The sequence below is a fragment of the Ochrobactrum sp. WV_118_8 genome, assembly GCF_039631535.1.
Lineage (GTDB): Bacteria > Pseudomonadota > Alphaproteobacteria > Rhizobiales > Rhizobiaceae > Brucella > Brucella anthropi.
In genome coordinates, this window is sequence record NZ_JBDIUZ010000001.1 from 2,846,630 (window position 1) to 2,904,300 (window position 57,671).

Genomic DNA, 57,671 nt, shown 5'->3' on the forward strand with positions numbered 1-57,671 from the left:
GACAGACCGACGTTAACAGCCGGACGGATACCCTGATAGAACAGGTTGGTTTCGAGGAAGATCTGGCCATCGGTGATCGAGATCACGTTGGTCGGAATAAAGGCCGAAACGTCGTTGCCCTGCGTTTCGATGACCGGCAGAGCCGTCAGCGAGCCAGCACCGTTTTCGTCGTTGAGCTTTGCAGCGCGTTCGAGAAGACGGGAGTGCAGGTAGAAAACGTCGCCCGGATAAGCTTCGCGGCCCGGAGGACGACGGAGCAGAAGCGACATCTGACGGTAAGCAACAGCCTGCTTGGACAGATCGTCATAGCCGATCAGCGCATGCATCGAGTTGTCGCGGAAATATTCGCCCATGGCGCAGCCCGCAAACGGTGCGAGATACTGCATCGGAGCCGGATCGGAAGCGGTAGCCGCGACAACGATCGAGTATTCCAGAGCGCCGCGTTCTTCGAGAACCTTGACGAACTGGGCGACGGTCGAACGCTTCTGGCCGACGGCGACGTAGACGCAGTACAGCTTGTCCTTGTCCGGGCCGTTGTCGTGGATCGGCTTCTGGTTCAGGATCGTATCGAGAATGATGGCGGTCTTGCCGGTCTGACGGTCGCCGATGACCAGCTCGCGCTGGCCGCGGCCAACCGGGATCAGGGCGTCGATGGCCTTGAGACCCGTCGACATTGGCTCGTGAACCGACTTGCGCGGGATGATGCCTGGCGCTTTGACGTCGACGCGGCGACGTTCCTTGGCCTTGATCGGGCCCTTGCCGTCGATCGGATTGCCGAGAGCGTCGACAACGCGGCCGAGCAGTTCCGGACCAACCGGAACGTCAACGATTGCGCCGGTACGCTTGACGATGTCGCCTTCCTTGATGTCGCGGTCGGCACCGAAGATAACGACGCCGACATTGTCGCTTTCAAGGTTCAGCGCCATGCCGCGAATGCCACCAGGGAATTCGACCATTTCACCGGCCTGAACATTGTCCAGACCATAGACGCGGGCGATACCGTCGCCAACGGAAAGAACCTGACCGACTTCGGAGACCTCAGCCTCCTTGCCGAAGTTCTTGATTTGCTCTTTCAGGATAGCGGAAATTTCCGCGGCGCGGATGTCCATCAGCCGACCTCTTTCAGTGCAAGCTTGAGAGAAGAAAGTTTAGTGCGAAGGGACGTGTCGATCTGACGCGAACCCATCTTGACGATAAGACCGCCGAGGATCGACGGATCGACGGTGACATTGATCGTCACGTCCTTGCCGGCCACGCCCTTCAGCGTTGCCTTCAATTCGTTCTGCTGCGCAGCGCTCAGTTCGTGCGCGGAGATGACATCGGCGGAAATTTCACCGCGATGTTCAGCAGCAATAATGCGGAAAGCAGCGATGATGCCCGGCAGAGCGAAGAGACGACGGTTCCGCGCGACAACGCGCAGGAAATTTCCGACCAGACCCTTGATGCCCGCCTTGTCGGCGAGAGCGCCGATGGCGTGAAGCTGATCTTCCGAGGAAAATACCGGACTGGAGATCAGTCGCTTGAGGTCTTCGCTTCCGCTCAGAAGCGCCTCGAAACGGTCAAGATCTTTTTCCACAGCCGCAACGGATTTCGCATCAAGCGCAAGCTCGAAAAGAGATCCGGCGTAACGCTGTGCGACACCTGAAATGAGCGAAGACGTTTCAGCCACGAACAACCTGCTCTCTACGTTGAAACCATCCTTTTGGGGCCCAATCTTGTTCAGGACGCCAAACCGATGATTTTATTGAATGTTTCCGGAAAACCACTGACGCGCGAGCACGTCAACACCGAAATGTGATTGCCGTCTAGCATAGACGAACAGGACTCGCAACACGCGAATCCGGCACTTTTGTGTAAGATTTACCGCCTTTCGCGGTCAAAAAAGTCGCATCCACCGCAGCGACGCTATCTTCCCTTGCGCAGCCTGCACGTCAGAAGTGCAGAACAGAGCTCTTTCCGATCAGGAAATGAAGCCGAAAGCGTAGAGCAGCGGACCTGCTGCAAGCACGAACTCCACCAGCGCTGCGAGACTGCCATAGAAGCGTCCGCCGCTCGGTCCGCCCTTGCGCCCACCCGCATCCGACATCATCGAAATGAAGCGTCCGAACAGTGCAAATCCCCAGACGGAACCCAGCACGACCCAGAGGAATGGCTGCGCGAAAACGAGGCATCCGATCCCCACGCCGAGATAGGGTCCGGCGAGCGTCGCACGGATGGAACCGTAACCTTCGGGACGGCCATTGATCGGCTGGAGCCGCAACAGCTTCATCGTTATGCCGGGCGCAAAAAGCATGACAAGACCAGCAAGTGCCGTCACGGCGGCAGAGCCCCAGGCAAGCCATTCTCCGGTGGTGGTGGGAAGATAGAATTCCATCGCGATCGCCCTCAATCTGAACAGAACACGGCTATAAACCAGTTTTGCGTAAACGAAAACTGATCGCACTATCTGAACGCAACCGGCATTCAGGCATATCCGAGCGATTCCAACAGAATTACCAAGCCATTCAAGGGCATGGAACGTACCATCAGCGCGGCAGAGAACCGCGCATCGCAATGACCCGAGCCAGAACCGACCGGATGAAAAGGATGGCTATCGCACCGATCGCCCAAATGATCCAAAGCGCCGGAACAAGCAAACTATGCAGCAATCCGATCCCGGAACCTGCTACCTGATCCAGCTTGAACACATCCAGCAGCGCAGTCGCTTCTTTGCCGATCAAGCTTTTTCCAGTCTCGGCCAAAGCTGGTCCATTGCCACTGATCCAGACAATCACGGCATCCGAGATGTAGTAGGCAAACCACATCAACAATGTCCAGATTATCAGTCCGACAAGGGCGACCAGCCAGAAACCGGGGCCATTATTCGCTGAAGGTCGCGTTTGATGAGCAGGGGTGTATCTCATTGGTTTCGAGCCTCATAGAACCTTTGAGACCAGTCTGCATCCTCTAGCGACTAGAGAAGCAAGCAGCTTTTTTTAGCCTGCTTCGATAGCAATACGGCCCTACAAGAAGCTTTGCGGATCAATATCCACCTGAACCCTTATCGAGCCTTTTTCCTTCGGCCCGGCGGCGAGCAAGACGCGGATAAATCCTTGAATGTCGGCGCGTTTGGTCCCGTGCACCAGAATGCGGAAACGGTGTCTTCCCCGCACGAGCGCAAGCGGTGCCTCGGCAGGCCCGAGCACGGAAATCTCCGGGGATGAGGGTGCCGCACGGCGAAGCGCACGCGCATGATTTTCGGCTTCGGGCCGGTTGTCCGCGGAGATAATCAACGCGGCGAGCCGCCCGAAAGGCGGCAAAGCACTGCGTTCGCGCTCCTCGATTTCACGGGCGTAGAATGCGTCTGCGTCGCTGCTGACGATTGCCCGCATCACCGGATGATCCGGCTGGTAGGTCTGGATCAGTCCGAGGCTCTTGCGACCGGTTCGACCGGCGCGTCCCGTCACCTGATTGAGAAGCTGGAAGGTGCGCTCAGCCGCGCGGGGATCGCCATTGGCAAGTCCCAGATCGGCATCCACGACACCCACCAATGTCATGTTGGGAAAGTTATGCCCCTTGGCAACAAGCTGCGTGCCGATCACGATATCCGCCTCGCCTTTTGCGATAGCATCGAGTTCCAGCCGCAGCCGCTTCACGCCGCCTGCCATATCAGACGAAAGAACTATGATTCGCGCTTCGCTGAACGTTGCCGCGACTTCTTCCGCGATGCGCTCCACGCCCGGACCGCAGGCGACCAGATGATCCAGGGTGCCGCATTCGGGACAAGCCTCCGGCACCGGCTCATGATAGCCGCACTGATGACACATCAGCTGTCCGCGAAAACGATGTTCCACGAGCCAGCTTGAACATTGCGGACATTGGAAGCGGTGGCCGCAGACCCGGCACAGGGTCAAAGGCGCGTAACCGCGCCGGTTGAGGAACAAAAGCGCCTGCTCTCCGCGTTCCACCGTCCTGCCAACAGCTTCGGTCAGTGCGGGCGACAAAAACCGGCCCGGCGGTGGTGGAGAACGTCGCATGTCGATGGTCTTCAGATCGGGCAGTGCGGCTTCCGCATAGCGACCATAAAGCTTGATTCGCTTGTAGCGCCCCTGCTCCGCATTGACCTGACTCTCGATGGATGGCGTGGCCGATGCCAGCACCACCGGAAAGCCGCTGATATGGCCGCGCACCACCGCCATGTCGCGCGCATTGTAGAAGACCCGGTCTTCCTGTTTGTAAGCCGGATCATGTTCTTCATCGACAACGATCAGCCCCAGTTCCTTGAAGGGCAGAAAGAGCGCCGACCGCGCCCCTGCCACAACCCGCACCGTACCCTCGGCAATCTGCCGCCAGACGCGCTCCCGGGTGCGGGGTGCAAGGTCGGAATGCCATTCGGCAGGCTTTGCCCCAAAACGATCGTGGAACCGGTCGAGAAACTGTTGTGTCAGCGCGATCTCAGGCAAGAGAATCAGCACCTGCTTGCCTTGCTCAATCGCCTTGGCAACGGCTTCGAAATAAACCTCGGTCTTGCCCGATCCGGTCACGCCATCAAGCAGTGAAACCGAAAAACAATCGGCTTCGACGGCTTCCGACAGCATTTCAGCCGCCGCCTGCTGGTCTTCCGAAAGCGTGGCCCGTGCATAGTCGATATCGGGCTTTGCCACCACGGCTGGCGGCGGCAGCATGACTTCTTCGAAAATACCTTGCGTCTTCAACCCGTCCACGACCGTCATGGAGACACCCGCCGCATGGGCAAGGCCGGATCTGGTCCATGCAAGCCCGTCGCGGGCAAGCTCCATTACCCGCGACCTCGCTTCGGTCATACGCTCAGGCTCACCGCCGGAATAACGAAGACCCGGCACCGATGGTTCGGGATCAAATGCAGCTGGCACACGCAGGACCATGCGCGCCACCATGCCTGGCGGCGAAAGCGTGTAGTCAGCTGCCCAGCGCATGAAGCGCAGCATGTCGGCTCCCACCGGCGGGCAGTCGAAAACTTCGGAAATCGCCCGCAGCTTTCTGGCGTCAACAGCGTCGGTTTCCCCCTCACAGACGATCCCCGCCACCTCACGAGGTCCGAGCGGCACGCGCACGATCGATCCGGGCTGGACGTTCATCCCTTCCGGAACCATATATGAATAAGGCCGCTCCGCGGGCATGGGCACGAGCACGGGAACGACCCGTGGTGCGAGCTCCGGAAACAGACTGGAAATATCGTGCGAATCTTTCGACATGATCGCGTGACCTTGGCGCGGCTTTGCGCTAAAGAAAAGCCACCTTCCGGGAATTAAATGGTTTTAAATTCCTCAAATCCACCCGCGCTCATTATGGAGGAACGCTGTTATGAAGTTTTTCGTGGACACTGCGGACGTCAAGGAAATCCGCGAGCTCAACGACCTTGGGCTGGTCGATGGCGTGACCACCAACCCGTCCCTCATCCTGAAGTCGGATCGTGACATTATCGAAGTGACCAAGGAAATCTGCAACATCGTCAAGGGCCCGGTTTCCGCCGAGGTTGCCGCGACAGAATATGAGCAGATGATGAAGGAAGCAGCCGTCATCGCCAAGATCGCTGACAATATCTGCATCAAGCTGCCTGTAACCCTCGACGGATTGAAAGCCTGTAAGGCTCTGTCTTCTGATGGTCACAAGGTCAACATGACGCTCTGCTTCTCGGCCAATCAGGCACTTCTGGCAGCCAAGGCCGGCGCGACCTTCATTTCGCCGTTCATTGGCCGTCTCGACGATACCGGCATCAACGGCATGGAGCTGATTGCCGAAATCCGCACGATTTACGACAATTACGATTACCGCACCGAAATTCTTGCCGCTTCGGTTCGCACCGTCAATCATGTCAAGGAAGCAGCCCTCATCGGCGCCGATGTCGTGACCGCGCCTCCGGCAACGCTCAAGGCACTGGTCAAGCATCCGCTGACCGACAAGGGCCTCGAAACCTTCCTCGCCGATTGGGCGAAAACCGGTCAGACGATCGCCTGATCGACGATTTTCAGAGACAATGAAAAGGCGGGCCATCGGCTCGCCTTTTTTTATTCCAGTACCGTTTCCCCGTCCTGCTTGCTCACCCGGATCGGTCTTGCGCCGCAATGTTCGGCAATCGCGCTGGCGAGGGCGGCTGAATGGGTCACCACCCATATCTGGCTGCGTTCGGATGCCTGCGCGATCATGCGGGCAAGTGACGGGATCATATCGGGATGCAGGCTCGCCTCCGGCTCATTGAGCGCGATCAATGGCGGCAGGCGATAGGAGAGCAGCGCACCCGCCAGAGCCAGCAGGCGAATCTGTCCGTCGGACAGTTCTCCGGGGCGAAATGTTCGCGGCGGGAAAGCCGGGAAATTCAGGCCAAAAGTCGCCGTTTCTTCCGGATAGGGAATGACCAGCTTGGCACCCTCCAGCGCGTCGGCAACCAGACGATCAAGGTCGACCGTATCCTGCCGGATATGGGCAAGCGTGGCAAAGACGGAGGCAAGATTGCCACCGTCCTCGTCCAGCATCGCAGCGGTTGCGGCTATGGACGGCTGACGCACTGGCGCATCACGGTCGCTTCGAAAACCGTGGTAAAAGCGCCAGCCACGTATCTGCGCGGAAAGATCGCCTATCTCCGGATAATGGCCTGACTGTCCGAGCACCGCCAGCCCGCTTTCCGAAGTCAGAAGCCGCGCCGGGTGCTCCATGCGCCGCCCTTCCCCGTCCCGCGCGAAAACCGCAGGTCCGCGCCGATCCATCAGATCCACGGGGCGACGACCGGTATCGAGATTGAGCTGTTCTTCCTTGATCTGCGGCTCGAAGGGAAAGGCACCGGAAACCGGCGGCGGCAGACCTGCCTCGACACGATAGGAAAGACGCGAGGCGAGCCGCTCGTCTTCAAAATCCGCTTCCAGAATGATGCGCGCCGATTCGTGCTTACGGCGATTGCCGCTCCACATGGCCGATTGCATCCCGCCTTCGCGCACCACTTCCGTCGAGAGATTGCCCTCCGCCGCCGCCTTCACCAGTTGCAACGCCCGATAGAGATTGGATTTTCCGGCACCGTTCTCTCCGACGAAAACCGTCACCTGTCCGAGATCGAACCGGACGGAACGTAGCGAACGATAGCCTTTGGCGGAAAACGAAATGAGACGCATGGTTTGATCGGGCCCTGCAAATGAAAAGGCGGTGTGAAACACACACCGCCTTTATAGCCACCTGTCAATTTGAGACTAGAGCATTTCCAGTTTAAATTGAATCGTTGGAAATACTCTATCTTTTTGTTTTTACGCATTATCCTACGCAAAACCGCTTCGGAATTTTGCTGGAAATGCTCCGGCCTATTCCCACTTCATCTCGCCCTTGATGACCTTTGCACCGAGTTCCAGGCTACTTTCACCGCCAAGATCAGGATAACGCTTCTTCATTGCTGCGATCAATTCGCCGCTATCCTTGGCTTTCGCCGCTTCCTCATCGAAGGCCGCGATATAATCGCGGGTGAACTTGATTGCCGAAACATCCGTCGCCGAACCGGGCTTCATATGCGCCGGAACAACCACTTCAGGATTGCGTGCAGCAATCGTATCGAGATTTCTGATCCATGCCTCACGCTGGGAAAGATCGGGCGTATCGGCAAGCCAGACATGCTCGCCTGCCGTTATCAGGACACCGCCGAACACCGCCTTCAGCGAAGGCACCCAGAGATAACGCCTGTTCGTCATGCCTTCGGCGGAAACGATTTCAATCTCATTGCCCTCAAGCTCCAGCGCCTTCACATCGGAAGCTTCGGGAATAACGACATCCGACAGTTTCTGCGGGCCATTGTCCTTGAGTTGCGGACCCCAGACCTTCAATTTCGCCTCGATATTGCCCTTGATCGCATCGACCGTTTCAGGGGCCGCGATGATGCGCGCATCGGGAAAAGCGGCCTTGATCGGGCCAAGGCTGAAATAATAGTCCGGATCGCTCTGGCTCACATAGATCGTGGTCAGCTTCTTACCCGTTTCCTTGATCTTCTCGGCAACCGCCTTGCCGTCCGAAAGCGTGAAGCCGCCATCAAGCAGGATCGCGTCCTTGTCTCCGGTCAGAAGGACAGGCGTACGATTGAAGCCATTCTCATCCGCCTGGAAATATTGCCATTGCAACGGCGACGCCTTTTCCTGTGCCATCGCAGGACCGGCAACTGCCAGCCCCGCCAAAATCGCGAGACTGCCCATCGTCATGGAAAACCGCTTCATCCAACTACTCCTGTAAAAACTGGTTTGAACCAGCGGACGCATCATGCGCTCGCAGAAGCATTCAGGTTGCTAATCACTCCAGGAAAAACAAGAAGACACATGAATGTTGGGTAGGCACAGCAATGTTACCTTCCTGAATTCATTACTAATTATCCAACCTCTAAAACAAAAAAAGCGGCACCTTGCGGCACCGCCTTTCGATGTCAGGTCGAAGCCCGATCAGAGCTTCGACAATTTCTGCGCCAGAGCGAGGAACACCTGTTCGGCAAGTTCTTCGGCAGCGCGCTTGCGCGCATCGCGTTCGGCACGCAGGTTTGCGAACTCCTGACGCGGACGGTCGAAGGAAGCGCCAACCGTGCGGGTGCCAGCGGCAAGCGGCTTGCCGTCCTTGTCACGCAACACGAAGTTCGACGTTGCCTTGACGATACCAGCCGATGGACGACCTGTACGGTCGGTCTGATCGCCAATATCCACACTCACCGCGGAGATCGTATTGCTGCTCAGACCAAGACCAAGCCGATAGGTCGGGTTGGCCGGTTCACCGGCGCCACCGCCAAGCAGGAAGATCAGGCGATTGCGGACCTGCTGCTGAAACACATCGCCAGCCGGATCTATGGCCACCGAAGCAAGCTTGGTGCGCATGTCCGGCGTCACGCTGCCGCCTATGGTTCCACCGGCACCAGCGCCGGAAGAGTAAAGCGGCTGCACGGTGCATCCAGCCATCAGAACCGCGGCCCCGAGTGCGAAAAACGCAACCCGGAAGGCTTTGATTGCGGAGAAAAAGCGGTCAGGCAACGACATTGACGATCCTTTGCGGCACCACGATAACCTTCTTCGGCGAGCTCCCGTTGAGCACAGCCTTGACGAAGTCAAGTTCGAGCACCGCCTGCTGGATGCTAGCTTGATCAGCGTCGCGGGCGATTGTCAAATCCCCACGCTTCTTGCCGTTGATCTGCACCGGCATAACGATCTCGTTTTCCACCACCATGGCTGGATCGAATTCCGGCCAGGCACTGCGGGCAACCAGCGTTTCACGACCGGCAATCTTGCCGCCAAGTACGGCCAGGCACTGTTCAGCCAGATGCGGCATCATCGGCGCCAGCATCAGGATGAGCTTTTCAGTGACGTCACGGACGGCACTCTTCAACTCGTCATCCGCATTGCCCGAAGCCACCTGCTGCAGGGATGCAGCAGCCGTGTTGACCAGCTCATAAAGACGGGCAACGCCACGGTTGAAGGCGAGCTTCTCGATATCGTCACCGACAGCCTTGACCGCCTTGTGCGCAGCCTTGGAAACGACAAGGGCTTCACCCTGCGTCCCGGTCCTGGGCGCAACGTCCTTCAGATGTTCGGCGGCTTCCGCCACCAGACGCCAGACGCGCTGCACAAAACGATGGGCGCCTTCGGCACCGGCTTCCGTCCAGATCACGTCACGCTCGGGTGGCGAATCAGACAGCATGAACCAGCGCGCCGTATCAGCACCGTAGGAAGCGATAATGTCATCCGGATCGACAACATTCTTCTTCGACTTCGACATCTTCTCGATGGAACCGATTTCCACCGGCTCGCCGGACGAGAGCAAGGTCGCACTGCGCTTGCCGTCGGTTTCCTCGATGCGAATGTCGGCAGGTGCCACCCACTGGCCGTTGGCCTTGTAGGTTTCGTGCACCACCATGCCCTGCGTAAACAGGCCCTTGAACGGCTCGTCGATGCCGACGTGACCGGCCACCTTCATCGCGCGGGTGAAGAAACGCGAATAGAGCAGATGCAGGATCGCGTGTTCGATACCGCCGATATACTGATCGACCGGCAGCCAGTGATCGGCGACCTTGCGGTCGGTCGGTTCGTTTTCCCATGGTGCCGTAAAGCGCGCATAGTACCAGGACGAATCGACGAACGTGTCCATCGTATCGGTTTCACGACGCGCATCGGCACCGCATTTCGGACATTTTACATGACGCCATGTTGCATGACGGTCGAGCGGATTGCCCGGACGGTCGAACTCGACATCGTCCGGCAGCTTGACCGGCAGATCGGCGCGCGGCACCGGATTGACGCCACAGCTTTCGCAATGGATCATCGGGATCGGGCAACCCCAATAGCGCTGGCGCGAGATGCCCCAGTCACGCAGACGGAACTGCACCTTGCGGCTTGCCTGCGGGCTGTTGCCGAGACTGGTCTGTTCCAGACGATTCGCCACCTCATTGAAGGCCGCTTCCGGCGTCATGCCGTCGAGGAAGCGTGAGTTGATCATCACGCCATCATCGGTATAGGCCGTTTCGCCGATGCTGAAGCCTGCCGCATCCTCGCCCTTCGGCAGAACGACAGGCGTAACCTTCAATTTGTACTTGTTGGCGAAATCCAGGTCGCGCTGATCATGCGCCGGGCAGCCGAACACCGCGCCCGTGCCATATTCCATCAGGACGAAATTGGCGACATAGACCGGCAGTTCCCAGTTTTCGTCGAACGGGTGCCGGACTTTCACGCCCGTGTCGAAGCCCTTCTTCTCAGCCGTTTCCAGCGCCGCCAGCGACGTGCCGTGCTGATGGCATTCTTCGATGAAGCCGGTAAGCGAAGCATTGTCTTCGGCCAGTTTCTTTGCCAGCGGATGATCTGCGGAGATCGCCACAAAAGCCGCACCGAACAGCGTATCCGGACGGGTCGTATAGACCTCGATTTCCGAGAAACCGGCAGGCGCGGTATTGCCGTCCAGCGCGAAGCGGACCTGCAGGCCTTCCGACTTGCCGATCCAGTTGCGCTGCATCAGGCGAACCTTTTCCGGCCACTGGTCGAGCGTATCGAGACCGGCCAGCAATTCCTCGCTGAAATCCGTGATCTTGAAGAACCACTGCGTCAGCTCGCGCTGTTCGACCAGTGCGCCCGAACGCCAGCCGCGACCATCCACCACCTGCTCGTTGGCAAGCACGGTGTTGTCGACCGGATCCCAGTTGACCTTGGAGGTCTTGCGCGTCACCAGACCCTTTTCAAAAAGGTCGATGAACAGCATCTGCTGGCGATGATAATATTCCACATCGCAGGTCGCGAATTCACGCGCCCAGTCGAGCGAAAGACCCATCGATTTGAGCTGCCTGCGCATCGTGGCGATGTTCTGGTAGGTCCATTCCTTCGGATGAACCTTGTTCTGCATCGCTGCATTTTCCGCAGGCATGCCGAACGCGTCCCATCCCATCGGATGAAGCACGTTGAAACCCTTGGCGCGCTTGTAACGGGCGACAACGTCACCCATCGCATAGTTGCGCACATGCCCCATATGGATGCGCCCCGATGGATAGGGGAACATCTCGAGCACATAATATTTCTCGCGGCTGTCGCTATTGTCGGTTTCGAAGGTCCGGTCTTCTTCCCAGACTTTCTGCCAATGAGCTTCCGCCACGCGCGGATTATAACGTTCGGCTGCCATGACCGTATTTACTCGTACGAAGGTGATGCAATAAGGAGAGTCGATGTTTAATGGCGACCTTCACCACGTATTGGCGAAAGCGTCAACCTTTTGCGGATGAAAAGCCTGAAAGCGAGAGTTTCATGTCAGATATCGTAGCGAAGCTGAGCACGGTCAAGGCCGCGATCGCCAATGCCGAAGAGGAAGCACAGCGCGACAGGGGTTCCGTTACGCTTGTCGCCGTATCGAAAACCTTCGATGCGGAGGAAATCCGCCCGGTCCTCGACGCAGGCCAGCGCGTCTTCGGTGAAAACCGCGTGCAGGAAGCACAAGCCAAATGGCCGGGACTGCGCGACGATTATTCCGGCATCGAACTGCATCTCATCGGCCCGCTGCAATCCAACAAGGCCGCCGATGCCGTCGCCCTCTTCGATGTCATCGAAACCGTCGACCGTGAAAAGATCGCAGCCGCCTTGGCCGTCGAGATCAAAAAGCAGAACAAGGCCCCAAAGCTCTACGTGCAGGTGAATACCGGACTTGAAGAACAGAAGGCCGGCATTGCGCCGAAGGAAGCTGTCGCCTTTGTCGAGCGCTGCCGCAAGGAACATGGCCTCGCCATCGAGGGGCTGATGTGCATCCCGCCTGCGGATGAAAATCCGGGGCCGCATTTCGCGCTTCTGGAAAAGCTCGCCCGCGAGGCACAGGTCGAAAAACTCTCCATGGGCATGTCGGGCGATTATGAAACCGCCATCGGTTTCGGCGCGACATCGGTGCGTGTCGGCTCGGCCATCTTCGGCGGACGGAGCTATGCCAACCCCACCTGAATTGTCACCCCTACTGTTTGTTCTTGTCGCATTATCCTACGCAAAACCGCTTCACACTTTTGCTGGAAATGCTCCTAATGCAGGACGATCTCGCCCTGCACATTCCTCCAGTCCGAGGGGCCAAGCAGCCGGAAATGCGTGTAGCTGACCGAATGCAACGGCCCGTCGATTTCCCGATTCCAGAATTCGATGAAATGATTGAGCACCGGAAAATCGGGCGCGAGGTCATAATCCTGCCAGACGAAAAGCTGCAGCAGATGCGGGTGATCAGGCAAGTGGTAGAAAACTTTCGCCGTCGTCAGACCATAACCGGCGAGTTGCAGTTCGAAGGCTGACTTTGCGTTCAAAGCGGACGTCGTCATGGCGATTTCCCCTTTTTGTGAAGAGCCATATTGTCAGGCTCCTGAATAGGAGATAATCACTCAAAATGGTTTTTAAACTGTAAAAACAATATATTAGCACCATTCGACAGCGAGTGCTGCCAGTTGCCATTTCTAACGATGCGTCATTGTGGATCATAGACGCGCCGATTGTCTAATTTACCTTGCCCGCAATGGAAGGTAGACAGGGCACCCGATGGTCTCGCCTTTCATGGTGGACCGTCTCATCCGGCGGGAGGTGCCGGTCAGTTTTTGGGTGCATTTATACGAGCGGGATATCGTCCGGCTCGCGGAATGCTGAAGGAGGAAATCATGTCGGAAAAGCTTTACCCGGTCCTTGCCGAGGCAAAGAGAAACACGCTCATCGACAACGCAACCTATCTCGAATGGTATCAGGAAAGCGTGAGCGACCCGGACAGCTTTTGGGCAAAGCACGGACGGCGCATCGACTGGTTCAAGCCCTTCACCAAGGTCAAGAACACCGATTTCAACGGCGACGTATCCATCAAATGGTATGAGGACGGCGTTACCAACGTTTCCTATAACTGTATCGACCGCCACCTGAAGAGCCGTGGTGATCAGGTTGCGATCATCTGGGAAGGCGACAATCCCTATATCGACAAGAAGATCACCTATCGCGAATTGCATGAGAATGTCTGCCGCCTCGCCAATGTGCTGAAGAAGCACGGCGTTAAGAAGGGCGACCGCGTCACGATCTATCTGCCGATGATCCCGGAAGCGGCTTATGCGATGCTGGCCTGCGCGCGCATCGGCGCTGTGCATTCCGTCGTCTTCGCCGGTTTCTCACCGGAAGCACTTGCCGGTCGCATCGTCGACTGCGAATCCACTTTCGTCATCACGGCGGATGAAGGCGTGCGCGGCGGCAAGCCGGTTCCGCTGAAGGAAAACACCGATACCGCCATCGACATTGCAGCCAAGCAATATGTCATGGTCAACAAGGTTCTCACCGTGCGCCGCACCGGCGGCAAGGTGAGCTGGGGACCGGGCCGCGATCTCTGGTACCATCAGGAAGTTGCTAGCGTCGAACCGACCTGCGATCCCGAACCGATGAATGCGGAAGACCCGCTCTTCATCCTCTACACCTCCGGCTCCACCGGCAAGCCGAAGGGCGTGCTGCACACAACCGGCGGCTATCTCGTCTATGCATCGATGACGCATCAATATGTCTTCGACTATCATGACAGCGACATCTACTGGTGCACGGCGGATGTGGGCTGGGTGACAGGTCGCTCCTATATCGTCTACGGCCCGCTCGCCAACGGCGCGACGACATTGATGTTCGAGGGTGTGCCCAACTTCCCCGATCAGGGACGTTTCTGGGAAGTCGTCGACAAGCATCACGTCAACATCTTCTACACTGCGCCTACGGCCATCCGCGCCCTGATGGGCGCCGGCGATGAATTCGTCACCCGCTCGTCGCGTTCGACGCTGCGCCTGCTCGGTTCGGTTGGCGAGCCGATCAATCCGGAAGCCTGGGAATGGTATTACAACGTCGTTGGTGACCAGCGGTCGCCGATTGTCGATACATGGTGGCAGACGGAAACCGGCGGCATTCTCATCACCCCGCTGCCCGGCGCGACAGACCTGAAGCCAGGCTCTGCAACGCGTCCGTTTTTCGGTATCAAGCCGGAACTGGTCGATAATGAGGGCGTTGTCATTGAAGGTGCCGTGGACGGTAATCTCTGCATCATCGACAGCTGGCCGGGCCAGATGCGCACGCTTTACGGCGATCACAAGCGCTTCATCGAAGCCTACTTCTCGACCTATAAGGGCAAATACTTCACCGGCGACGGCTGCCGTCGCGATGAAGACGGTTACTACTGGATCACGGGCCGCGTCGATGACGTGCTCAACATTTCCGGCCATCGCCTCGGGACGGCGGAAATCGAATCTGCACTCGTCTCGCATCACTCGGTTTCAGAAGCCGCCGTTGTGGGCTATCCGCATCCGATCAAGGGACAGGGCATCTATTGCTATGTCACGCTGATGACCGGCGAAGCAGTTCAGGACGAAGATGCCCTGCGCAAGGAGCTGACCCAGCACGTGCGCAAGGAGATCGGTCCTATCGCCACGCCGGACAAGATCCAGTTCTCGCCGGGCCTGCCGAAAACCCGCTCGGGCAAGATCATGCGCCGCATCCTGCGCAAGATCGCCGAAGACGAGTTCGGCGCACTGGGCGATACCTCGACGCTGGCCGATCCGGGCGTCGTGGACGATCTGATCGAAAATCGCCAGAACAAAAAATAGTAAAAAGCCCCGGGAAACCGGGGCTTTTTTTCGATGCTGCCTGAGAAGGCACCCAAGTTTGGTGGGATTTTCGGCGTACTGAGACGAAAATCGTGATCTTCGAGAACCGGAGCGGAGTGTACTTAAAGTACATGAGCACCGGAAGCGCAGAGGAGCGCGATTTGCAGACCAGCAGGGCGACAATATCCCAAACTTATTAGAAATCGATCGACCGACCCTTGATCTCCCAATCGCCGAAACGGGCGGGGTCCTTGCCGCCGCGACCGCCAAGTTCGCGGGGCGCTTCGTTTGCCTTTTCGGCAGCGCGGCGCGCTTCAGCTTCCTTCAATGCGCGCTGGGCAGCAGGCGGCAGGTCTTCGAACGTGCGCTTGTCAACGTTTTGCGGGCTTTCGGTTTTTTCGCTCATCGGTCACAATCCCGTTCTCGGTTTTTGCTTCGAACATTGAAGCAAAGCCTGTTCATACCCATCATATAGGCAGAAAGGCTTGCCGTGCAAAACCCTTGCGGGTCGTGCAGCCTAAGATTTGGAGACCGCCGCAGATGAATATGACAAAAACTGCCATGCTGATCGCCCTCATGACGGTCATGTTCATGAGCATCGGCTATTTGCTGGGCGGCGGCGGCGGCATGATGATTGCGCTTGTGATTGCAGTCGCCATGAACCTGTTCGGCTACTGGAACTCCGACAAGATGGTGCTGCGCATGTACAATGCGCAGGAAGTGGATGAGCGCAGCGCACCGGACTATTACCGCATGGTGAGCGGGCTGGCCGCCAATGCGGGCCTTCCGATGCCGAAGGTCTATATCATCCATGAAGACCAGCCGAACGCTTTCGCCACGGGCCGCAACCCCGAAAATGCTGCCGTTGCAGCCACAACCGGGCTCCTCAACCGCCTGACGCCGGAAGAAGTCGCGGGCGTGATGGCGCACGAGCTGGCGCACGTCCAGAACCGCGACACACTGACCATGACCATCGTCGCAACACTTGCCGGTGCCATATCCATGCTCGGCAATTTCGCCTTCTTCCTGGGCGGCAATCGCGAGAACGGCAACGGCATCATGGGCGTGGTCGGCACCATTCTTGCCATGATCGTCGCGCCCTTCGCCGCAATGATCGTGCAGATGGCTGTCAGCCGCACCCGCGAATATGCCGCTGACAAGCGCGGCGCGGAAATCTGCGGCAATCCGCTGTGGCTGTCCTCGGCGCTGGGCAAGATCGCGCGCGGCGCCAAGGCCATCCCAAATGAGGAAGCCGAACACAACCCGGCAACCGCGCATATGTTCATCATCAATCCCTTGAGCGGACGTGGCGCAGACAATCTTTTCTCGACACACCCTGATACCGATAACCGCATCGCCGCACTTGAACAGATGGCTGCCGAAATGGGCATCCGCTCCGCTGGAATGGCACCGCGTGCCGCTGCCCCTTCCCAAAGCGGTGGTCCATGGGGTAATGCAGGCGGTAACAGCAATGGCGGTTCGGGTTTTCGCGGACCGTGGTCATAAATAAAGTTGAACAGTGTGAACGATAAAAAGCCCGCGCCAAAGCGTGGAAATAAAAAGCCGCAAACGAATAACAGCGCCGCAGACCTGCGCCCCGGTCTGGCGGCGCGTTTGTGTGCGGCACGCCTTCTTGGCGCGGTAATCGAAAAGAACACCTCGCTCGACGGCCTGACCGACAATACGCACGGCCATCCGCAATATCTGGCGCTGGAGCCGCGCGACCGCGCGCTGGTTCGCGCCATTCTCGGCTCTGCGCTCCGCAATCGCGGCAGCATCGAACGCGCCATCAACAAGCGGCTCGACCGGCCATTGCCGGAAAATGCAGTAGCACTGAAGCATCTTCTGCATGTCGCCATCGCCCAGATTTTCTATCTGAACCTGCCCGATCACTCGGCGGTCGATCTTGCGGTGGAAGCGGCGAACAACGATCCGCGCAATCGCAAATATGCCGGTCTCGTCAATGCGCTGCTGCGTCGCCTTTCGCGCAACAAGGAACGTGCTCTCGCCCACACGCTTGAGCCCGAAACCAACGTGCCAGAGTGGTTTGCCAAAAGCATCACCGACGCCTATGGCGCGGAAAAAGCAGCAGCCATTCTTGCCATGCATGCCTATGAGCCGCCGATCGATTTCACGGTCAAGGGTGACACAAAGGCATGGGCCGAAAAGCTCGGTGGCGTTGCGCTGCCCAACGGTTCGGTGCGCCTGCAAACGGTCGAAGGCAATCTCACCGACCTGCCCGGCTTTGCCGAAGGTGACTGGTGGGTGCAGGATGTGGCGGCAAGCCTGCCTGCGCGCCTGATGGGTGATATCAAGGGCAAACGGGTAGCCGACCTGTGCGCTGCCCCCGGTGGCAAGACGGCGCAGCTCGTACTTCAGGGCGCAGACGTGACCGCGCTCGACCTTTCCGAAAACCGGCTGAAGCGCCTGCGCGGCAATCTGGAACGTCTCGGCTTCGAGGCGAAGACCGTTGCCACCAATCTGATGGATTTCCAGCCGGACGAACTGTTCGATGCTGTGCTTCTGGATGCGCCCTGCTCTTCCACCGGCACTGTGCGCCGTCATCCGGATGTGCCTTGGACCAAGACGCCGCAGGACATAGCAAAACTTGCCGAACTTCAAGGCAAGCTTTTGGCGCACGCGGCCACTCTGGTCAAACCCGGCGGCGTAATCGTCTTTTCCAATTGTTCGCTGCACCCGCTCGAAGGCGAGGAAATGGCGCGCAAGGCAGCGGAAAATCCGTTGCTGGAACCTTTCCCGATCACGGAGCAGGATTGCCCCAGTCTGAACGGGCTTCTGGATGGGCTGGTCACAGCAGAAGGCTTTCTGCGATCCACCCCGGCAGACTTGCCGCCGGATCGTTTTGAAGGCAATCCGCACATGGCTGGCATGGACGGCTTCTTCGCGGCCCGCTTCAAGCGCCGGGCCTGAGACCGGATATAAGCAAACAAATCGTATAATTTGCCATAACGGGTCGCGATACCCGTTATGGTTAACGCTCGATTCACCATTTCTGTACAATTGTATCAAAGGAACTGGCTGCTCGATCTGGCCAAACAATAATGACAAACGATACGGAGAAAGACCGGGTGGCAGTCGCCCTCAGCGAAACCCCACATCTTTGGGGACTGGCCGTTGCACAGGCTTGGCGCAAGTTCAGCCGCCGTCTGCGCATGGGGCCGCTTTATCGCTGGCGCTTCACCGGCTTCACCCCCGACCGTATCCTGATCGCACCGCCTGATCTGCGCGTAGCAGACCCGCAATTGGCACAGGAATTCTATCATGGCCGTTTTGCGCTGGCCGGTCGTCTGGTCGAAACCGGCGGATTGTCGCCTTTCGCCGTCGAACCGCCGACGCCGGAATGGGAAGCAGCGCTTCAGAGTTTCGGCTGGCTGCGTCATTTGAAAAGCGCCAATAGCGAACTGGCAACCGCTAATGCGCGCGCGCTCGTTGACGACTGGATGCGCATGTTCGGCAAGCGGATCGGTGGCATCGCCTGGTCACCGGAAGTCACTGCCCAACGCATCATCGCCTGGCTTCAGCATTCAAACCTTATTCTGTCGGGCGCCGAACTCCCCGCCTATCGCCGCTTCATGCGCTCGCTTGCCATGCAGGTGCGTTATCTGCGCACCGTTGCCGCCGCCATGGATGATGGCGAGGAACGGTTGCGCGCCCGTATCGCGTTGGCATTCGCCGCTCTGGCTCTGCCTGTTTCGCCACCGACGGCACGCGCCGCCCGGCGCAATCTGGAGTATGAGCTGAAACGCCAGATTCTGCCCGATGGCGGACATATCTCGCGCAACCCCGTTACGGTTCTGGAACTGCTGGCCGATCTTTTGCCGCTCCGCCAGACCTATGCCAATGGCACGGAAGCCCCGCCCAAGGCGCTGATCGAAGCCGTCGAGCGCATGTTGCCGGCCCTGCGCTTCTTCCGCCATCAGGATGGCAGCCTTGCGCTTTTCAACGGCGTCGGCCCCACCATGCCGGAACGCATCATCTCGGTTCTCCGGCATGACGAGACCGCTGGATCGCCGCTGACCCATGCACCCTATTCCGGCTATGAACGGCTTTCGATGGGTTCGACCACCATCATCGCCGATACCGGACTGCCGCCGCCGGTCACAGCTTCGCGGGATGCCCATGCCGGCTGCCTCGCCTTCGAAATGTCCTCCGGGCGCCAGCGCTATATCGTCAATTCCGGCATTGACCGTTTCGGTCCGCCGGAATTTCGTCCATTAGGCCGTTCCACGGCTGCGCACTCCACGGCCACCATCAACGACACGTCCTCGTGCCGCTTCAGCCTCAATGCGGGTCTCTCCAACATGATCGGCACGCCGATCATTGCAGGCCCGACCCGCGTGCAGCGCGACCGGATCGAGGAAATGGGACGACAGGGCTTTGTTGCCAGCCATGACGGCTATGCGCGCCTGTTCGGCATCTATCACGAACGTCGCCTTGTGCTGTCGCACAATGGCAGCGTCATTCAGGGCGCAGACCGCTTCTATCGCGGCGATGGCCGTCCGTTGAAGGCGAACGGACGCGACAATATTGCGGTGCGTTTCCATCTGCATCCGTCGGTCGATATTTCCTTCGATGAGAACGGATTGATCGTTCTGTCGGCGGATCGTGACGATACCTGGGTCTTCTCCTGTTTTGAAGTTGCGCCGCAACTGGAAGATTCGATCTTCTTTGCGGGCTTCCGTGGCCCCGTGACATCGAAGCAGATCGTGCTCTCCTTCCCGGCATCAGAATTGCCGGAAGTGAACTGGCAGTTCAGCCGCGTCGCACTCGGCAGTTACGTATAATAGCAGGGCGCTAAGATGCTAACGCATCACGCCCTGAAAATGCTCAATTGCCGCACGGGCTTAACCAAGTCTCGATGAGTCAAACTCAATGAGACTTGGTATAGTCCGCTCTCCACCGCCCTCATCCTGAGGAGGCGCGGTAGCGCCGTCTCGAAGGGTCGAGGGTCAATGGGATCGAATGCGGGGCAAGAAATACCTCTTCACCGTTCTTTTCCGGCCTTTTGCGATAGGATTCTCGGCGCGCCTGTGTTAGGGCGAGCCGTCCACTTTCCTGAACGCATCCGTTTCAGCAACGAAGAGACCAACTCCCTATGGCTGTCAGCTCCAAGCATATTCCCGCTCCCGATCTTCATCGGGTGCGCCGCGCCCTCCTTTCCGTTTCCGACAAAACCGGCCTGATCGATTTCGCCAAAGCGCTTCACGCGCAAGGTGTCGAAATCCTCTCGACCGGCGGCACCGCCAAGTCGATTGCCGCTGAAGGCATTCCGGTGAAGGATGTATCCGAAGTAACCGGCTTCCCGGAAATCATGGACGGACGCGTCAAGACGCTGCATCCGGCGGTCCATGGCGGCCTGCTCGCCGTGCGCAACGATCCGGAACACGTCGCGGCCATGGAAGAACACGGCATCGGCGGCATCGATCTTGCCGTCATCAATCTCTATCCGTTCGAGGAAGTCCGCTTCAAGGGCGGCGACTACGACACGACCGTCGAAAACATCGACATTGGTGGCCCCGCGATGATCCGCGCTTCGGCCAAGAACCACGCCTATGTCGCCACGGTCGTCGATCCTGCCGACTATGCCGACGTCGTCACCGAACTGGAAAAGCACGCAGGCTCCCTGCCGCTTGCCTTCCGCAAGAAGCTCGCCGCCAAGGCCTTCTCGCGCACGGCAGCCTATGACGCAGCCATTTCCAACTGGTTTGCCGAAGCGATCAACGAAGAAACTCCGGTCTATCGCTCGGTCGCAGGCAAGCTGCATTCCGTCATGCGCTACGGAGAAAACCCGCACCAGACGGCTGGCTTTTATCTCACTGGCGAGAAGCGCCCCGGTGTTGCCACCGCGACCCAGCTTCAGGGCAAGCAGCTCTCCTACAACAACATCAACGACACCGATGCGGCTTTCGAACTCGTCGCAGAATTCGACCCTGCCCGCACCGCAGCCGTCGCCATCATCAAGCACGCCAATCCTTGCGGCGTTGCAGAAGCAGCCACCATCAAGGAAGCTTATTTGAAGGCACTCGCCTGCGATCCGGTTTCGGCGTTCGGCGGTATTGTTGCGCTCAATAAAACGCTCGATGAGGAAGCCGCTGAAGAGATCGTAAAGATCTTCACCGAAGTCATTATCGCTCCGGATGCCACCGAAGGCGCACAGGCCATTGTTGCTGCCAAGAAGAACCTCCGTCTGCTCGTCACCGGCGGCCTGCCGGACCCGCGCGCCAAGGGCATTGCCGCCAAGACGGTTGCCGGTGGTTTGCTGGTCCAGTCGCGCGACAATGGTGTGGTCGACGATCTCGATCTCAAGGTCGTCACCAAACGTGCGCCGACCGAAGCCGAACTCAACGATATGAAATTCGCCTTCCGCGTCGGCAAGCATGTGAAGTCGAACGCCATCGTCTATGTGAAGGACGGCGCAACGGTCGGCATCGGCGCAGGCCAGATGAGCCGCGTGGATTCAGCCCGCATCGCAGCCCGCAAGGCTGAAGACGCAGCAGAAGCCGCCGGTCTTGCAGAACCGCTCACCAAGGGCTGCGTGGTCGCTTCCGACGCGTTCTTCCCGTTTGCCGACGGTCTGCTTTCCGCCGTTCAGGCCGGTGCAACCGCAGTCATCCAGCCGGGAGGTTCCATGCGGGACGATGAAGTGATAGCCGCTGCCGACGAACACGGCATCGCCATGGTCATGACGGGGATGCGTCACTTCCGCCATTAGAGCTTTTACGCATTATCCTGCGCAAAACCGCTCCGCACTTTTGCTGGAAATGCTCTAACCCCTTATAAAAAGTATATATCGAGGCCCCGGAACCAACCATTCCGGGGCCTCGTTTTCATTGAGTTTCATATTGTTTCGTTTAAATTCGTTTTCAGCATAGACCGGATCAACGGAGGAGCCCGCCCCATGACGCAGTTTATCGGTTCCATCGACCAGGGAACCACGAGTTCGCGTTTCATCATTTTCGACAGGCAGGGCGATATCGTCGCGAGCGACCAGCGCGAACATGAGCAGATTTATCCAAAGGCGGGCTGGGTCGAACACAATCCGATAGAAATCTGGCGCAACACACAGCACGTCATTGCCGCAGCACTCAAAAAAGCAAAACTGAAGGCAAGTGATATCGCTTCCGTCGGCATCACCAATCAGCGCGAGACCACACTGCTCTGGGACAGGAAAACCGGTGCGCCGCTCTATAATGCAATCGTCTGGATGGATACGCGCACCGACGAACTTGTTTCCCGGTACACGAAGGACGGCGGCGCAGACCAGCTGCGTGCCAAGACGGGCCTGCCAATCTCGACCTATTTCTCCGGGCTCAAGCTGCGCTGGATACTCGACAATGTTCCGGGTGCGCGTGAAAAGGCCGAAGCCGGAGACGCACTTTTCGGCACAATCGATACATGGCTGGTCTGGAACCTGACCGGCGGCACCGATGGCGGCATCCATATCACCGATGTGACCAATGCTTCCCGCACCCAGCTGATGGATCTTTCGACGCTGCAATGGGATGAAGACATACTTCGTCTTTTCGATATTCCGTCAGCCTGCCTGCCGGAAATCCGCTCTTCAAGCGAAGTCTATGGCGAGATCACCCTGCCCTCCCTTTCCGGTGTAAAACTTGCGGGCATTCTGGGCGACCAGCAGGCAGCGCTCTTCGGTCAGGCATGTCTGGAACCGGGCGAAGCCAAGAACACCTATGGCACGGGCTGCTTCATGCTGATGAACACCGGCGAGAAACTGGTGCCCTCCAATTACGGCCTGCTGACCACGGTTGCCTACAAGCTCGACGGCGCCAAGCCGGTTTATGCGCTGGAAGGCTCCATCGCCATTACCGGCGCCCTGGTGCAATGGCTGCGCGACAATCTCGGCATCATTAAGAACAGCAGCGACATCGAAACGCTGGCGCGCACCGTCGAGGACAATGGCGACGTCTATTTCGTTCCCGCCTTTTCCGGCCTCTTTGCACCGCATTGGCAGGATTCAGCGCGCGGTATCATTGCTGGCCTCACCCGCTTCGCCAACAAGGGGCACATTGCCCGGGCGGCCCTGGAAGCGAGCGCCTATCAGGTGCGCGAAGTGCTCGATGCGATGGTGAAGGATTCAGGCGTCGAAATCACGGAGTTGCGCGCCGATGGCGGCATGACCATCAACGAACTGCTCATGCAGTTCCAGTCCGACATTCTGGATGTGCCGGTCGTGCGCCCGAAAATTATCGAGACGACGGCGCTGGGTGCTGCCTATGCGGCAGGGCTTGCCGTCGGCTACTGGAAATCCACGCACGACATCGTGGAAAACTGGCAGGTGGGCCATCGCTGGCATCCGCGAATGCCCGTAGACGAGCGCACGCGCTTGTTCAACGCATGGGAAAAAGCGGTTCAGCGTTCACTCGGCTGGATCGAATAAAAGTCAGATTCCGGCCCGTTACAGCGGGCCGGATGCAAGCGGCTTGTCGGCGGGGTAAGGCGTTATGGCCGCCAGATAGAGCCCGACGGCGAAGAACAGCAGCAGCACCGACATGCCAAGTGCAGCCGAGCCGCTGAGCGCAGTGATCGTCGCAACCAGAAACGGTCCGAGAAAACTCGTCGCACGCCCCGCCAGCGCATAGATGCCGAAATATCGACCCGATTCCTCCGGCTTGATGCTGCGCGCAAACCACGACCGGGACGAGGCCTGTATAGGCCCAAGCGCGACGCCGATCGTCAGCCCGTAGATGAGGAAAGCCTGTTCCGAAGCTGTCGAGAACAAGCCTTTTGCCTCCGGATAGCTGACAGGCACCAGACCGAACAGCAGATAATGCGTTCCGGTGGAAACGATACCGAGCGAAGCCAGCAGCAAAAGCACCAGCGATCCGATGACGATGATCTTGGAGCCGAGCCTGATATCGAGGCGCGCCGCGACAAGGCAGCTCAGGATCGCCGACACATTGGTGATCATGCCGAAGAGGCCAATCTCGTTGATGCTCCATTGAAACAATGAAGCGGCATAACCGGCGCCGAGCGCGACAATGGCATTGAGCCCGTCCTGATAGAAAAGGCGGGCGGCCAGAAAGCGCGTGATCCCCGGATGTTCGCGCACTTCCCGCAGCGTCGATTTGAGTTCCGCCAGACCGCTGCCGATTGCCTGACGCAGCGGCTGCCCGCGCGCCTGATCGGGTGTAAACAGAAACATCGGCATGATGAAAACAAGATACCAGAGTGCCGCTATGGGGCCGGTGATGCGGGCATCTTCGCCGCTGACGGGGTCGAGGCCGAAGAGTGGCGGGAGCCCAATCAGCGTCTTGCCTGTGTCGGGTGATGCAGCCAGAAAAACCACCACGAAGATCAGCACCAGAACACCACCCAGATAGCCAAGCCCCCAGGCCAGATTGGACACCCTGCCGATCTCGCTGCGCGGGACAAGCCGCGGCATCATGGAATCGTTGAAAACGATTGAAAACTCCGCCGACACCATTGCGATACTGAAAGCCAGAAGCACCCAGAACAGGTTCGCACCGGGCACCGCAAACCAGAGCGTCATGAGTCCAACGATCTTGAGGACAGCAAAAAAGCCGATCCATGGTTTGCGGGAGCCTGTCTTGTCGGCAATCGACCCCAGAACAGGCGAAAGAACAGCGATCACAAAACCTGCGGCAGCGATACCATAGCCCCAGGCAATCTGCCCGGCTTCAGGCGTGTCGGCCATGCGGGAGATGAAGTATGGACCGAAAATGAAGGTGACAATAACCGTGAAAAATGGCTGTGCCGCCCAGTCGAAAAATATCCAGCCCCATATGCCGCGCCGCGAGGCATAGCCCCGAGCAGGCAGAACCTGATCGCTCAATTGTTTGTTCCTTCCCCCGGACAAGAAGTTGGTCCAACCATTGACCGGCCAGTCGGTTGGATACTTCGCTTTTATCAGCGGCACCATATAACCCGAAATGCTGTTTCAAAAGAAACAAAAAGGGCGACCGAAGCCGCCCTTTTGCAAGATTATGTCGTTGTTTTCTATTGCGCCAGATCGGACATCAGGCCCGCTGCAACCGCCAGTCGCGAGACTGTCAGGTCACCACCTTCCGTCAGCGCCACCATACGGTTTTTCACCTGCTCGATACGCGCACCATCGGCTGCGAACCAGGCTGCTGCCGGGTCCTTGTCCTTGGCAAAACGCTTGAGCGCCGCAATGGTGATACCGCGCGCGGCCTGCGTGATCGTATCGCTTGCTCGTGACAGAGCAAGCCCGTCATAATAGTCCGTGACGGGGATGGAACGCGCGGCTTCCTCGATACGACCGATGCGGAAGGCTTCCGAAACACCGAAATAGGTCTTGGCGGTTACCACCCGGTCGGCACCGGCCAGATGCGCGATCAGGGCGATGTCCGGCATGATGCCTGCAAGCTGCAGATTGGCAAGACGCTGAGCCAGCTTTTCCGGTGCACCCTTTTCCACGAAAGCGACCTTGTCGGCCTGAAGCGTGCTCTTCAGATATTCCGGCATCAGGCCGTCGAAACGCGGTTCCAGTTCGGCACGTGCCCTGGTGATCGTATCCACCAGTTCCGTCAGGTTGGCGCGTGTCGTATCGTTACGCAGCACCCAGGCCGTCGTCGCCTGCAGCATTTCGCCGACGAGATGGTAGAACTGGTTCTGCACATCGCCCGGCACCTTGCTGTCGAGCGCATCGATGGCATCATAGATCGCATCGATCTCGAAACCGTCGCGCACTGCCACATAGGCACGCACGATATCGGCAGGCGACTTGCCCGTCGTATCGGCCAGACGGCTGATGAAGGTGATACCGCCACGGTTGATGACATCGTTTGCCAGCAAAGTAGCGACGATTTCACGGCGCAGACGATGACCGGAGATTTCCTCGGCATAAGTCTTGGTCATGCGCTTCGGGAAATAGCCGAACAGCAGCGACTGGAAGTAAGGTTCGTCCGGAAGCTGGCTTGCCACCAGATCATCCGACAGCGACAGCTTGGCATAAGCAAGCAGAACCGCCAGTTCCGGACGCGTCAGCGGCTGGCCTGCCTTCTGGCGTTCGGCCAGCAGCGCATCGGACGGCAGATACTCGACCTTACGGTCGAGAAGCTTGCGGTTTTCCAGCTCCGCCATGAACCGCGCCTGATAGGGCAGTTCTGCCAGACCCTGCCTTTCGCTGAGCGAAAGCGCCAGCGGCTGCAGATAATTGTTGCGCAGAACCAGTTCGGACACATCGTCGGTCATGCTGACCAGAAGCTTGTTGCGTGCCGGGCGCTTGAGATTGCCCGAACGCATGGCAGCAGCCAGAGCGATCTTGATGTTGACCTCGACGTCCGAGCAGTTGACGCCTGCCGAATTATCGATGGCATCGGTATTACCACGACCACCTGCCAGCGCATATTCGATGCGTCCGCGCTGGGTCGCGCCGAGATTGGCGCCTTCGCCGATCACCCGTGCACCGACTTCCGAGCCGGTGATGCGGATCGCATCATTGGCGCGGTCGCCAACCTGCGCATCCGTTTCAGCAGACGAGCGGATATAGGTGCCGATACCGCCGAACCAGAGGAGATCGACCTTCGATTTCAGGATCGCGGTCATGATTTCCTGCGGCGTGCCGGAGGTCTTTCCAAGGCCGATGGCTGCAGCAGCTTCTGCCGACAGGGTGATCGTCTTCTGGCTGCGGCTGTAAATGCCGCCACCAGCCGAAAGCTTGGAACGGTCATAATCCTGCCAGCTCGAACGCGGCAATTCGAACAGACGCTTGCGCTCGGCAAAGCCGTCGGCTGGAACCGGGTTAGGATCGATGAAAATATCGCGATGGTCGAACGCAGCCACCAGCTTGATCTGTTCGGAAAGCAGCATGCCGTTGCCGAACACATCGCCCGACATATCACCCACACCGGCAACAGTGAAAGGCTCGGTCTGGATATCCGTGTCGAATTCGCGGAAATGCCGCTTCACGGCTTCCCATGCGCCGCGCGCGGTAATGCCCATGCCCTTGTGGTCATAACCGGCGGAACCGCCGGATGCGAAGGCATCGTCCAGCCAGAAATCATGTGCCTGGCTGATGGCATTGGCCGTATCGGAGAAGGTGGCCGTGCCCTTGTCGGCAGCAACGACGAAATAAGGATCGTCATTGTCATGGCGCACGACTTCCGCCGGCGGCACGACATGATTGTCCTCGATATTGTCGGTGACCGACAGAAGCGTGGAGATGAACACCTTGTAGGCATCACGACCAGCTTCAAACACGGCATTACGATCGCCGCCAACCGGCAGACGCTTCGGATAGAAGCCGCCCTTGGCGCCAACCGGCACGATCACCGCATTCTTGACCTGCTGTGCCTTCACGAGGCCCAGCACTTCGGTGCGATAATCCTGTGCGCGGTCCGACCAGCGCAGACCACCACGGGCGACAGCGCCGAAGCGCAGATGCACGCCTTCCACTTCCGGCCCATAGACGAAGATTTCGCGATAAGGGCGCGGGTCCGGCAGGCCTTCGACCAGACGCGGATTGAGCTTGAAGGCAAAGGTGACACGCGGCTTGCCGTCGGCATCCGGCTGATAGGCATTGGTGCGCAGCGTCGCTTCGATCAGATTGCGGAAACGGCGCAAAATCTGGTCGTCATCGATGCTCGGCACGCCAAGCAATGCGGTCTCAATAGCATCGACCAGCTTCTTTTCAGCCGCATCACGGCGCTTGGCCGATGGGTTGAAGCGCAGGTCGAACAGCGAATAGAGGTCGCTGGCGATTTCCGGATAACGGTTCAGTGCAGCCGCGATGAAGCCTTGCGAATAGGCAATGCCTGCCTGTTGCAGATAACGACCGTAGGAACGCAGGATCATGATCTGGCGTGCCGTCAGGCGTGCGGTCTGCACCAGCGCGTTATAGCCGTCATTGTCAGCCAGACCGTCCCAGACATTGCGGAACACATCTTCCAGCATCTCGCCATCGTCGGAAAGATCGACGGGAGCGCCATAGGCGTTCACGAGTTGCATGTCGTGCACGTAAACGGCAGCGCCGTCCTTGCCAGCATGCGGCAGGTCGATGGTCTGCTCGCTGACGACACGGAAGCCCATGTTTTCCAGAAGCGGCACACGCTGCGACAGAACAACCGGCGCACCGTGATGATAAAGCTTCAGCGAAACCGCATCAGGACCATCAGTGCGATAACGATAGAAGTCTACGAAAAGCGGAGCCTCTGCGCTGAGGCCAGCGATACGTTCCGCATCAACCAGCGCTTCCGGCGCCGTGAAGATTTCGCGATAGGATGGCGGGAAGCTTGCAGCAAGCGCGACGGTCTTTGCGTCTGCACTGTCAGAGCTTTCACGAACCGCATCGTCCCATGTGCGGACAATGGCGCGCACTTCGGCTTCCAGCGCTTCGCGATCCACATGCGGTGTGGAGCGCTCATGACGGCGGATGACGAACTGAACGCGCGTCAGGCCGTTCTGCAGGAAGACCGGGTGGAATTCGAAACTGTCACCGCCATAGATATCAACGAGATAGTGCCCGATCTTCTCGCGCACGACCGAGTCGTAACGGTCACGCGGGATATAGACCAGCACGGTCGCAAAGCGGCCAAAGCGATCGAGACGCGGAACGGCACGCACACGCGGGCGTTCGCCGAGCGCAAGGATCAGCTCGGCATTGGCCGTCAGGCTTTCCACATCGATCTGGAAAAGCTCGTCGCGCGGATATTCTTCCAGCACGTTGATGAGCGCCTTGCCCGAATGGTCCTCGCGGTTGAACCCGAGATGCTTGATGACCGCATCGGCCTTGGAGCGGATGAACGGAATGCCTGCAACCGAACTCGTATAGGCAACCGAGGTGAAGAGACCGACCAGGCGCAGTTCGCCGATGGCTTCGCCCTTTTCGCCGAATATCTTCACGCCGACATAATCGAGATAGGAGCGGCGATGCACCAGCGAAAGCGAATTCGCCTTGGTCACGATCAGCGGCTCGTTGCTGTCGAGGAATTCCGTTACCTCACGCGGCGTCACCGTGTCGTCGTCATCCTTGCGCAGGACGCGGACTTCATTGTCGTTGAGAATGCCGAGCGTTTCCTTGACCGGAACCAGTTCGCGCTTGTCGCCCTTGCCCTTGAAGGTGAGTTCGCGAAGTCCGAGGAAGATGAAACGATCATCGCGCAGCCATTCCAGAAACGCGATGGCCTCCGGCATGGCCGGATCGCTCGTCATTTCATAAACGCGCTTGTAATCGGCGATAGCGCCATCGAGGCGCTTCAACATCGGCTTCCAGTCGCTGACAGCGGCACGAACCTGTCCGAGCGCGCGCTTGATGGCGGCAGTCAGATCGGCCTTGACCTGTTTGTCGAGGGCTGGAAGATGAATCTGTACCAGGCTGACGCGCTCGACGCCCTTGGCAGGCGCTAGCTGCGATGCTTCGCCCAGAATGACCAGCTCGTCCTTTTCGCGCGCAATATCCAGAACCGGATGCACGACCATGAAAATCTGGCTGACATGATCATTCAGCTCACCCATGATGGAGTCGAGCAGGAACGGCATATTGTCGTTGACGATGGTGATGACGCTCACCGGCCGACCATGGCGCTCGATACCATTATCGACGCTGATGATGCTCTTGCCCTTGCGATAGGATTCGAGGGCGGCATAGCCGTGACGGGCTGAACTGTCGAGAGCGGCAGCATCGTAAGCGGCCAGATCTTCTGGCGGCGCCCATTCGAAGAGAAGCTGCGAGAAGGCCGTAAGCGCCTTCGACTTGCCTCCCTTCTTCTCCTCCTTGCTTGCCTTGGAACCTTTAACCTTGCTCGACCGATCCTGCTTTGCAGTCACGTCGGATACTCCTGTCATGATGGCAATGCGCGCCAAACTAGCAGATTAGGCATTGGTTTCGATGGCAATTCGTTGAAAATAACGAAAAATTTCCCGGAAAGTCAGAAAGACCGCATTTAATCCATTTAATTTGGAACAAAACTTCGAAAACTTCCCGCGAAATTTCGGAATATGCCAGCGGATTTCTCCGCGCAGCTCAAAAGTGCTGCCAAAAGGGTCAAGCAGCAGCCCTGCTTCGCCACATTTCCGACTAAAGTTGCAGATGATTCTGATAAATGAATCGGCCTGTCAGTGCCTGAATCAAAAAGCGTCAGGCCGTGGCAAAAACGTCATTTGCAGCCGGCATGGCGACTTTTGGAACAGACACTCAGAGCTCGATCAGGTGATCGTCCAGCTCATTGATATTGTCCGGTCCTGCCGGAAAATGCGTTTCCAGCAGCACCCCGGCCTGACCGATAGCCAGTACGAAACCCTCGGTCATTTGTGCGCGGGAGGCGTGATGGATGAGCGTCGCGACGATTGCATTCCACTCGTCCTGTTCGACACGCGCATGGATGCCCGCATCGGCGATCACCTCGGCATAATGTTCGGCCATTGAGACAAAGAGCAGAATGCCGGTGCGGTGCTCCGTAATATGGACATTGCGCGCCAGAAACTGCTGCAGCGCATTGAGATGGGCGCGCTTGTAACGGATGCGGCGCGGCACCAGCAACATGCGAATGGCCGGAAAGAACCAGAGCACCAGCATCGCAGTCAGGAACGCCGCCAGCACCGCAAGTCCGAACATGGGCAGGCGGATATCGAACCAGTACCAATGGGCGAGAAAAGCCGCGATCACCGAAGCGATGAGGATGCCGCAAGTCGCAACAAAGCCCGCCGCAAAGAAATAGTCATCGCTCGAGCGCGCCAGAACGGCATAGATTTCGCCGCTGGTTTCTGCTTCCGCCTTGCGGATGGCCTCGGCAATGCGGGCATGGTCCTCAGCGCCAATCAGCGTGTGATGCTTCATCGTTGCGTCTCCCTACCAGCTACCCGAGGCGCCACCGCCACCGGATGAACCGCCACCACCGGAGAAACCACCGCCTCCCCCGCCGGACGACCAGCCACCGCCGCCGCCCCAGCTGCCACCACCCCTGCCGCCAGAGCCGCCGCCGCGATTGTTGTAATCGACGACCATGCCGAGCCACTGATATTTGCCCGGCCCGATCTTGCGTCCGAAAACCGGCGTCAGGATCGCCATGCCGAAGCCACCGAAGAAGATCAGGCACCAGAAGGCGATGAAGACGACAAAGACCCAGTCGACATCATCGGAACTCGACTGCACATTGCGCTTGGCCCGCGCTTCAAGCTCGGCGGCATCACCGGAAAGCACCGAAAGAATGCCGTCAACACCCTGTACGATGCCGTTCGAGTAATTGCCGGTACGGAATTCGGGAATGATGGTGCCATTGATGATGACGCTTGAAAGCGCATCGGTCATGACGCCTTCGAGACCATAGCCGACCTCGATCCGCACCTTACGGTCATTGGGCGCAACCACCAGCAATATGCCGTTGTTTTCCTGTTTCTGCCCCAGCGCCCAGGCACGGAACAGACGGTTGGAATAGGTTTCGATGTCTTCGCCGTTGAGGCTCGGGACCGTCACCACGACCACCTGATCCGATGACTTCGCTTCAAAATCGGCAAGCTTCTGGGTCAGTTGCTGGCGCTCGGCGGGGTCGATGATCCCCGCCGCATCCACCACACGACCGGTCAAGGCCTGTGCAGGCGTCGACGCGTCTTGTGCAAGGGCCACCGTGTGCAGCGTCAGCGCTGCGCAAAACAGCAGGAAAGCGAGCGCAAGGAGATGTCGCGGCCAGCCCAACCAGCCAAGACCGCGACGATCACGCGAGAGTGCTGCACTCGCCCCGAAACGCATCATGAAACGCGCCGTCAGTTGAAGTTGACTTTGGGCGCGGCCTGACTGCCTGCATCTGCACTGAAGCTCTGCATCGGCTGTGCATCGCGATACCAGATCCACGTCCAGATCATCGTCGGCATGGTGCGCAGCGCCGTGTTGTAGACGCGAACCGCCTCGATATAGTCGCGACGTGCGACGGCGATGCGGTTTTCAGTACCTTCGAGCTGCGACTGCAATGCAAGGAAGTTCTGGTTGGCTTTCAGGTCCGGATAGCGCTCGACCACCACCATCAGGCGCGACAGCGCGCTTGTCAGATTGGCCTGATTATCCTGGAACTGCTTGAAGAGTTCCGGATTGTTGAGCGTTTCCGGCGTGATCTGCACCTGCGTCGCCTTGGCGCGCGCCTCGATCACAGCCTGCAGGGTTTCCTGTTCGTGAGCAGCATAGCCTTTCACGGTCTCGACCAGATTGGGCACGAGATCGGCGCGGCGCTGGTATTGGTTCTGCACCTCGCCCCAGGCAGCCTTCGCCTTTTCCTCATTGGTCGGGATCGTGTTGAAACCGCATGCCGATAGCAGCGGAACCAGAACAGCGAGACCAAGAGCGATGAAAATACGGCGAAAAGAGAAAGAAGTGGCAACCGTCGCAGCCGACATGGACTTCTCCTGAAAAGAGCGCTTTGCCAAGCGCCGGGGAAACAAATTCATCACCCGCATATGTGCGTTCACGCAAATGCGAGCCGTCAAATCAACAAGATAACGCAATTTCGCGCATCGTCCAGCCTGATTGCAGCGCATGCACAACAGTCAAAGAAAACCGCCCGCGTACGGCGCCGCAGCGAGGTCTTTCCCGAATGGATTTCACCTTACGAGGGTGTTGACTCAGTCAACACAATAGATATTGATAGTGTCAACATAGGGAGACGCCGCGCCGGGCGTAAGCAGACATGACGCAAGTAGACAATCTCGACGACATCAGTGCATTGCGGGCGTTCAACCGCGTCTATACGCGCCGTCTCGGCCTGCTGAACGCCCATCTGGACAAGAGCCCGTTCACGCTGACCGAGGCGCGTATCCTCTACGAGATCGCCCATCGCACAGCACCTGCGGCAGCAGACATCATGCGAGCGCTCGGGCTCGACCGCGGCCAGCTGAGCAGAACACTGAAACGCTTCACCGAACGTGGGTTGATCGAGACGTCAGAGCATCCCGACGGAGGCCGCAGCCGTCCCATCCAACTGACCGATGCCGGTCGCAAGACATTCGGCGCACTGGAGCGTAACACCTGCGACGCTGTTGGCGAACTTCTCGACGGACTGCAGCCGGATCAGCGCAGAAATCTGCTGGCAGCAGCGAGTACGATCAAGCGCATATTTGATGACGAGCACCCCAAGGATTTGCAGCTGCGCAATCTGCGGGCTGGTGATCTGGGGTGGATCATTCACCGGCAGGCAGTGCTCTATACGGACGAGTATGGCTGGAACAGCGACTATGAGGCACTCGTTGCCCGCATTCTTGCCGATTTCTCTGAAGCCTTCGATCCCGCCCACGACGCGGCATGGGTAGCTGAACTCGACGGTCGTGTGGTTGGATCGGTGTTTCTGGTCAAGGGGGACCAGCCAAAGCTTGGCAAATTGCGCCTGCTCTATGTCGAACCGGATGCGCGCGGGGCCGGTGTCGGTGCAAAGCTCGTGAACGCCTGTATCGAACGCGCGCGCACTGTCGGCGATGAGCGCATCACTCTGTGGACGAACAGTGTTCTCACGGCAGCACGGCGTCTTTACGAACGCGCCGGGTTCCGGCTCATTGATGAAGCACCACACCATTCCTTCGGCGCGGATCTCACCGGCCAGACATGGGAGCTGGACCTGAGGTAAGGCTCGACCGGCAACATCTTAGCCAGCCCATAAGAAAAGCGGCGGATTGCTCCGCCGCTTTCTCAAAATGCAAGCTGCGCGAAGATTATTCGCTTGCAGCTTCTTCAGCCGGAGCAGCAGCGGCAGCGGCAGCTTCAGCGGCCTTTGCGGCAGCTTCTTCTTCAGCCTGCTTGGCCATGGCCAGACGTTCCTGAGCCTTCTTGCCCGGCTCACCCTTGGTCGGGTTGCTGCGGGTCGGACGCTTTGCAAGACCAGCCTGGTCGAGGAAGCGCAGAACGCGGTCGGTCGGCTGTGCGCCCTGTGCAATCCAATGCTGGATGCGGTCGGCATCGAGCTTCACGCGTTCAGCGTCCTTGGCCAGCATCGGGTTCCATGCACCAACGGTTTCGATGAAGCGGCCATCACGCGGGCTGCGGACGTCGGCAACAACGATGTGGTAGTAAGGACGCTTCTTGGAGCCAGCGCGGGCCAGACGAATCTTGAGAGACATTTTTTCTTTCCTTTAGACAATTGCTTCGCCCGAGGGATGGTCGGGGCAAAACGGGTTAAACCGTAGCTACGGTTGTTGTTTTGACGCGCATCTTACCCGAAAACCGTTTCACACTTTTCGGGATGCGCTTTACTTTCCGCCGTGGTTTGCGGCGGCATGCTCATGATGCCGAATGACTTCCTTCACGATGAAGTTCAGGAATTTTTCGGCGAAATCGGGATCGAGATGGGCATCGGTTGCCAGGGCGCGCAGACGTTCCACCTGACGCTTTTCGCGGGCCGGATCAGCCGGTGCGAGGCCACGTTCGGCCTTGAGTACACCGACAGCCTTGGTGCAGCGAAAACGTTCGGCCAGCATGTGGATCAGCGCAGCATCGATATTGTCGATGGAGGCGCGCAGTGCCAGAAGTTCAGCCGGTGCAGTGTTCTGTTCGTCGCTCATGATGCTCACTTCTTCTTCGGCAGGCCGGGAAGACCGCCACCAAGACCGGGAAGTTTCGGTCCACCCAAGCCCGGAAGACCACCGCCCGGAAGGCCCGGCAAACCGCCGCCTTTCGTCAGACCGGCTGCTTCCGCCTGCTTGGCAAGCGCTTCAAGCTGCTTCGGGTCCATCTTCGAGAGATCAGGCATGCCACCAAGGCCGCCCATTCCGCCACCAAGGCCCATCTTGTTGGCAAGGCCGCCCATCATCTGCTTCATCATTCCGCCCTTGCCCTTGCCCATGACTTTCATCATGTCGGCCATCTGGCGGTGCATCTTGAGAAGCTTGTTGATGTCGGCAGCAGTCGTGCCGGAACCCTTGGCAATGCGCTGCTTGCGGCTGTGCTTGAGAAGGTCGGGATTAGCGCGCTCGGCCTTGGTCATCGAGCCGATAATAGCGAGCTGGCGGTCGAACACCTTGTCGTCGAGACCGGCTGCTGCTGCCTTGTCCTTCATTCCGCCCATGCCGGGCATCATGCCCATAATACTGCCCATGCCGCCGAGCTTTTTCATCTGGCCCAGCTGATCGGCAAGATCATTGAGATCGAACTTGCCCGACTGCATCTTCTTGGCCATCGCCGCGGCTTTTTCCGCGTCGATGTTTTCGGCAGCTTTTTCCACGAGCGAAACAATGTCGCCCATGCCGAGAATACGGTCGGCGATACGCTTCGGATAGAATTCCTCAAGCGCATCCATCTTTTCGCCGGTGGCGATCAGCTTGATCGGCTTGCCGGTGATGGCACGCATCGAAAGCGCTGCACCGCCACGGCCATCGCCATCCATACGGGTGAGAACAATACCCGTAATGCCAACGCGCTCGTCGAAATTGCGCGCCAGATTGACGGCATCCTGACCGGTCAGGCTGTCGGCGACGAGCAGAATTTCGTGCGGATTGGCGGCCTTGCGGATATCCGCCATTTCCACCATCAGCGGCTCGTCAATATGCGTGCGGCCCGCAGTATCGAGAATGACGACATCATGTGCGCCGAGCTTTGCAGCCTGTACGGCGCGCTTGGCGATTTCGACCGGCGACTGGCCGGCGATGATCGGCAGCGTGTCGACACTGGTCTGAATACCGAGCTGGCGAAGCTGTTCCTGTGCAGCAGGACGGCGCGTATCGAGCGACGCCATCAGCACCTTCTTGCGCTGGCGCTCCGTCAAACGCTTGGCGATCTTGCCGGTGGTGGTCGTCTTGCCCGACCCCTGCAGACCGACCATCATGATGACGACAGGCGCAGGCGCGTTCAGGTCAATCGCGACACCTTCGGTGCCAAGCATCTCGATAAGCTCGTCATGGACGATCTTGACGACCATCTGGCCGGGCTTGATGCTTTTCAGGATTTCGGCGCCAACCGCCTTCTCACGAACGCGGTCGGTGAAGGAGCGAACCACTTCCAGCGAAACGTCAGCCTCGATCAGCGCGCGACGCACTTCGCGCAACGCTGCGGCCACGTCGGCTTCAGAAAGAGCGCCGCGTCCGGTAAGGCCGTTCAGGATGGAGCCAAGACGCTCCTGAAGTGATTCAAACATCGAATTTCCTTTTAATCCGAGAAGAGGCTTATGCTTCGTCAGGGATAAATCGTCCCGCTTATCTGCCAGTTCAAGAAGCAACCAAAGCGATACAGCACCCGAGGGCGCATCGCGCTGTCGGATGTGGACCTCCGGGATCGCTTTATACCAAATGGGTCCCGGTCGGTGGCTCGCGTTCTGAAGATCGCGGATAGATTGGAGCTGGCTTTAAGGTGATCAGCCCGCAATGTCAAGCAAAAGGCCTGAAACTCACTGAAACCGGCCCAGTTTGTTTTGGGCGCATCTTGTTCCGAAAACCATTTCACACTTTTCGGGATGCGCTCCAATACAGGGCCGGTTTCGATTTTGTTTTACTGTGCGGCCACACCGGCAAGCGGATCGCCGATGCCCAGCACATAAAGGCCGATCATCAGCAGCGTTCCCGCCAGAACCACATAATAGATCGTGGGAATGATGGTCATGCGCAAGGTCGTGCCTTCACGTCCCAGCAAGCCGACCGTCGCGGAAGCTGCAACCACGTTGTGGATCGCGATCATGTTGCCAGCGGCAGCGCCCACTGACTGACCGGCGACCATCAGCGCACCGGAAATGCCAAGCCCTTCCGCCACGCCATACTGGAACTGGCTGAGCATGAGGTTCGACACCGTGTTGGACCCGGCGAGGAACGCACCCAGCGCTCCCACGGACGGCGCGAAGAACGGATAGACATTCCCGACTTCCACCGCCACCCAGTCGGCAACCATCAGCGGCATGCTGATGAGTTCCTTGCCGTTGACGCCGGAATTGATCATGACGCGCACCATCGGCACGGTGAACAGAAGCACGAAGCCTGCGCCCACCAGCGTCTTTGTGCTTTCACCGAAAGCCTTGGCGAACTGTCCGCCGTTCATCCGATGCAGGAAGAAGGTGATCACACAGACGATGACCAGAAGACCGCCCGGCAGGAAGAGCGGCGTGAAATCACCACCTATACCGGTTTCGCCCATGATGTCCTTGGCAACGAACGTGATCGACTTCAGCGCATTGCCAACCGACGGGAACGTACGGCTGACCACCAGAAAGATCGCCAGCAGAATGTAAGGGGTCCATGCCAGAACGAGCGGGATTTTCTTCGAGGTCAGTTCATCGAGCTTGATCTGGACGGTGCCGACCCAGCCTGCAGGCCACTCCGAAGCGGGAGGGAAATCCCAGCTCTGCTTCGGCATCAGGAAACCGGCTCGTGCGGCAAACGTCGCCAGCGCAAGCCCGACGAGACCGCCGATCATGGACGGGAATTCAGCACCGAGGAAAACCGCGCTCAGCACATAAGGAATGGTGAACGAGAAGGCCGCAAACAGCGCGAAGGGCAGAATGGCAAGACCTTCCGTCCAGGAGCGGTTGCGCCCGAAGAAGCGGGTCATGATGACCACGAGGAACAGCGGCATGAACGTACCGCAGATGGCGTGCAGGATAGCCACTTCCGATGTGATGATATGGAAGAACTGTTCCCAACTCGATCCGGCGCCCTGCAATTGCGCCGTCAGCGCCTCGCGATTGAGACCTGACTGGACACCGACGATAAGCGGCGTGCCGACGGCACCGAACGACACGGGCGTCGACTGGATGATCAATCCGAAAGTAACGGCGGCAAGTGCCGGAAAACCGACGGCCACCATCAGCGGCGCCACGACAGCAGCAGGCGTGCCGAAACCGGATGCACCCTCAATGAACGAGCCGAACAGCCAGGCAATCAGGAACACCTGAATGCGGCGGTCAGGGCTGATCTGGGCAAAGCCGGAGCGGATCGCAGAAATGCCGCCTGAATATTTGAGCGTATTGAGAAGCAGAATCGCACCGAAAATGATCCAGAGCAGACCTGCAGTCTGGATCAGGCCCTGAATGGTCGAGGCAATGACCCGGTTGCCGCTCATGCCCCAGACCGCCATTGCGATCACGACAGTCAGCACATAGGTCACCGGCATCGCAATGCGGGCCTGAATACGAAATCCGACCAGCATCACGCCGGCTACGAGAATTGGCAGAAATGCAAATAATGCAAGAAATCCGTTCGACATGTGGCGTCCTCCCCGTCAATGTCACGAACTTTGAAAGTCAACTATGAAACGCTGGTAAAGAAGTTTTACCAGTAAGACCATAAGCAATAGGTATGAAAGCCACAGCTTCCAAGCGAAAAATTCCGATCAAGGTTTTGGGACCAACAAAAGCTTGCTGTTTTTGTGCAAAAATGCTTGAGACGCGGCATTTCGCACCTGCCTCGTCCCGCTTTGCCGTTGCCGCATGACATTTGGTGTAAGGAATGGCAAATTCGCGTTGAGGTCGAATCAACTCCAAAGGAGAAACGAATGGCATTGGTTGCCAAGGGCCGGTCTTGGACGGCAGCAGCAGTTCTTGCAGTGGGCATGATGACGGGAACAGGCATTGCCGAGGCAGCCCAGTGCGGCAATAATGCCGCCGGTTATAATGCCTGGCTCCAGCAGACGATGAAGGAAGCCGCTTCGCGTGGCATTGGCAAGGCCGCGATCGGTGCGCTTGGCAATACCAAATACGCGCAGGCCACTATCAATGCCGACCGCAACCAGAAGAGCTTCAAGCTCTCCTTCGAACAGTTCATGCAGAAGCGCGGCGCTGATACCATCATCAAGCGCGGCCGTGCGCAGAAGCAGCAGAACGCTGCTCTCTTCGCTGCGATCGAAAAGCGTTATGGCGTTCCAGCCGGACCGCTGCTCGCGATCTGGGGCATGGAAACAGGCTTCGGCGCCTATCTCGGCAAGCAGCATACGCTGTCGGCTGTCGCGACGCTCGCCTATGACTGCCGCCGCAGCGATTATTTCACCGACCAGCTCTATGCAGCGCTCAAGCTGATCGACCGTCAGGACCTCAATCCAAATGCGGTTGGCGCCATGCATGGTGAAATCGGCCAGACGCAGTTCCTGCCGGTCAACGTCCTGAAATACGGCGTCGACGGCGACGGCAGCGGCCATATCGACATGGCCCGCTCCAAGGCGGATGCTCTCTATTCGACCGCGAACTTCCTTGTCGGCCATGGCTGGCAGCGCGGTGCAGGCTATCAGCCAGGCGAACCGAACTACGGTGCGATCCAGGGCTGGAATGCTGCACAGGTTTACCAGCGCGCCATCGCCGTCATGGGCAAGGCCATCGACGGCAAGTAAGAACTGAAGGCTGAAATCGCAATTTCGCTCTGAAATTGCCGCAGAAAAGCCTCATGCTTCACAGAATAGCCCCAAAGTTTGGGGCTATTTTTGTATGTTTTGATGCGAATTTTCGCGTTTGGAAGACAAAAACGTCAATTTTGGCTGGCCAAAATATGGCAAACGGCCCCTCTCGATCTGAGAGAAGCCGTTTCAGGAAGCATTTTTTAAATCTGGATCAGGCCGCGTCTGGCCGTTTGAAATCACCCGTCTGGTGATCCATCACCCACAGCTCGCCGGTCGAGATATCGAACCATGCGCCGTGCAGGGTGAGCTTGCCCTTCTTCTCCAGAATATCGACGCAAGGGAATGTGCGCAGATTGTTGATGGAGTAGCGGATCGAGATACGTTCCAGCGCGGTCTGGCGCTCGCTCTGCGTCATGAGCTGATTGCCACTGATGGCTTCGGCTGCAGGCGCGATCAGGCTCATCCATTTGCCGATGAAGTCACCCGGCGAAAGCGGTGCGCTTTCGGTGTCGAGCGCAGCCTTGATGCCGCCGCAACGGCCATGGCCCATGACGACGATATTCTTCACCTTGAGGCTCTGAACCGCAAATTCCAGTGCTGCCGAAGCAGCATGGTATTCGCCATCGGGCTCATAAGGCGGAATGAGATTGGCAACATTGCGCAGGACGAAGATTTCGCCGGGCGCCGTGTTGAAGATGGTTTCGGGAGCCGCACGGGAGTCACAGCAAGCGATAACCAGCGTTTCCGGTGATTGTCCCTTGTCGGCCAAATGGCGATATCGTGAAGTTTCGTGGGCAAAATGCTCGCGCATGAAGGTTCGATAACCGGCGAGAAGTGAGTCTGGAAGATCAACCATATTTTTCCAATATCCCTATCGAAAACCGAGATCAATCGAAATGCACTGAACGGACTGCGTCCAATTGGACGCATGATCCCTTTCGCTTTCATGCAAGCTTCTCAAGCCCATATCGCCATGCGAAGACCGAAAGCGTCGCGTTCTTCATGGTCGGGATGCGGGTGCGCTTGACCGCGCGCGTGACGACCAGCCACGAGATACATGGCGCAGGCGTCAAGAAAGTCATCCTCCTTGGCACCGCGCGGGACGCGACCTTTCAAAAAATCTTCCGGCAATCCGCAGTGCTGCAACAAGGCCCGGCGCTCGGCCATTCCTTCCGGATTCACCCGGCTTTTGATCTTCTTCGGCAGGGACATGGCCTTCATGCCATTCAAAACCGCAAAAGCCAGTTCGGGATGCGATTCGATGATACGCTCGGCAAGCCGTAGATCGCAGCGCAAAAATTCATCGATCTCGCAGATCTTCGGGAAAAGCCCGAAAGCCTGCCGGGAAACCTTGCGTGGCGGGTCGGTGCATTCCAGCGACAAAGAACAGCTCTCGCGATAATCTTCGGCATAGACAGCAGCACGCGGCGGAATGGAAAAAACACTCGATTGCCTTCCGGCAAGATGTGCTCGTGCGGCCCGCTCCGCCGACCGCCCGCCCTTTTCCGGCAGGCCGATCGGCATATCGACCGCAATGATCGCTTTATCCGGAAGCGACGCCACCAGGGCGGAGAAACTGCCGAACACTTCCGCTCGCAAACCGCCGCCATCCCCGATCACGGCGATCCAGCCGCGCGGGCAGCCGTCAACACCAGCAAGCACTGGAGCCACATGTGTCAAGCGCGGAACCCCTTGGTCGGATGCATCAGCCGCCGCGTCTGCACCATGGCCATCGGCGTGGCGAGGCTCGACGCATCGGCTTCCAGCATCAGCTCGTCCGCCCCGCGCTTTGCCGAGCGCGCCATGATTTCGAACACTGCCGCAGTAGTGCTCTGGAGCATCTTTTCCTCCGCCATGCCGGACAGGCGACGCGCCAGAAACACGGCAGAGGTCAGATCACCGAGACCGTTGGTCGGGCCATCGACACGGCGATGTTCGGCCATCAGCGCCATGGTCGGCGTGAGCAGAATATTGCCGATGCTGCCGCTCATCAGCGGAAAGGCCGAGGTGACCAGCATGGTTGCCGGACCGGCCTCCAATGCAGCCTCCATCAGGGCGGAATTGTCTTCCAGCGGAACGCCGGTCAGCCATGAAAGCTCGAAACGATTGGGTGTTGCGATATCGGCAAGCGGCAGAAGCTTGTCGCGAATACCCATGGCAGTCGCTTCGGGGACATAAAGCCCCTTTTCATCGCCGATGACCGGATCGCACAGATAGACCGCCCCCGGATTCTTCGCCTTCACGGCTTTGACCAGCTCGGCAACGGCTGCCGCCTGCTCGGGATGACCGAGATAGCCGGTCAGGACAGCACCCACCTCGCCAAGCCACGGTGCGCGCTGAAGATCCTGCATCAGGCGCGAAAACTCTTCCGCCGGTGGCACGATGCGTCCAGCAGGCCCATGACCCGGATGCCATGGCAGCACTACGGTCGGCACGGCCCATACGGGAAAACCCAGCGTTTCCAACGCGAAAACGGCGGCTCTATTGCCAACTGAACCGCGCACGACATGGCTTGAGATGACAATAACGGTTGTCGCATCCGAAGGCGCAGAAAGCGTCATTGAGTACCTAGCTTTGCATGAGATAGAGAATGAGCCAGACGATGATCGCCAGCGTGATGAGGAAGCCGAGCCCGCGCCCGATCCGCGTAGCCCAAAGCTCGATGGGATCATTTTCGGGGGCGTCAGTGGCAGCCAGATGATGCGCAGTGCGGGAAAATCCGCGCCGCACGATGCCTTCGGCACCGGTCTGCTCGCGTTCGAGCCTGTCGAGAATACGCCGGGCCTCTTCCTGACGCTCGCGTCCCGGCCCGCCGCCTTCCCCTATGCCTGCCTGCTGGCGCTCGCCCATGCTCTGCCTGCCCTTTGCAATGACCTAGTGTGGCTTTGAAACCGAAATTCGTTCGCAACCCCGCCCCGGAGTGATACGAATTTCGGATTCGCCACACTAGTTTCCAACAGAAGAAACAGGCACAGCATCACGCTCAAGTCGCAGTTCTGCAAGCAGTTTATTGCAGTCTCATGCGAGCTTCACGATCAGCTTTCCGAAATTACCTCCTTCCAGCAGGGAAATGAAAGCTTTCGGCGCATTCTCCAGCCCATCGACAATGTCTTCGCGATAACGCACCTGACCGTCGGCAATCCACTTCACCATGTCATGGTAAAAGGCTGGCCTCTGATCGGCAAAATCACGCTGGATAAAACCGCGAATGGTCAGGCTTTTCGACAGAACATCCCGCATCACCAGCGGCAGCCGGTCAGGTCCATCGAACGGGCCGCTCTGATTGTACTGCGCAATCAGGCCACAGACCGGAACCCGCGCAAACTGGTTCAGCAGCGGAAACACCGCGTCGAAGACCTTGCCGCCGACATTTTCGAAATAAACGTCGATGCCCTTCGGGCAGGCCTCAGCCAGCTCCTGTGCGAAATTCTTGCTGTGGTGATCGATAGCCACATCGAAACCGAATTCATCGATCAACGCCTTGCATTTATCCGCTCCGCCCGCAATGCCGACAGCGCGTGCGCCCTTCATCCGGGCAATCTGCCCGACGGCAGAACCGACCGGACCGGTTGCGGCCGCAACCACGACGGTCTCGCCCGGTTTCGGCTGGCCGATGGTGAGCAGGCCGGAATAGGCGGTAAAGCCCGGCATGCCAAGAACGCCAAGCGCCGTCGTTACAGGGGCTTCTTTCGGGTGGAGCTTGCGCAAGGTCGAGGCATCGGCAACCGCATAATCCTGCCAGCCGGAATGGGAAAGCACGAAATCACCCGGAGCAAAGCCTGCGCTCTTGCTTTCAACGACTTCGCCTACCGTGCCACCCTCCATCACATCGCCGATTGCCACCGGCGCGGCATAGGATTTGGCCGCGCTCATACGCCCACGCATATAAGGATCGAGCGACAGATAATGCAGTCTCAGGAGAACCTCACCGTCACCGGGGCTCGGGATCGCCGCTTCCTCCAGCCGGAAGTTTTCTGCGGTTGGCCGACCTTCCGGGCGCGATGCCAGCACGATACGGCGATTGATCTTTTCGCTCATGAACGGAACTCCTGACAGTAATGATCGGGCTTCGAGCTACATATTATTAGTTTAGGGCGATGATCGGAAAAGTTGAGCTTTTGCAATCAAAATCAAGCTATACATCCGTTGTGAACGCTTGGCTTGGAAAGCTGTTCCAAAGCTAGCGAATTTGCGCTGTGCATCACCCTCTTTGCAGCGGCCTTGCGCCTTGGGACAAACGACATGAATCAGGACAGACTTTTTCTCTTGAAACCGGGGTTTGAAGATCCGGCTTATCCCGGCCAGCTTTTCTATTGCTGGCATTGCGCCCTCATCGAGGGTGTTCTGGCTTCTTTTCCGGCACTGGGAGACAGGCTGCATATAGAGCGCGTGGACTGGCAGCGCCCGCGCAGGGCCGTCATAGAGCTGGCAGGCGAAGACAACCAAAACCTGCCCTTGCTGGTACTGAAGGATGGCGACCGGTCCCCGTTCGAGACCGGGAGGCACGAAGGGCGTTCGCTGATCGGCGACCCGCACAAGATACTGGCCGTCCTTGCGGAGCGGCACGGCTTTCCGCTGCCGCATCCCTGAAAAACTGCCCTTTCGACAAGCTCAGGATAAGGTTGGGCAATAGCGAATTGCCATCACCTCGTCCTTCGAGACGGCGCTTCGCGCCTCCTCAGGATGAGGTGCCAGACGTCGCGCCTGCTCATCGTCAGATTGACGGATATTTGCACCATCTTTCGCGCCAAACGACCGATGGTACAGAGCCTCCCTCCGCTCAAAACGCAAACAAAAACCCCGCCACAAGGGCGGGGTTTCGCTTGGGGGACAGTAAGGTTGCCTGTCACCTCATCCTGAGGAGGCGCGAAGCGCCGTCTCGAAGGACGAGATGACAAGCGCAATGCTTACTTCATCGTCGGGATGACTAATTCCGCACCATCCTTGACGCCATGCCGCGCGCCCGCAGCAAAGCGAGGACGCGCAAGCAAGAAAGCGTCTGGCGTTACTTCATGGTCGGGATGACGAACTCAGCTCCATCCTTAACACCAGACGGCCAGCGCGAGGTGACGGTCTTGGTCTTGGTGTAGAAGCGGAATGCATCCGGGCCATGCTGGTTGAGATCGCCGAAGCCGGAAGCCTTCCAGCCACCGAAGGTGTAATAGGCGATCGGAACCGGGATCGGCACATTGATACCGACCATGCCGACCTGCACGCGGCTGGCGAAGTCGCGAGCAGCATCACCGTCACGGGTGAAGATAGCAACGCCGTTGCCATATTCATGATCGTTCGGCAGAGCCAGTGCTTCCTCGTAGTTCTTGGCGCGCACGACCGAGAGAACCGGACCGAAGATTTCTTCCTTGTAGATACGCATGTCCTTGGTCACGTTGTCGAACAGGCAGCCACCCATGTAGAAGCCATCTTCATAGCCCTGCATCTTGAAGTTACGGCCATCGACGACCAGCTTCGCGCCTTCTTCAACACCAAGGTCCACATAACCGCGCACGCGGTCGAGCGCAGCCTTGGTGACCAGCGGGCCGTAATCGGCGGAATTGTCGGTGGAGGTGCCGATCTTCAGCGATTCAACACGGGGAATGAGCTTTTCCATCAGACGGTTGGCGGTGTCTTCACCGACCGGAACGGCAACCGAGATCGCCATGCAGCGTTCGCCAGCCGAACCGTAGCCAGCGCCGATCAGCGCATCGACGGTCTGGTCCATGTCGGCATCCGGCATGATGAGGAGATGGTTCTTCGCACCGCCGAAGCACTGCACGCGCTTGCCGTTCGAGCAGCCGCGGCCATAGATGTACTGGGCAATCGGCGTGGAGCCGACAAAGCCGATGGCCTGGACGTCCGGATCGTCGAGCAGCGCATCGACCGATTCCTTGTCGCCGTTGACGACGTTGAAAATGCCTGCCGGAAGACCGGCTTCCATGAACAGTTCGGCAAGGCGCATCGGTACGCCCGGATCACGTTCGGATGGTTTCAGGATGAAGGCATTTCCGCAAGCAATCGCCGGACCGGCCTTCCAGAGCGGGATCATGGCCGGGAAATTGAAGGGCGTGATGCCAGCAACAACACCGAGCGGCTGGCGCATGGAGTAAGTATCGATGCCCGTACCGGCATTGTCGGTGAACTCGCCTTTCAGCATGTGCGCCGCACCGAGGCAGACTTCCACCACTTCGAGGCCGCGCTGGATGTCGCCCTTGGCGTCAGCAATGGTCTTGCCATGTTCGCGGGCCAGCAATTCGGCCAGGCTGTCATATTCGGCTTCGACCAGTTCGACGAACTTGCGCAGGATGCGAACGCGACGCTGCGGGTTGGTCGCAGCCCAGGCTGGCTGTGCAGCCTTGGCGTTTTCGACAGCCGCGCGCACTTCTTCCTTGGTGGCGAGCGCTACCTTGCCCTGCACCGAGCCGTCGAGCGGCTGGAAGACGTCTGCCGTGCGGCCGCTCTTGCCTGCCACATGCTTGCCGCCGATGAAATGTCCGATATTGCGCATCGAAGAACCTCCCTGATGATCGCTTTGAGGAGCCTGCAAAGCTCCCATCGTTGACATCATCTTGACTCTGCAAATTCATGATTGCAAGGCGATGAAAAGCGTATCCGTTGTGCAAATTTTATAGTAATCAGAATACATCCTTATGCAGAGAGCATCATGAACTGGGACGATATTCGCATATTCCTCGCTGTTGCTCGCTCGGGCCAAATTCTGGGCGCGGCCAAAAGGCTCGGCCTCAACCACACCACGGTTGCCCGGCGGCTGACCGCGCTTGAAACGGCGCTGTCCACCACGCTCCTGACCCGCCGCACCAACGGTTCGACGCTGACACAGGCGGGCGAGGAGTTTCTGCTCGCCGCCGAACGCATGGAAGCTGAAATGCTTTCCGCCCGCTCGCATGTCGGCAATGCGGATATTGCCGTGTCGGGCACGGTGCGCATCGGTGCGCCGGACGGGTTCGGGGTCAACTTTCTGGCGCCCCGGTTGGCGCGGCTGACACAGAAATATCCGGACCTGACCATCCAGTTGGTGCCGGTGCCGCGCTCGTTCTCACTGTCGCGCCGTGAAGCCGATATCGCCATTACCGTCGAACGTCCGGAACAAGGCAGGCTGATCGCGCGCAGGCTCGTCGATTATACGCTCGGTCTCTATGCGCATCGCAGCTATCTGGAGGCGAACGGCACGCCGGAAAACACCGACGATCTCGCCCGGCACCGGCTCATCGGCTATGTGGAGGATCTCGTCATCAACCCGTCGCTGGCCTATGCGCCGGAAATCAGCCGTGACTGGAAACCGGCCTTCGAAGTATCGAGCGCGCTTGGACAGGTCGAGGCCGTGCGCGCCGGTGCAGGCATTGGCATATTGCACGCCTTCATCGCCCGCGCCGATCCCGATCTCGTGCCCGTTCTGCCGGATCGGGTGATCCGGCGCGCCTACTGGCTCGCCTATCATGAATCTGCCCGCACATTGCGGCGCGTCACCGCCATATCGGCACTCATTTCCGAACTGGTGGAAAGCGAAAAATCGCTGTTCAGTTAAGCATGATCCCGAAAAGTGGAAGCCGGTTTTCGGATCAGATCATGCTAAATCAATTGAGCCGCATATAGGCGACCATGACGCCGACAATCATCGCAGCCGGAACGAACAAGGCGTCGAGGCCGATGAAATAGTGGCCAAGACCGCCGCCGACAGCGCCCAGCATCAGGGACAGCCAGACCGCCACATGCTGCAGCCAGCGCCATTTTGGCGTTTCACCGCGCAGCGAACAAGCAAGATCTGCGGCAGCGTTGAAAAGCGTACCGGTCACATAGGTCACGCCAAGACGCGCAGCTCCGATGGGCTGCACCGCAGCATTCTGCGCGCCCATGGCTGCGGCAAGCAGCAGCACCGGCTGGACCAGCAATGCACCCTCGCGCCGCAGCACGCCGACCAGCAGCAGGATCGCCACCACGCTTGCCATCACATAAAGACTGCCCGCACGACCGTATGAACGCACCGCAAGCGTGCCGAAGAAGGCGCCGGAAAAGAACAGCACGATCAGGATCGCGGGAAACCAGACCAGCACAGTGCCCTGCACGCCGGGCTGTCCCGCCAGCGCGACACCCAGCTGCGTGGTATTGCCGCTCATGAAGGATGCAAAGAAACCGCCCAGCTGCAGGAAGGCAATCGCATCGACGAAACCAGCCGATGCGGTCAGAACCAGACCGAGCGAAAGTTTGGAATTCGGTGTCATGGGATTGAACTTCGGAATGAAGAAACCCGGCTTGCGGGAAGCCGGGCCTGTTCAGAAGAATATTTACAAGTCAGGCGCGTTTGACGATGCGCAGGATAATCAGGAGGATGGCCGCGCCGATAAAGGCGTTGATGATTGAGGCGACAATCCCTCCGCCAACGGAAAATCCGAGACGCGGCAGCAACCAGCCTGCAAAGAATGCGCCGATCACGCCGACGATGATATTGCCGATCAGGCCGAAACCACCACCCTGCACGACCTTGCCAGCCAGCCAGCCAGCGATCAGACCTACGAAAAGGAATACGAGAAGACTTCCAACATCCATGCGTTTTTCTCCCTCTCAAAACGCAACCGTTCGGTGCGCCTGAAGCGAGTTGACTATATGTTGGGCGGCGGCACAAGGGGGCGGAGGCTCCTCCCCCTGTTAAATCAGGCTACCAGATGCCTGAAAGCCGCGACGACTTCCTCGTAAACCTTGCGCTTGAAGGGAACGATCAGTTCCGGCAGCTCGACCATCGGCTTCCATTCCCAGCGGTCGAACTCGGCAGTGTGTCCGCCGGGCGGCGGGTTGATGGCGATTTCACTCTCGTCGCCTTCGAAACGATAGGCAAACCACTTCTGCGTCTGGCCGCGATACTTGCCCTTGAGTGCCTGGCCGACCAAATGCGGCGGCAGGTCGTAATTGATCCAGTCTGACGCTTCCTCAAGCAGCGATACCGACTTCATGCCGGTTTCCTCATAAAGTTCGCGGATAGCCGCCTCGAGCGGCTCCTCGCCCTTGTCGATCCCGCCCTGCGGCATCTGCCAGAGCTGGGTCGCGCCATCCATCTCATCGCCCGGAATGACGATACGACGGCCAGCCCAGACCAGACCGGCCTTGTTCAGCACCATCAGCCCAACACAGGGACGGTAAGGCAAGCTTTCGGGATCGACGGGACCTTTGTGCTTCGACATGACATTCTCCATGATATGCAAATTACTGCCGTTCGGGGTCGCGGACCAGCGCCGAGACCGGCACGATTTCAATGCCGCGCTTCTTGACCTCATTGGCCCATTCGGCAACTGCATCGACGGTCACCGCAAAGGCCGAGCCGGTGCCGATGGCGCTGCCATTGGCACGCGCAGTCCGCTCCAGTTCATCGAGACGATCAAGGATCGCGCCGCGCTCCTGCGCCGCATCGATCAGAATATCCGCCGCCGCGAAAGGCACCGCATCGCTTCCTGCAATCCGGTCAGCCTGACTGCGCGCCGAGGTGCCGTCATCGAGATAATACAGGCCGCGCTTTCCGATCTCGCTCAGCACCGGCGAAAAGGCTTCGGTCTCGGATGTAAAACGCGCGCCCATATAATTCATCACACCGGCATAATTGGTCATCCGCGACAGCGCCCACAGCAAGGAAGCCTGGTTCTTGCTGGCACCATCATCCACCGTCAGCGTATTGCGACCGGGATTGACGCGCGGATAGTCGAAAGGCTCCATCGGCAATTGCAGCACAAGTTCGTGACCGTTTTGCCGGGCCGCCTGCATCCAGCGCTGCAAACTGTTGCCCTGTGGCGCAAATCCGAGCGTGACTTCCGGTGGAAGCTTGTCGACTGCCTCCATGCTGCCGGTCTGTGACAGCCCAAGTCCGCCTATGACAAGCGCAATCCGCGCGCCGCGCGCGCCGGACCATCCGGCCGCATAGGCATCCATGGGGCGTAGACCGTCCGCCGCGCGTACCGGCAGCGGGCCGGTGGGGCTTTGCTCGACCAGCGCCTGTTCCGGCAGATGGGCGACACGCTTATCCTGTCCGGATTGATGCGTGTTCTGCACCACGACCACATTACCCTCCGCCATACCGGTGGCGGCACCTGGCATACCGGGCGGCATGTCCGGCGTGACCTTGATGATGGCAGGCCCCGGCTGACCACTTGCCCCGCGCAGCGCACTGCCGGGCGGCGGTGTATTGCCGGTTACGGGCTTCGCTTCAGTCTTGTTTGCGACTGGCACTTCGACTTGCGTCGGGTCCACGGCGGCAGTTTCGGTTTTGCGAAAAGCTGCCTGATTGCTCTGCCAGATGGCGAACACCGCGCCCCCGGCAAGGCAAAGCCCGCCTAAAATGACAAGGCCTGTCACGAACGAACGAAAAGCGCGGGAGCGTGAGCCCCCGCGCTTTTGCGGTTTCTTATCCAGTCCTAACGGGCTGTTCAGATCCAGCATGGAGCGATCAGTTCAACACACCCTTCTTCGGATCCGGCGGGAATGCGGCATTGGCCACCTCACCACGCAGGAGCTTGAAGGCTTCGTTGAGCTGGATGTCGTCCTTCGGATCAGCCGGGACATAAGCCGACGAACCGGAGCCATTGTCATCCTCGGCATTGCCCTTGATGTGGCCCTTGAGTTCGGATTCGCCGCGAACGACGTCCTCACCCTTCAGTTCCGGCGGCAAAGGCTGGTCAACCTTGATGTCAGGCGTGATGCCCTTGCCCTGAATCGACTTGCCCGACGGCGTATAATAAAGCGCCGTCGTCAGACGCAGCGAGCCGTTTTCACCAAGCGGAATGATCGTCTGCACCGAACCCTTGCCAAAGGACTGCGTGCCGAGCACCGTGGCGCGGCGATGATCCTGCAATGCACCGGCAACGATTTCCGACGCGCTGGCCGAACCGCCGTTGATGAGAACGATGACCGGCTTGCCGTCAGTCAGGTCGCCCTTGCGTGCATCGAAGCGGGTCACATCCTGCGGATCGCGACCACGGGTCGAGACGACTTCACCCTTGTCGAGGAAGGCGTCGGAAACAGCCACAGCCTGATCGAGCAGACCACCCGGATTGAGGCGAAGATCCAGCACAAAGCCCTTGAGCTTTTCGGCCGGAATCTTGTCCTGAATATCCTTGATCGCCTTCTTGAGGTCTTCGGATGTCTGTTCGGTGAACGAGATGACGCGCAGATAGCCGATATCGTTCTCGACGCGATAGCGAACGGCTTTCACCTTGATGACAGCGCGTGCGATCTTCAGCGTGATCGGCTTGTCGACGCCCTGGCGCTGGATCGTCAGCTCGATAGACGAACCGATTTCACCGCGCATCTTGTCGACCGCATCGGTCAACGAAAGACCGCGAACTTCCTGCCCGTCAATCTTGGTGATGAGATCGCCTGCCAGCACACCGGCCTTGGAAGCGGGCGTATCGTCAATCGGCGCGATGACCTTCACGAGATCGTTGTCCATCGTCACTTCGATGCCAAGACCGCCAAACTCACCCTTGGTCTGCACGCGCATGTCCTGCGCGGCTTCCGGGTTGAGATAGGAGGAATGGGGATCGAGCGAGGTCAACATGCCGTTGATCGCGCTTTCGGTCAGCTTCTTGTCGTCCGGCGGCGTCACATATTGCGCGCGCACCCGTTCGAAAATATCACCAAAAAGGGCCAGTTCCTTGTAGACATCGCTATCTTTCCCTGCCGCAAAAGCAGTGGAAGCCGGCGCGCCCTGGACCATCACCATGGCTGACGCCCCCAGAAGGGCCCCGGCGAACAGCAGCGATAGTTTACGTATCATTTTCACGTCCTTCCAGAAAGCCGTTCGGTCCACCAAGGGGCGGGATCGACGGGTTTTCCATCCTTTCGAAATTCAATGTAAAGCAATGGCGCACCATTGCCCACCTCTATCGGTGCAACACTTGCCAGAAGTTTTTCTCCCATCGCGCCGACCGGCTCTCCCGCAAGTACAAACTGGCCTTGCGATACGTCGATTCGACCCATGCCAGCCATGACGACATGATATCCATTGCCCGCGTCGAGTATCAAGAGCTGCCCGTAAGAACGGAATGTGCCTGCGTAAAGTATCACGCCATCGGAAGGTGACGTAATCGTGGCAGAAGGCAAGGTTTCAACGACCTGCCCCATCATGCTGCCGCCGACACCGTCCTTCTCGCCGAAGCGGCGCATCGTCTTGCCAGCTGCAGGCAAAGCGAGCTTGCCTTGTAGCGAAGCAAAATCAATCTGGGCTCGCAGATGATTGTCGTTCGGCGTTGCTTCTCCGGCTTTTTCCCTTGCTGCGGCAAGGCGATCCGCCTCGGCCTTGCGAGCGGATTCGGCTGCATCGCGCACGCCCGCCATCTGCTTATCGAGCCCGTCGATAAGGTCTTTCAGGCTGCCTGCCTTGGCCGCCAATTCTTCCGAACGCTGGCGCTGCGCATCGATTTCCTGTTCCGATTGCGACTGCAATTTCTTCTTCTCCTCAAGAAGAAGTGATTGCCGTTTCTGCTCTTCGGCCTGAACCGTGCGCGTCGCCTTCAGCTTTTCCTGCTCTTGCCGGATGGAGGCAGTGACCCGCTGCATATCCTTCAGGTCGCCCGTCAGTTCTTCCACCTGCTCACGCATTTCAGGCACGACAGCGCCAAGAAGCACGGCGCTGCGCACTGAAGCCAGAGCATCGTCGGGCCGCACCAGAATGGCAGGCGGCGGATTCAGCCCCATGCGCTGCAATGCGGCCAGCACCTCCGCCAGAACGCCGCGCCGTGCGCGCAGCGACGAGCGAATGCCATCTTCCTGCTCGTGCAGCGCGGTAAGCTTGTCGGCAATATCGGCAATATCCTGCTGCAGCTTCTTGTCGGTCTTGGCCGACTGGATCAGTGCTGCGGTAATGGTGGTCTGGTCCTTCTTGAGCCCGGCCACCTCGTCTTCAAGCTGTTTCAGCTTGTCGCCGGTGACGGTGAGTTCGCTGCTGAGCTTTTCATATTCGCTCGCCGCCTGATCACGCTGCTGCTGCAAGGCTTCCTGCGCAAGAACCGACGGCGCGCAGGCGAACACGCCAGCCAAAACGAGGCCAGCCTGCGTGAAAGCAAGCAATCGTGGTCTTTTGAAAAGGCGTTCAGGACTCATGCGTGTTCTATCAGGACGAAACAAGGCCAAATTCAGAGCCGAAACTAGACTGAACCCGTTAACGAACCATCAACCATAAATACCGCCGATAGCGGATCGCTGGTTAAACCGGCCTTCGCACGATAAACCGGTCGTCATGAATGCAAAAGCACTGAAAACGATGACGGAGGATTGGCGCGAAGGGCGCGGCTATGTCCATACCTATATTTGCGAGCATATCGTAGCGGCAAAGCGTTCCGACCGCGCCTTCATCGTTGAAACTCTTGCTAAGGCCGGTCTGGAGATCACCCGGCAAGCAGCAGATGGCCTTACCGTTCTCATTCCCGAAAGCGGTAAGAGTTTCACACTGAGGGGCGCAGTCTACAACCAGCCCCCATATCAGGACCTGTGATAAGGGTGGCCTGCCAGAATGGTAGCGGCGCGATAAAGCTGCTCGGCAATCAGGATGCGGGCGATCTGGTGCGGCCACGTCAATTCGCCCAGCGCCAGAACGAGGTCGGCGCGTGTTCGCAATGCCGGATCGTGGCCGTCCGGCCCGCCAATGGCGACGATGAGCTGGCGCTTGCCGTCGTCCCGCATCCGCCCGATGCGATCCGCAAAAGCTTCAGATCCGAGCGCCTTGCCGCGCTCGTCGAGAAGGATCAAGGCAGCTCCATTATCGAGAGCTTCATGAATGCGCTGGGCTTCTTCGGCCTTGCGCAACTCTGCCGTCTGGCCCCGGCTTTCGGGAATTTCGCTCACACCGGCGAACTCAAGCCCCAATGGCGGTCCAGCTTTCGAAAATCGGTCGAAATAACGCTCGACCAGCTCCCGTTCGGGGCCGGCTTTCATCCGGCCCACGGCAAAAACACTCACACGCATGACGCTCTCAATTCATCGAACTAAAGCGTTTCACGCTTTAATCTTCTTTTTTCGCGCATTATCCAACGCAAAACCGCTTCGCAGTTTTGGCTCGAAAATGCTCTAATGCACCAATCCCGGCGCACGTTCGGTGTCGAACGCGTCGAAACCCTCGTCGAGCCAGATCTTCTCGAGATTGTAGAAGTCACGGACTTCCGGTCGGAAGACATGGACGATGATGTCGCCGGTGTCGATGAGAACCCAGTCGCCACTCTCGAGACCTTCGACCCGTATATCCTTGCAGCCTGCTTCACGCAGAGCCTGCAGGAGATGGTCGGCAACCGCCGTCACATGACGATGCGAACGGCCCGACGCGACGATCATGTAATCGCCGATCGTTGATCTTCCGCGAATGTCGATGGGGATGATGGATTCTGCCTTGGAGTTTTCGAGACTGGCCAAGGCCGCGTCGAAGGTCTGGGACACGAGATTGGACTCGTCCATCCTGACCGTTGAAGGCGCGTGATGAGCCTTCTTCTCAATTGCTGTTCTCAGTGTATTCCCTTTCTCAGCAGAACAACGCCGTGTGGCAGTTATAAGCACCACACTCCCTAAAATAGGCAGAGTCCCTGTTTTGTTTCAAGACTATCGGCTTTTCCAAACCGTTCACTTTTTCAGTTTATTCGCCCGTTTTGCATATATCTTGTCGAAATCGTCATGAAAGCATCAAGATCATGTACGGGATTTGCGGATCGCGCTGGATGAGAGCGACGAACGCGGTCCATGGATGAAGGTCCAGGCCGGAGGTGTGCGACGCGCCAGCATCGGCGCATATTGTTCATCGACGCGACTGTCGGAGAATGTCTGCGCCATGCGTGACGACAGATAGGCCAGCGTCGAACCCGGCCGGTCGATAACCGCAATCGGAAAATTCTGCGCGATCTCGCGCCAGCGCTGCCAGCGATGGAAGGAGGCAAGATTGTCCGCCCCCATCACCCAGACGAAATGGACGCCGGGATTGGCATCGCGGATAAGCGCCAGCGTATCCGCCGTATAACGCACGTTGAAGGCTGCCTCGAGCGCCGTCACCTTGATGCGCGGATCGGATGCGATTTCCTCGCTCAGTTTCAATCGGTCGGCAAGCGGCGCCAGTTCGCGACTGTCTTTCAGCGGATTGCCGGGCGTCACCATCCACCAGAGCTGGTCGAGCTTGAGCCGCCGGATTGCGATTTCCGCCACCAGCGCGTGCCCGCCATGCGGCGGGTTGAACGAGCCGCCAAACAGCCCGACCGCCATGCCCTTCTCGACATAAGGCATGCGCAGATAATGCGCATCGACACCAGGATATTGTTCCCTCAATGCGGAAAGCCCGAAGCCGAATTTCATTCGAACCTAACCACGAATCTGACCGTCACCGCGAACGCGATATTTGAACGAGGTCAGCTGCTCCACACCGACCGGTCCACGCGCATGCATCTTGCCGGTGGCAATGCCGATTTCCGCGCCCATGCCGAACTCGCCGCCATCGGCAAATTGCGTCGAGGCATTGTGCAGGAGAATGGCCGAGTCGATCTCGTTGAAGAAGCGCGCAACCGCTGCCGCATCCTCAGCCACGACGGCTTCCGTATGGTGCGAGGAATAGCGGTTGATGTGCTCAATCGCGCCCGAAATACCGTCAACCAGCGCAACGGAAATGATCGCGTCGAGATATTCGGTCGACCAGTCCTCTTCGGTTGCAGGCTTTGCTGCCGGATAGAGCGCCAGCACGTCCGCACTCCCGCGAATTTCACAACCCTTGGCAGCCAAGTCTTCAAGGATCGGCACCAGATGCATCGCAGCTGCGGCACGATCGACCAGAAGCGTTTCCGCCGCGCCGCAAATGCCGGTGCGCCGCATCTTGGCATCGACCGCAATCTTGCGGGCCATGTCGAGATCGGCGGACTTGTCGATATAAAGATGGCAAATGCCTTCCAGATGCGCGAAGACCGGCACCCGCGCTTCCGACTGAACGCGCGCAACAAGGCTTTTTCCACCACGCGGCACGATCACATCAATCGCACCGTCCAGACCTTTCAGCATTTCACCAACAGCGGCACGGTCGGTCACTGGCACGATCTGGATCGCATCGGCTGGCAGGTTGGCTGCTTCGAGCCCTTTGACCAGCGCCTTATGAATGGCAGCCGATGAATGCGCCGAATCCGAGCCGCCGCGCAGAATGACGGCATTGCCTGCCTTCAGGCACAGCGCACCGGCATCGGCGGTTACATTGGGGCGGCTTTCATAAATGACGCCGATCACACCGAGCGGCGTGCGCACGCGCTCGATATGGAGCCCGTTCGGACGGTCCCATTCGGCAATCACTTCGCCCACCGGATCAGGCAGGGCTGCGATAGCACGGATACCGTCGGCAATCGCACTGATCCGGCTGTCATCGAGCGTCAGCCGGTCAACGAAAGAGGCTGCCATGCCGCTCTTTTCCGCATTGGCCAGATCAAGCTTGTTGGCTCCAAGAATATCGCCACGCGCTTCAAGCATCGCATCGGCGGCAGCAATCAGCGCCCTGTTCTTCTGTTCAGTGGTGGCGATGGAAAGAGGGGCTGCGGCAGCGCGCGCCTTGCGGCCCACTTCCGCCATGACTGCAGCAATATCGTTTACCGTTTCTGCCTTGGTCAGCATCCCATCTCCCCTATGCGACTTCTGCATTGCTGGCAGCACGCACAACCAGATCGTTGCGGTGGATCATCGCCGCGCGAGCATCATAGCCAAGAATTTCACTGATCTCATCGCTTTTATGGCCTGCGATCTTGCGCGCATCCTCGGCATCATAAGCGATCAGTCCGCGCGCGATTTCGCGTCCGTCCTCGTTGATCACCGCAACCGTATCGCCGCGCTCGAACTGGCCGTCGATTTCCCTGACGCCTGCGGGCAAAAGCGACTTGCCGGATTTCAGTGCCCTGGCTGCACCGGCATCCACCGTCAAACGGCCAGCCGGTTCAAGATTGCCGGAAATCCAGGTTTTCCAGGCATTGACCGGCGCACGCGCCGGTTCAAACAGTGTCGCGCGTTCACCGCGATCGATTGCCGAAAGCGGGCCGAAACGCGTGCCCGATGTGATGATCATCGCGGTCCCTGCCGCATTGGCGATCTTGCCCGCGTCGAGCTTCGTCTTCATGCCGCCGCGCGACAGTTCCGACGCCGCCGCTCCCGCCATGGCCTCGATCTGCGGGGTGATGGTTTCGACCAGCGGCAGAAACTCGGCGTCCGGGTTCTTGTGGGGCGGGGCCGTATAAAGCCCGTCAATATCCGACAGCAGGACAAGCAGGTCCGCGCCCATCATGGTCGCCACACGTGCGGCCAGACGATCATTGTCACCATAACGAATTTCGGTGGTTGCCACCGTATCGTTCTCGTTGATGACCGGCACGGCCTTCAGCTTCAACAGCGTCTCGATGGTCGCGCGCGCGTTGAGATAGCGGCGGCGCTCCTCGGTGTCGGACAGCGTGACGAGAATCTGGCCTGAACGGATGGAATGACCGCCAAGCACATCGGCATAGGCCTTGGCGAGCGCGATCTGGCCTGCGGCGGCTGCGGCCTGACTTTCCTCAAGTTTCAGCGCCTTCTTCGGCAGCCCCAGAACGGTGCGTCCAAGTGCAATAGCACCGGAAGAAACCACCAGCACCTCGACGCCTGCATGATGCAGAGCGGCAATGTCCTGCCCGAGGCTTTCCAGCCAATCCCGCTTGAGACCGGCTGCTCGATCCACCAGAAGGGCGGACCCGATTTTAACAACGATGCGGCGATAGTTTTTCAGTTGCTTCAGCATGCCTTCATTCCCCTCGCCGCATCCAAAGCGCATCCCGAAAAGTGTGAAACGGTTTTCGGACAAGATGCGCGCCCAAATAAAATCCGACGCTTATTCTTCGGCTTCCGCCGTACCGGCCTCTGCGGCGCGGCTCTGGTCGATGACGCTTGCGAGCTGGCGCAGAGCATCGTTCAGACCTTCATGGCTGACGGCTGAAAGCAGCAGCGGGTCGCGCCCACATGCCTTTTTCAGCGCCTTGACCTTGGCCTTGCGCGCTTCAGGATCGAGCGTATCAATCTGCGACAGCGCAACGATTTCCGGCTTGTCGGCAAGCCCGTGTTCATAGGCCTCAAGCTCACCACGAATGACCTGATAGGCCTTGGCGACATCTTCTTCCTGCGCCGAAACCAGATGCAGCAGAACGCGCGTGCGCTCGACATGGCCGAGGAAACGGTCGCCAAGACCGACGCCTTCACTCGCACCTTCGATCAAGCCCGGAATATCGGCGATGACGAATTCGCGGCCATCCACGCGGGCGACGCCCAGATTGGGATGCAGCGTGGTGAATGGATAATCGGCAATCTTCGGCTTGGCAGCTGTCACACTTGCAAGGAAGGTGG

52 protein-coding genes (2 of these 52 running past the window's edge) are annotated in these 57,671 nt (G+C 58.7%); 13 read left to right on the forward strand and 39 right to left on the reverse strand.

What is annotated here, in order from left to right:
- From atpA to ABDF71_RS13830, 5 genes are all read right to left on the reverse strand, one after another.
- Positions 1-1,109, reverse strand: the 5' portion of a protein-coding gene (gene atpA / locus ABDF71_RS13810; protein WP_010661467.1) for a F0F1 ATP synthase subunit alpha. The gene continues 421 nt to the left of window position 1, outside the view; the window shows 1,109 of its 1,530 coding nt (coding positions 1-1,109); its start codon is at positions 1,107-1,109; its stop codon lies off the left edge, out of view.
- On the reverse strand, positions 1,109-1,669 hold the full coding sequence (locus ABDF71_RS13815; RefSeq protein WP_010661468.1) for a F0F1 ATP synthase subunit delta: 561 nt from the start codon (positions 1,667-1,669) through the stop codon (positions 1,109-1,111). The genes atpA and ABDF71_RS13815 overlap by 1 nt, the downstream gene beginning before the upstream one ends.
- Before the next feature lie 291 nt (positions 1,670-1,960).
- Positions 1,961-2,374 carry an AGROH133_08824 family phage infection protein gene (locus ABDF71_RS13820; RefSeq protein ID WP_010661469.1) on the reverse strand — a complete coding sequence of 138 codons (414 nt, stop codon included), beginning with the start codon at positions 2,372-2,374 and terminating at the stop codon, positions 1,961-1,963.
- 151 nt (positions 2,375-2,525) lie between these two features.
- Positions 2,526-2,903: a hypothetical protein gene (locus ABDF71_RS13825; protein ID WP_144405846.1), complete on the reverse strand. Its 378-nt coding sequence runs from the start codon at positions 2,901-2,903 to the stop codon at positions 2,526-2,528.
- 99 nt (positions 2,904-3,002) lie between these two features.
- Positions 3,003-5,213, reverse strand: coding sequence for a primosomal protein N' (locus tag ABDF71_RS13830; RefSeq protein WP_433760867.1), 2,211 nt, complete (start codon positions 5,211-5,213; stop codon positions 3,003-3,005).
- Between the two features lie 109 nt (positions 5,214-5,322).
- Between ABDF71_RS13830 and fsa the strand changes: the two genes are divergently transcribed.
- Complete coding sequence (gene fsa, locus ABDF71_RS13835; RefSeq protein WP_500061632.1) at positions 5,323-5,976, forward strand: fructose-6-phosphate aldolase; 654 nt, start codon at positions 5,323-5,325, stop codon at positions 5,974-5,976.
- Between the two features lie 50 nt (positions 5,977-6,026).
- Here the strand turns inward: fsa and ABDF71_RS13840 are convergent, their stop codons facing one another.
- The 4 genes from ABDF71_RS13840 to leuS all read right to left on the reverse strand — a co-directional run bounded on the left by ABDF71_RS13840 (position 6,027) and on the right by leuS (position 11,622).
- Complete coding sequence (locus ABDF71_RS13840; RefSeq protein ID WP_151665239.1) at positions 6,027-7,121, reverse strand: AAA family ATPase; 1,095 nt, start codon at positions 7,119-7,121, stop codon at positions 6,027-6,029.
- A gap of 183 nt (positions 7,122-7,304) precedes the next feature.
- A complete protein-coding gene (locus ABDF71_RS13845; protein WP_433760872.1) occupies positions 7,305-8,201 on the reverse strand; it encodes an MBL fold metallo-hydrolase in 897 nt (298 codons plus the stop codon).
- A 219-nt stretch (positions 8,202-8,420) separates the two neighbouring features.
- Positions 8,421-9,002: an LPS assembly lipoprotein LptE gene (gene lptE / locus ABDF71_RS13850; protein ID WP_010661475.1), complete on the reverse strand. Its 582-nt coding sequence runs from the start codon at positions 9,000-9,002 to the stop codon at positions 8,421-8,423.
- Positions 8,989-11,622 (reverse strand): leucine--tRNA ligase, encoded by a 2,634-nt coding sequence (leuS, locus tag ABDF71_RS13855; protein WP_500061633.1) that lies wholly within the window; start codon positions 11,620-11,622, stop codon positions 8,989-8,991. The genes lptE and leuS overlap by 14 nt, the downstream gene beginning before the upstream one ends.
- Positions 11,623-11,744: 122 nt before the next feature.
- On the opposite strand from leuS, the gene ABDF71_RS13860 reads away from it, so the two are divergent.
- Positions 11,745-12,425, forward strand: coding sequence for a YggS family pyridoxal phosphate-dependent enzyme (locus ABDF71_RS13860; protein WP_071633463.1), 681 nt, complete (start codon positions 11,745-11,747; stop codon positions 12,423-12,425).
- A 74-nt stretch (positions 12,426-12,499) separates the two neighbouring features.
- On the opposite strand, the gene ABDF71_RS13865 is transcribed toward ABDF71_RS13860, so the two are convergent.
- Entirely contained in the window at positions 12,500-12,787 is a 288-nt protein-coding gene (locus ABDF71_RS13865) for an usg protein (RefSeq protein ID WP_006471250.1), read from the reverse strand.
- Between the two features lie 330 nt (positions 12,788-13,117).
- Between ABDF71_RS13865 and acs the strand changes: the two genes are divergently transcribed.
- Positions 13,118-15,073, forward strand: coding sequence for an acetate--CoA ligase (acs, locus tag ABDF71_RS13870; protein ID WP_500061634.1), 1,956 nt, complete (start codon positions 13,118-13,120; stop codon positions 15,071-15,073).
- Between the two features lie 196 nt (positions 15,074-15,269).
- On the opposite strand, the gene ABDF71_RS13875 is transcribed toward acs, so the two are convergent.
- A complete protein-coding gene (locus ABDF71_RS13875; protein WP_500061635.1) occupies positions 15,270-15,479 on the reverse strand; it encodes a DUF1674 domain-containing protein in 210 nt (69 codons plus the stop codon).
- Between the two features lie 134 nt (positions 15,480-15,613).
- Here ABDF71_RS13875 and htpX point away from each other — a divergent pair, with 134 nt between their 5' ends.
- The 5 genes from htpX to glpK all read left to right on the forward strand — a co-directional run bounded on the left by htpX (position 15,614) and on the right by glpK (position 23,492).
- The gene (gene htpX, locus ABDF71_RS13880) at positions 15,614-16,579 is read left to right on the forward strand and encodes a zinc metalloprotease HtpX (RefSeq protein ID WP_029929454.1); all 966 of its coding nucleotides are present in this window, start codon (positions 15,614-15,616) and stop codon (positions 16,577-16,579) included.
- Between the two features lie 15 nt (positions 16,580-16,594).
- Positions 16,595-18,004, forward strand: coding sequence for an RsmB/NOP family class I SAM-dependent RNA methyltransferase (locus ABDF71_RS13885; RefSeq protein ID WP_043061912.1), 1,410 nt, complete (start codon positions 16,595-16,597; stop codon positions 18,002-18,004).
- Between the two features lie 131 nt (positions 18,005-18,135).
- Entirely contained in the window at positions 18,136-19,878 is a 1,743-nt protein-coding gene (locus tag ABDF71_RS13890; RefSeq protein ID WP_010661483.1) for a heparinase II/III family protein, read from the forward strand.
- A gap of 311 nt (positions 19,879-20,189) precedes the next feature.
- The gene (purH, locus tag ABDF71_RS13895) at positions 20,190-21,806 is read left to right on the forward strand and encodes a bifunctional phosphoribosylaminoimidazolecarboxamide formyltransferase/IMP cyclohydrolase (protein ID WP_071633457.1); all 1,617 of its coding nucleotides are present in this window, start codon (positions 20,190-20,192) and stop codon (positions 21,804-21,806) included.
- A 186-nt stretch (positions 21,807-21,992) separates the two neighbouring features.
- Complete coding sequence (glpK, locus tag ABDF71_RS13900; protein WP_029929449.1) at positions 21,993-23,492, forward strand: glycerol kinase GlpK; 1,500 nt, start codon at positions 21,993-21,995, stop codon at positions 23,490-23,492.
- An 18-nt stretch (positions 23,493-23,510) separates the two neighbouring features.
- On the opposite strand, the gene ABDF71_RS13905 is transcribed toward glpK, so the two are convergent.
- The 5 genes from ABDF71_RS13905 to ABDF71_RS13925 form a co-directional block, all read right to left on the reverse strand.
- Positions 23,511-24,908 (reverse strand): MFS transporter, encoded by a 1,398-nt coding sequence (locus tag ABDF71_RS13905; protein WP_010661486.1) that lies wholly within the window; start codon positions 24,906-24,908, stop codon positions 23,511-23,513.
- A 164-nt stretch (positions 24,909-25,072) separates the two neighbouring features.
- Entirely contained in the window at positions 25,073-29,863 is a 4,791-nt protein-coding gene (locus ABDF71_RS13910; RefSeq protein WP_500061673.1) for an NAD-glutamate dehydrogenase, read from the reverse strand.
- Between the two features lie 367 nt (positions 29,864-30,230).
- Positions 30,231-30,872, reverse strand: coding sequence for a TPM domain-containing protein (locus ABDF71_RS13915; RefSeq protein ID WP_278526697.1), 642 nt, complete (start codon positions 30,870-30,872; stop codon positions 30,231-30,233).
- Positions 30,873-30,884: 12 nt separating this feature from the next.
- Positions 30,885-31,784, reverse strand: coding sequence for a TPM domain-containing protein (locus ABDF71_RS13920; RefSeq protein WP_500061636.1), 900 nt, complete (start codon positions 31,782-31,784; stop codon positions 30,885-30,887).
- 11 nt (positions 31,785-31,795) lie between these two features.
- Positions 31,796-32,419, reverse strand: coding sequence for a LemA family protein (locus tag ABDF71_RS13925; RefSeq protein WP_010661490.1), 624 nt, complete (start codon positions 32,417-32,419; stop codon positions 31,796-31,798).
- A 290-nt stretch (positions 32,420-32,709) separates the two neighbouring features.
- Here ABDF71_RS13925 and ABDF71_RS13930 point away from each other — a divergent pair, with 290 nt between their 5' ends.
- A complete protein-coding gene (locus ABDF71_RS13930; protein WP_500061637.1) occupies positions 32,710-33,639 on the forward strand; it encodes a bifunctional helix-turn-helix transcriptional regulator/GNAT family N-acetyltransferase in 930 nt (309 codons plus the stop codon).
- An 85-nt stretch (positions 33,640-33,724) separates the two neighbouring features.
- Here ABDF71_RS13930 and rpsP read toward each other — a convergent pair whose 3' ends face one another.
- From rpsP to ABDF71_RS13955, 5 genes are all read right to left on the reverse strand, one after another.
- On the reverse strand, positions 33,725-34,129 hold the full coding sequence (rpsP, locus tag ABDF71_RS13935) for a 30S ribosomal protein S16 (protein WP_010661492.1): 405 nt from the start codon (positions 34,127-34,129) through the stop codon (positions 33,725-33,727).
- A 129-nt stretch (positions 34,130-34,258) separates the two neighbouring features.
- Positions 34,259-34,570, reverse strand: a complete 312-nt coding sequence (locus tag ABDF71_RS13940; protein ID WP_010661493.1) for a chorismate mutase — start codon at positions 34,568-34,570, stop codon at positions 34,259-34,261.
- A gap of 5 nt (positions 34,571-34,575) precedes the next feature.
- Complete coding sequence (ffh, locus tag ABDF71_RS13945; RefSeq protein ID WP_500061638.1) at positions 34,576-36,138, reverse strand: signal recognition particle protein; 1,563 nt, start codon at positions 36,136-36,138, stop codon at positions 34,576-34,578.
- A gap of 350 nt (positions 36,139-36,488) precedes the next feature.
- Complete coding sequence (locus ABDF71_RS13950; protein ID WP_010661495.1) at positions 36,489-38,192, reverse strand: L-lactate permease; 1,704 nt, start codon at positions 38,190-38,192, stop codon at positions 36,489-36,491.
- A gap of 37 nt (positions 38,193-38,229) precedes the next feature.
- Positions 38,230-38,487: a hypothetical protein gene (locus tag ABDF71_RS13955; RefSeq protein ID WP_155243315.1), complete on the reverse strand. Its 258-nt coding sequence runs from the start codon at positions 38,485-38,487 to the stop codon at positions 38,230-38,232.
- On the opposite strand from ABDF71_RS13955, the gene ABDF71_RS13960 reads away from it, so the two are divergent.
- Complete coding sequence (locus ABDF71_RS13960; RefSeq protein ID WP_010661496.1) at positions 38,481-39,308, forward strand: lytic murein transglycosylase; 828 nt, start codon at positions 38,481-38,483, stop codon at positions 39,306-39,308. The two genes, ABDF71_RS13955 and ABDF71_RS13960, sit on opposite strands and share 7 nt — an antisense overlap.
- 217 nt (positions 39,309-39,525) lie before the next feature.
- On the opposite strand, the gene ABDF71_RS13965 is transcribed toward ABDF71_RS13960, so the two are convergent.
- The 5 genes from ABDF71_RS13965 to curA all read right to left on the reverse strand — a co-directional run bounded on the left by ABDF71_RS13965 (position 39,526) and on the right by curA (position 43,352).
- The gene (locus ABDF71_RS13965; RefSeq protein WP_010661497.1) at positions 39,526-40,170 is read right to left on the reverse strand and encodes a carbonic anhydrase; all 645 of its coding nucleotides are present in this window, start codon (positions 40,168-40,170) and stop codon (positions 39,526-39,528) included.
- 101 nt (positions 40,171-40,271) lie between these two features.
- Positions 40,272-40,994, reverse strand: coding sequence for a DUF429 domain-containing protein (locus ABDF71_RS13970; protein WP_500061639.1), 723 nt, complete (start codon positions 40,992-40,994; stop codon positions 40,272-40,274).
- Positions 40,991-41,875 carry a pyridoxal kinase PdxY gene (gene pdxY / locus ABDF71_RS13975; protein ID WP_010661499.1) on the reverse strand — a complete coding sequence of 295 codons (885 nt, stop codon included), beginning with the start codon at positions 41,873-41,875 and terminating at the stop codon, positions 40,991-40,993. Before pdxY ends, ABDF71_RS13970 begins: the two co-directional genes overlap by 4 nt.
- Before the next feature lie 7 nt (positions 41,876-41,882).
- A complete protein-coding gene (locus ABDF71_RS13980; protein ID WP_010661500.1) occupies positions 41,883-42,164 on the reverse strand; it encodes a hypothetical protein in 282 nt (93 codons plus the stop codon).
- 168 nt (positions 42,165-42,332) lie between these two features.
- Positions 42,333-43,352 carry an NADPH-dependent curcumin/dihydrocurcumin reductase gene (gene curA / locus ABDF71_RS13985; protein WP_010661501.1) on the reverse strand — a complete coding sequence of 340 codons (1,020 nt, stop codon included), beginning with the start codon at positions 43,350-43,352 and terminating at the stop codon, positions 42,333-42,335.
- 204 nt (positions 43,353-43,556) lie between these two features.
- Here curA and ABDF71_RS13990 point away from each other — a divergent pair, with 204 nt between their 5' ends.
- Positions 43,557-43,904, forward strand: a complete 348-nt coding sequence (locus tag ABDF71_RS13990) for a DUF3088 domain-containing protein (RefSeq protein WP_278526686.1) — start codon at positions 43,557-43,559, stop codon at positions 43,902-43,904.
- A gap of 415 nt (positions 43,905-44,319) precedes the next feature.
- Here ABDF71_RS13990 and ABDF71_RS13995 read toward each other — a convergent pair whose 3' ends face one another.
- Positions 44,320-45,816: a CoA-acylating methylmalonate-semialdehyde dehydrogenase gene (locus ABDF71_RS13995; RefSeq protein ID WP_010661503.1), complete on the reverse strand. Its 1,497-nt coding sequence runs from the start codon at positions 45,814-45,816 to the stop codon at positions 44,320-44,322.
- 156 nt (positions 45,817-45,972) lie between these two features.
- Here ABDF71_RS13995 and ABDF71_RS14000 point away from each other — a divergent pair, with 156 nt between their 5' ends.
- Complete coding sequence (locus ABDF71_RS14000; RefSeq protein WP_500061640.1) at positions 45,973-46,854, forward strand: LysR family transcriptional regulator; 882 nt, start codon at positions 45,973-45,975, stop codon at positions 46,852-46,854.
- Between the two features lie 49 nt (positions 46,855-46,903).
- Here ABDF71_RS14000 and ABDF71_RS14005 read toward each other — a convergent pair whose 3' ends face one another.
- From ABDF71_RS14005 to ABDF71_RS14030, 6 genes are all read right to left on the reverse strand, one after another.
- Positions 46,904-47,548, reverse strand: a complete 645-nt coding sequence (locus tag ABDF71_RS14005; protein ID WP_010661505.1) for a YoaK family protein — start codon at positions 47,546-47,548, stop codon at positions 46,904-46,906.
- Between the two features lie 70 nt (positions 47,549-47,618).
- Complete coding sequence (locus ABDF71_RS14010; protein WP_010661506.1) at positions 47,619-47,873, reverse strand: GlsB/YeaQ/YmgE family stress response membrane protein; 255 nt, start codon at positions 47,871-47,873, stop codon at positions 47,619-47,621.
- A gap of 104 nt (positions 47,874-47,977) precedes the next feature.
- Positions 47,978-48,502 (reverse strand): RNA pyrophosphohydrolase, encoded by a 525-nt coding sequence (locus ABDF71_RS14015; RefSeq protein ID WP_010661507.1) that lies wholly within the window; start codon positions 48,500-48,502, stop codon positions 47,978-47,980.
- 22 nt (positions 48,503-48,524) lie between these two features.
- On the reverse strand, positions 48,525-49,748 hold the full coding sequence (locus ABDF71_RS14020; protein WP_500061641.1) for a divergent polysaccharide deacetylase family protein: 1,224 nt from the start codon (positions 49,746-49,748) through the stop codon (positions 48,525-48,527).
- A gap of 7 nt (positions 49,749-49,755) precedes the next feature.
- Positions 49,756-51,084 carry a S41 family peptidase gene (locus tag ABDF71_RS14025; protein WP_010661509.1) on the reverse strand — a complete coding sequence of 443 codons (1,329 nt, stop codon included), beginning with the start codon at positions 51,082-51,084 and terminating at the stop codon, positions 49,756-49,758.
- A gap of 2 nt (positions 51,085-51,086) precedes the next feature.
- A complete protein-coding gene (locus tag ABDF71_RS14030; protein ID WP_500061642.1) occupies positions 51,087-52,409 on the reverse strand; it encodes a murein hydrolase activator EnvC family protein in 1,323 nt (440 codons plus the stop codon).
- A gap of 136 nt (positions 52,410-52,545) precedes the next feature.
- Here ABDF71_RS14030 and ABDF71_RS14035 point away from each other — a divergent pair, with 136 nt between their 5' ends.
- Complete coding sequence (locus ABDF71_RS14035) at positions 52,546-52,800, forward strand: hypothetical protein (RefSeq protein WP_010661511.1); 255 nt, start codon at positions 52,546-52,548, stop codon at positions 52,798-52,800.
- On the opposite strand, the gene rlmH is transcribed toward ABDF71_RS14035, so the two are convergent.
- The 6 genes from rlmH to obgE form a co-directional block, all read right to left on the reverse strand.
- Positions 52,788-53,270, reverse strand: coding sequence for a 23S rRNA (pseudouridine(1915)-N(3))-methyltransferase RlmH (rlmH, locus tag ABDF71_RS14040; protein ID WP_012091227.1), 483 nt, complete (start codon positions 53,268-53,270; stop codon positions 52,788-52,790). The genes ABDF71_RS14035 and rlmH overlap by 13 nt on opposite strands.
- Positions 53,271-53,372: 102 nt before the next feature.
- Complete coding sequence (rsfS, locus tag ABDF71_RS14045) at positions 53,373-53,753, reverse strand: ribosome silencing factor (RefSeq protein WP_010661513.1); 381 nt, start codon at positions 53,751-53,753, stop codon at positions 53,373-53,375.
- A gap of 228 nt (positions 53,754-53,981) precedes the next feature.
- Complete coding sequence (locus tag ABDF71_RS14050; RefSeq protein WP_010661514.1) at positions 53,982-54,635, reverse strand: nicotinate-nucleotide adenylyltransferase; 654 nt, start codon at positions 54,633-54,635, stop codon at positions 53,982-53,984.
- A 6-nt stretch (positions 54,636-54,641) separates the two neighbouring features.
- Positions 54,642-55,925: a glutamate-5-semialdehyde dehydrogenase gene (locus ABDF71_RS14055; RefSeq protein WP_500061643.1), complete on the reverse strand. Its 1,284-nt coding sequence runs from the start codon at positions 55,923-55,925 to the stop codon at positions 54,642-54,644.
- Between the two features lie 10 nt (positions 55,926-55,935).
- On the reverse strand, positions 55,936-57,072 hold the full coding sequence (gene proB / locus ABDF71_RS14060; RefSeq protein ID WP_010661516.1) for a glutamate 5-kinase: 1,137 nt from the start codon (positions 57,070-57,072) through the stop codon (positions 55,936-55,938).
- Positions 57,073-57,162: 90 nt separating this feature from the next.
- Positions 57,163-57,671 carry the 3' end of a GTPase ObgE gene (gene obgE / locus ABDF71_RS14065; protein WP_012091222.1) on the reverse strand. It continues 517 nt past the right edge of the window, so the window shows 509 of its 1,026 coding nt (coding positions 518-1,026); the start codon falls outside the window, past its right edge; it ends in the stop codon at positions 57,163-57,165.

Bases quoted from the DNA above. Each gene is read 5' to 3' on its own strand.
- ABDF71_RS13820 (WP_010661469.1), bottom strand. From the start codon at position 2,374: ATGGAATTCTATCTTCCCACCACCACCGGAGAATGGCTTGCCTGGGGC.
- ABDF71_RS13825 (WP_144405846.1), bottom strand. From the start codon at position 2,903: ATGAGATACACCCCTGCTCATCAAACGCGACCTTCAGCGAATAATGGC.
- ABDF71_RS13830 (WP_433760867.1), bottom strand. From the start codon at position 5,213: ATGTCGAAAGATTCGCACGATATTTCCAGTCTGTTTCCGGAGCTCGCA.
- fsa (WP_500061632.1), top strand. From the start codon at position 5,323: ATGAAGTTTTTCGTGGACACTGCGGACGTCAAGGAAATCCGCGAGCTC.
- ABDF71_RS13840 (WP_151665239.1), bottom strand. From the start codon at position 7,121: ATGCGTCTCATTTCGTTTTCCGCCAAAGGCTATCGTTCGCTACGTTCC.
- ABDF71_RS13845 (WP_433760872.1), bottom strand. From the start codon at position 8,201: ATGAAGCGGTTTTCCATGACGATGGGCAGTCTCGCGATTTTGGCGGGG.
- lptE (WP_010661475.1), bottom strand. From the start codon at position 9,002: ATGTCGTTGCCTGACCGCTTTTTCTCCGCAATCAAAGCCTTCCGGGTT.
- leuS (WP_500061633.1), bottom strand. From the start codon at position 11,622: ATGGCAGCCGAACGTTATAATCCGCGCGTGGCGGAAGCTCATTGGCAG.
- ABDF71_RS13860 (WP_071633463.1), top strand. From the start codon at position 11,745: ATGTCAGATATCGTAGCGAAGCTGAGCACGGTCAAGGCCGCGATCGCC.
- ABDF71_RS13865 (WP_006471250.1), bottom strand. From the start codon at position 12,787: ATGACGACGTCCGCTTTGAACGCAAAGTCAGCCTTCGAACTGCAACTC.
- acs (WP_500061634.1), top strand. From the start codon at position 13,118: ATGTCGGAAAAGCTTTACCCGGTCCTTGCCGAGGCAAAGAGAAACACG.
- ABDF71_RS13875 (WP_500061635.1), bottom strand. From the start codon at position 15,479: ATGAGCGAAAAAACCGAAAGCCCGCAAAACGTTGACAAGCGCACGTTC.
- htpX (WP_029929454.1), top strand. From the start codon at position 15,614: ATGAATATGACAAAAACTGCCATGCTGATCGCCCTCATGACGGTCATG.
- ABDF71_RS13890 (WP_010661483.1), top strand. From the start codon at position 18,136: ATGACAAACGATACGGAGAAAGACCGGGTGGCAGTCGCCCTCAGCGAA.
- purH (WP_071633457.1), top strand. From the start codon at position 20,190: ATGGCTGTCAGCTCCAAGCATATTCCCGCTCCCGATCTTCATCGGGTG.
- glpK (WP_029929449.1), top strand. From the start codon at position 21,993: ATGACGCAGTTTATCGGTTCCATCGACCAGGGAACCACGAGTTCGCGT.
- ABDF71_RS13915 (WP_278526697.1), bottom strand. From the start codon at position 30,872: ATGAAGCATCACACGCTGATTGGCGCTGAGGACCATGCCCGCATTGCC.
- ABDF71_RS13920 (WP_500061636.1), bottom strand. From the start codon at position 31,784: ATGATGCGTTTCGGGGCGAGTGCAGCACTCTCGCGTGATCGTCGCGGT.
- ABDF71_RS13925 (WP_010661490.1), bottom strand. From the start codon at position 32,419: ATGTCGGCTGCGACGGTTGCCACTTCTTTCTCTTTTCGCCGTATTTTC.
- ABDF71_RS13930 (WP_500061637.1), top strand. From the start codon at position 32,710: ATGACGCAAGTAGACAATCTCGACGACATCAGTGCATTGCGGGCGTTC.
- rpsP (WP_010661492.1), bottom strand. From the start codon at position 34,129: ATGTCTCTCAAGATTCGTCTGGCCCGCGCTGGCTCCAAGAAGCGTCCT.
- ABDF71_RS13940 (WP_010661493.1), bottom strand. From the start codon at position 34,570: ATGAGCGACGAACAGAACACTGCACCGGCTGAACTTCTGGCACTGCGC.
- ffh (WP_500061638.1), bottom strand. From the start codon at position 36,138: ATGTTTGAATCACTTCAGGAGCGTCTTGGCTCCATCCTGAACGGCCTT.
- ABDF71_RS13950 (WP_010661495.1), bottom strand. From the start codon at position 38,192: ATGTCGAACGGATTTCTTGCATTATTTGCATTTCTGCCAATTCTCGTA.
- ABDF71_RS13960 (WP_010661496.1), top strand. From the start codon at position 38,481: ATGGCATTGGTTGCCAAGGGCCGGTCTTGGACGGCAGCAGCAGTTCTT.
- ABDF71_RS13955 (WP_155243315.1), bottom strand. From the start codon at position 38,487: ATGCCATTCGTTTCTCCTTTGGAGTTGATTCGACCTCAACGCGAATTT.
- ABDF71_RS13965 (WP_010661497.1), bottom strand. From the start codon at position 40,170: ATGGTTGATCTTCCAGACTCACTTCTCGCCGGTTATCGAACCTTCATG.
- pdxY (WP_010661499.1), bottom strand. From the start codon at position 41,875: ATGACGCTTTCTGCGCCTTCGGATGCGACAACCGTTATTGTCATCTCA.
- ABDF71_RS13980 (WP_010661500.1), bottom strand. From the start codon at position 42,164: ATGGGCGAGCGCCAGCAGGCAGGCATAGGGGAAGGCGGCGGGCCGGGA.
- curA (WP_010661501.1), bottom strand. From the start codon at position 43,352: ATGAGCGAAAAGATCAATCGCCGTATCGTGCTGGCATCGCGCCCGGAA.
- ABDF71_RS13990 (WP_278526686.1), top strand. From the start codon at position 43,557: ATGAATCAGGACAGACTTTTTCTCTTGAAACCGGGGTTTGAAGATCCG.
- ABDF71_RS13995 (WP_010661503.1), bottom strand. From the start codon at position 45,816: ATGCGCAATATCGGACATTTCATCGGCGGCAAGCATGTGGCAGGCAAG.
- ABDF71_RS14000 (WP_500061640.1), top strand. From the start codon at position 45,973: ATGAACTGGGACGATATTCGCATATTCCTCGCTGTTGCTCGCTCGGGC.
- ABDF71_RS14005 (WP_010661505.1), bottom strand. From the start codon at position 47,548: ATGACACCGAATTCCAAACTTTCGCTCGGTCTGGTTCTGACCGCATCG.
- ABDF71_RS14010 (WP_010661506.1), bottom strand. From the start codon at position 47,873: ATGGATGTTGGAAGTCTTCTCGTATTCCTTTTCGTAGGTCTGATCGCT.
- ABDF71_RS14015 (WP_010661507.1), bottom strand. From the start codon at position 48,502: ATGTCGAAGCACAAAGGTCCCGTCGATCCCGAAAGCTTGCCTTACCGT.
- ABDF71_RS14020 (WP_500061641.1), bottom strand. From the start codon at position 49,748: ATGCTGGATCTGAACAGCCCGTTAGGACTGGATAAGAAACCGCAAAAG.
- ABDF71_RS14025 (WP_010661509.1), bottom strand. From the start codon at position 51,084: ATGATACGTAAACTATCGCTGCTGTTCGCCGGGGCCCTTCTGGGGGCG.
- ABDF71_RS14030 (WP_500061642.1), bottom strand. From the start codon at position 52,409: ATGAGTCCTGAACGCCTTTTCAAAAGACCACGATTGCTTGCTTTCACG.
- ABDF71_RS14035 (WP_010661511.1), top strand. From the start codon at position 52,546: ATGAATGCAAAAGCACTGAAAACGATGACGGAGGATTGGCGCGAAGGG.
- rlmH (WP_012091227.1), bottom strand. From the start codon at position 53,270: ATGCGTGTGAGTGTTTTTGCCGTGGGCCGGATGAAAGCCGGCCCCGAA.
- rsfS (WP_010661513.1), bottom strand. From the start codon at position 53,753: ATGGACGAGTCCAATCTCGTGTCCCAGACCTTCGACGCGGCCTTGGCC.
- ABDF71_RS14050 (WP_010661514.1), bottom strand. From the start codon at position 54,635: ATGAAATTCGGCTTCGGGCTTTCCGCATTGAGGGAACAATATCCTGGT.
- ABDF71_RS14055 (WP_500061643.1), bottom strand. From the start codon at position 55,925: ATGCTGACCAAGGCAGAAACGGTAAACGATATTGCTGCAGTCATGGCG.
- proB (WP_010661516.1), bottom strand. From the start codon at position 57,072: ATGCTGAAGCAACTGAAAAACTATCGCCGCATCGTTGTTAAAATCGGG.